Annotated in this window: 46 protein-coding genes (1 of these 46 only partly in view); 16 read left to right on the top strand and 30 right to left on the bottom strand. The window is 72.5% G+C overall.

Features of this window, described 5'->3' with window-relative positions; translation table 11 throughout:
• The 6 genes from J2S44_RS07695 to J2S44_RS07670 form a co-directional block, all read right to left on the bottom strand.
• Positions 1-86, bottom strand: partial view of an aldehyde dehydrogenase family protein gene (locus tag J2S44_RS07695; protein WP_310410222.1) — the 5' portion only. Its footprint begins 1,348 nt before the window's first position; 86 of the gene's 1,434 nt are visible here — the first part of the coding sequence; it begins with the start codon at positions 84-86; the stop codon falls past the left edge of the window.
• Positions 87-102: 16 nt separating this feature from the next.
• Positions 103-1,617: a glutamine synthetase family protein gene (locus J2S44_RS07690; RefSeq protein ID WP_310410220.1), complete on the bottom strand. Its 1,515-nt coding sequence runs from the start codon at positions 1,615-1,617 to the stop codon at positions 103-105.
• Complete coding sequence (locus J2S44_RS07685; RefSeq protein WP_310410218.1) at positions 1,610-2,941, bottom strand: Rieske 2Fe-2S domain-containing protein; 1,332 nt, start codon at positions 2,939-2,941, stop codon at positions 1,610-1,612. Before J2S44_RS07685 ends, J2S44_RS07690 begins: the two co-directional genes overlap by 8 nt.
• Before the next feature lie 132 nt (positions 2,942-3,073).
• The gene (locus J2S44_RS07680) at positions 3,074-4,003 is read right to left on the bottom strand and encodes a methyl-accepting chemotaxis protein (RefSeq protein WP_310410216.1); all 930 of its coding nucleotides are present in this window, start codon (positions 4,001-4,003) and stop codon (positions 3,074-3,076) included.
• Positions 3,973-4,518: a PAS domain-containing protein gene (locus J2S44_RS07675; RefSeq protein ID WP_310410214.1), complete on the bottom strand. Its 546-nt coding sequence runs from the start codon at positions 4,516-4,518 to the stop codon at positions 3,973-3,975. Before J2S44_RS07675 ends, J2S44_RS07680 begins: the two co-directional genes overlap by 31 nt.
• Before the next feature lie 108 nt (positions 4,519-4,626).
• On the bottom strand, positions 4,627-5,406 hold the full coding sequence (locus J2S44_RS07670; protein WP_310410212.1) for an SDR family NAD(P)-dependent oxidoreductase: 780 nt from the start codon (positions 5,404-5,406) through the stop codon (positions 4,627-4,629).
• A gap of 57 nt (positions 5,407-5,463) precedes the next feature.
• On the opposite strand from J2S44_RS07670, the gene J2S44_RS07665 reads away from it, so the two are divergent.
• Positions 5,464-7,119: a PucR family transcriptional regulator gene (locus J2S44_RS07665; protein ID WP_310410210.1), complete on the top strand. Its 1,656-nt coding sequence runs from the start codon at positions 5,464-5,466 to the stop codon at positions 7,117-7,119.
• A 73-nt stretch (positions 7,120-7,192) separates the two neighbouring features.
• Here the strand turns inward: J2S44_RS07665 and J2S44_RS07660 are convergent, their stop codons facing one another.
• Positions 7,193-8,338, bottom strand: coding sequence for a lipase family protein (locus J2S44_RS07660; RefSeq protein ID WP_310410208.1), 1,146 nt, complete (start codon positions 8,336-8,338; stop codon positions 7,193-7,195).
• Positions 8,339-8,425: 87 nt separating this feature from the next.
• Positions 8,426-9,241 carry a class I SAM-dependent methyltransferase gene (locus J2S44_RS07655; protein WP_310410206.1) on the bottom strand — a complete coding sequence of 272 codons (816 nt, stop codon included), beginning with the start codon at positions 9,239-9,241 and terminating at the stop codon, positions 8,426-8,428.
• Between the two features lie 47 nt (positions 9,242-9,288).
• Here J2S44_RS07655 and J2S44_RS07650 point away from each other — a divergent pair, with 47 nt between their 5' ends.
• A complete protein-coding gene (locus J2S44_RS07650) occupies positions 9,289-9,852 on the top strand; it encodes a helix-turn-helix domain-containing protein (RefSeq protein WP_310410205.1) in 564 nt (187 codons plus the stop codon).
• Between the two features lie 36 nt (positions 9,853-9,888).
• On the opposite strand, the gene J2S44_RS07645 is transcribed toward J2S44_RS07650, so the two are convergent.
• The gene (locus tag J2S44_RS07645) at positions 9,889-15,321 is read right to left on the bottom strand and encodes an ATP-binding protein (RefSeq protein WP_310410203.1); all 5,433 of its coding nucleotides are present in this window, start codon (positions 15,319-15,321) and stop codon (positions 9,889-9,891) included.
• A gap of 257 nt (positions 15,322-15,578) precedes the next feature.
• Between J2S44_RS07645 and J2S44_RS07640 the strand changes: the two genes are divergently transcribed.
• Positions 15,579-17,657, top strand: coding sequence for a globin domain-containing protein (locus J2S44_RS07640; protein WP_310410202.1), 2,079 nt, complete (start codon positions 15,579-15,581; stop codon positions 17,655-17,657).
• Here J2S44_RS07640 and J2S44_RS07635 read toward each other — a convergent pair.
• From J2S44_RS07635 to J2S44_RS07625, 3 genes are all read right to left on the bottom strand, one after another.
• On the bottom strand, positions 17,579-18,982 hold the full coding sequence (locus J2S44_RS07635; protein ID WP_374727810.1) for a MurL-like N-terminal domain-containing: 1,404 nt from the start codon (positions 18,980-18,982) through the stop codon (positions 17,579-17,581). The two genes, J2S44_RS07640 and J2S44_RS07635, sit on opposite strands and share 79 nt — an antisense overlap.
• A gap of 176 nt (positions 18,983-19,158) precedes the next feature.
• A complete protein-coding gene (locus J2S44_RS07630; protein WP_310410200.1) occupies positions 19,159-20,103 on the bottom strand; it encodes an acyl-ACP desaturase in 945 nt (314 codons plus the stop codon).
• Between the two features lie 116 nt (positions 20,104-20,219).
• A complete protein-coding gene (locus J2S44_RS07625) occupies positions 20,220-20,939 on the bottom strand; it encodes a lysophospholipid acyltransferase family protein (protein WP_310410199.1) in 720 nt (239 codons plus the stop codon).
• A gap of 183 nt (positions 20,940-21,122) precedes the next feature.
• Here J2S44_RS07625 and J2S44_RS07620 point away from each other — a divergent pair, with 183 nt between their 5' ends.
• The 10 genes from J2S44_RS07620 (at position 21,123) to J2S44_RS07575 (ending at position 36,348) form a co-directional block, all read left to right on the top strand.
• Entirely contained in the window at positions 21,123-22,430 is a 1,308-nt protein-coding gene (locus J2S44_RS07620; RefSeq protein WP_310410197.1) for an aspartate aminotransferase family protein, read from the top strand.
• Complete coding sequence (locus tag J2S44_RS07615) at positions 22,427-23,911, top strand: CoA-acylating methylmalonate-semialdehyde dehydrogenase (RefSeq protein ID WP_310410196.1); 1,485 nt, start codon at positions 22,427-22,429, stop codon at positions 23,909-23,911. Before J2S44_RS07620 ends, J2S44_RS07615 begins: the two co-directional genes overlap by 4 nt.
• Positions 23,912-24,052: 141 nt before the next feature.
• On the top strand, positions 24,053-25,003 hold the full coding sequence (locus J2S44_RS07610) for an ATP-binding cassette domain-containing protein (RefSeq protein WP_310410194.1): 951 nt from the start codon (positions 24,053-24,055) through the stop codon (positions 25,001-25,003).
• Entirely contained in the window at positions 25,000-25,818 is an 819-nt protein-coding gene (locus J2S44_RS07605; protein WP_310410191.1) for an ABC transporter permease, read from the top strand. Before J2S44_RS07610 ends, J2S44_RS07605 begins: the two co-directional genes overlap by 4 nt.
• A gap of 646 nt (positions 25,819-26,464) precedes the next feature.
• Positions 26,465-30,073, top strand: a complete 3,609-nt coding sequence (locus tag J2S44_RS07600) for an AfsR/SARP family transcriptional regulator (RefSeq protein WP_310410189.1) — start codon at positions 26,465-26,467, stop codon at positions 30,071-30,073.
• Positions 30,074-30,356: 283 nt separating this feature from the next.
• A complete protein-coding gene (locus J2S44_RS07595; RefSeq protein WP_310410187.1) occupies positions 30,357-31,694 on the top strand; it encodes a radical SAM protein in 1,338 nt (445 codons plus the stop codon).
• A gap of 388 nt (positions 31,695-32,082) precedes the next feature.
• Entirely contained in the window at positions 32,083-33,003 is a 921-nt protein-coding gene (locus J2S44_RS07590; RefSeq protein WP_310410186.1) for a MurR/RpiR family transcriptional regulator, read from the top strand.
• Positions 33,004-33,051: 48 nt separating this feature from the next.
• A complete protein-coding gene (gene ngcE / locus J2S44_RS07585; RefSeq protein ID WP_310410184.1) occupies positions 33,052-34,467 on the top strand; it encodes an N-acetylglucosamine/diacetylchitobiose ABC transporter substrate-binding protein in 1,416 nt (471 codons plus the stop codon).
• 60 nt (positions 34,468-34,527) lie between these two features.
• Positions 34,528-35,436 (top strand): carbohydrate ABC transporter permease, encoded by a 909-nt coding sequence (locus tag J2S44_RS07580; RefSeq protein WP_310410182.1) that lies wholly within the window; start codon positions 34,528-34,530, stop codon positions 35,434-35,436.
• Between the two features lie 9 nt (positions 35,437-35,445).
• Positions 35,446-36,348 carry a carbohydrate ABC transporter permease gene (locus J2S44_RS07575; RefSeq protein WP_310410181.1) on the top strand — a complete coding sequence of 301 codons (903 nt, stop codon included), beginning with the start codon at positions 35,446-35,448 and terminating at the stop codon, positions 36,346-36,348.
• 97 nt (positions 36,349-36,445) lie between these two features.
• Here J2S44_RS07575 and J2S44_RS07570 read toward each other — a convergent pair whose 3' ends face one another.
• The 9 genes from J2S44_RS07570 to J2S44_RS07530 all read right to left on the bottom strand — a co-directional run bounded on the left by J2S44_RS07570 (position 36,446) and on the right by J2S44_RS07530 (position 45,303).
• Positions 36,446-37,102: an HAD-IA family hydrolase gene (locus tag J2S44_RS07570; protein WP_310410179.1), complete on the bottom strand. Its 657-nt coding sequence runs from the start codon at positions 37,100-37,102 to the stop codon at positions 36,446-36,448.
• A gap of 30 nt (positions 37,103-37,132) precedes the next feature.
• The gene (locus tag J2S44_RS07565) at positions 37,133-37,957 is read right to left on the bottom strand and encodes a phytanoyl-CoA dioxygenase family protein (protein WP_310410177.1); all 825 of its coding nucleotides are present in this window, start codon (positions 37,955-37,957) and stop codon (positions 37,133-37,135) included.
• Positions 37,954-39,360: a glycosyltransferase gene (locus J2S44_RS07560; protein ID WP_310410175.1), complete on the bottom strand. Its 1,407-nt coding sequence runs from the start codon at positions 39,358-39,360 to the stop codon at positions 37,954-37,956. The genes J2S44_RS07565 and J2S44_RS07560 overlap by 4 nt, the downstream gene beginning before the upstream one ends.
• Positions 39,357-40,016 carry a D-sedoheptulose-7-phosphate isomerase gene (locus J2S44_RS07555; protein WP_310410174.1) on the bottom strand — a complete coding sequence of 220 codons (660 nt, stop codon included), beginning with the start codon at positions 40,014-40,016 and terminating at the stop codon, positions 39,357-39,359. The genes J2S44_RS07560 and J2S44_RS07555 overlap by 4 nt, the downstream gene beginning before the upstream one ends.
• The gene (locus tag J2S44_RS07550) at positions 40,013-40,792 is read right to left on the bottom strand and encodes a cupin domain-containing protein (protein WP_310410172.1); all 780 of its coding nucleotides are present in this window, start codon (positions 40,790-40,792) and stop codon (positions 40,013-40,015) included. The genes J2S44_RS07555 and J2S44_RS07550 overlap by 4 nt, the downstream gene beginning before the upstream one ends.
• Positions 40,789-41,733, bottom strand: a complete 945-nt coding sequence (locus J2S44_RS07545; RefSeq protein ID WP_310410171.1) for a transketolase family protein — start codon at positions 41,731-41,733, stop codon at positions 40,789-40,791. Before J2S44_RS07545 ends, J2S44_RS07550 begins: the two co-directional genes overlap by 4 nt.
• Positions 41,730-42,602: a transketolase gene (locus J2S44_RS07540; RefSeq protein ID WP_310410169.1), complete on the bottom strand. Its 873-nt coding sequence runs from the start codon at positions 42,600-42,602 to the stop codon at positions 41,730-41,732. Before J2S44_RS07540 ends, J2S44_RS07545 begins: the two co-directional genes overlap by 4 nt.
• Positions 42,603-43,121: 519 nt before the next feature.
• Entirely contained in the window at positions 43,122-44,099 is a 978-nt protein-coding gene (locus tag J2S44_RS07535; protein WP_310410167.1) for an aldo/keto reductase, read from the bottom strand.
• 28 nt (positions 44,100-44,127) lie between these two features.
• Complete coding sequence (locus tag J2S44_RS07530; protein WP_310410165.1) at positions 44,128-45,303, bottom strand: MFS transporter; 1,176 nt, start codon at positions 45,301-45,303, stop codon at positions 44,128-44,130.
• Positions 45,304-45,457: 154 nt separating this feature from the next.
• Here J2S44_RS07530 and J2S44_RS07525 point away from each other — a divergent pair, with 154 nt between their 5' ends.
• Together J2S44_RS07525 and J2S44_RS07520 are read left to right on the top strand one after the other, a co-directional pair.
• Complete coding sequence (locus tag J2S44_RS07525; RefSeq protein ID WP_310410164.1) at positions 45,458-46,504, top strand: LacI family DNA-binding transcriptional regulator; 1,047 nt, start codon at positions 45,458-45,460, stop codon at positions 46,502-46,504.
• Between the two features lie 12 nt (positions 46,505-46,516).
• The gene (locus tag J2S44_RS07520) at positions 46,517-46,714 is read left to right on the top strand and encodes a hypothetical protein (RefSeq protein ID WP_310410162.1); all 198 of its coding nucleotides are present in this window, start codon (positions 46,517-46,519) and stop codon (positions 46,712-46,714) included.
• A 99-nt stretch (positions 46,715-46,813) separates the two neighbouring features.
• Here J2S44_RS07520 and J2S44_RS07515 read toward each other — a convergent pair whose 3' ends face one another.
• The 4 genes from J2S44_RS07515 to J2S44_RS07500 all read right to left on the bottom strand — a co-directional run bounded on the left by J2S44_RS07515 (position 46,814) and on the right by J2S44_RS07500 (position 51,250).
• Positions 46,814-47,323, bottom strand: a complete 510-nt coding sequence (locus J2S44_RS07515; RefSeq protein WP_310410161.1) for a DUF2199 domain-containing protein — start codon at positions 47,321-47,323, stop codon at positions 46,814-46,816.
• 30 nt (positions 47,324-47,353) lie between these two features.
• A complete protein-coding gene (locus J2S44_RS07510) occupies positions 47,354-49,060 on the bottom strand; it encodes a bifunctional 3'-5' exonuclease/DNA polymerase (protein WP_310410159.1) in 1,707 nt (568 codons plus the stop codon).
• Positions 49,061-49,503: 443 nt separating this feature from the next.
• Entirely contained in the window at positions 49,504-50,226 is a 723-nt protein-coding gene (gene lexA, locus J2S44_RS07505; RefSeq protein ID WP_374727809.1) for a transcriptional repressor LexA, read from the bottom strand.
• Positions 50,204-51,250 (bottom strand): DUF4037 domain-containing protein, encoded by a 1,047-nt coding sequence (locus tag J2S44_RS07500; RefSeq protein ID WP_310410156.1) that lies wholly within the window; start codon positions 51,248-51,250, stop codon positions 50,204-50,206. The genes lexA and J2S44_RS07500 overlap by 23 nt, the downstream gene beginning before the upstream one ends.
• Positions 51,251-51,440: 190 nt before the next feature.
• Here J2S44_RS07500 and J2S44_RS07495 point away from each other — a divergent pair, with 190 nt between their 5' ends.
• Entirely contained in the window at positions 51,441-52,454 is a 1,014-nt protein-coding gene (locus J2S44_RS07495) for an aspartate-semialdehyde dehydrogenase (RefSeq protein ID WP_310410155.1), read from the top strand.
• A gap of 63 nt (positions 52,455-52,517) precedes the next feature.
• Here J2S44_RS07495 and J2S44_RS07490 read toward each other — a convergent pair whose 3' ends face one another.
• The 5 genes from J2S44_RS07490 to J2S44_RS07470 all read right to left on the bottom strand — a co-directional run bounded on the left by J2S44_RS07490 (position 52,518) and on the right by J2S44_RS07470 (position 57,532).
• Positions 52,518-53,738, bottom strand: a complete 1,221-nt coding sequence (locus J2S44_RS07490; protein WP_310410153.1) for an outer membrane protein assembly factor BamB family protein — start codon at positions 53,736-53,738, stop codon at positions 52,518-52,520.
• Positions 53,739-53,781: 43 nt separating this feature from the next.
• Complete coding sequence (locus J2S44_RS07485) at positions 53,782-54,489, bottom strand: hypothetical protein (RefSeq protein WP_310410151.1); 708 nt, start codon at positions 54,487-54,489, stop codon at positions 53,782-53,784.
• Between the two features lie 110 nt (positions 54,490-54,599).
• Entirely contained in the window at positions 54,600-55,775 is a 1,176-nt protein-coding gene (locus tag J2S44_RS07480; RefSeq protein ID WP_310410150.1) for a tetratricopeptide repeat protein, read from the bottom strand.
• Positions 55,776-56,054: 279 nt separating this feature from the next.
• Positions 56,055-56,867 (bottom strand): metal-dependent hydrolase, encoded by an 813-nt coding sequence (locus J2S44_RS07475; RefSeq protein ID WP_310410148.1) that lies wholly within the window; start codon positions 56,865-56,867, stop codon positions 56,055-56,057.
• A 179-nt stretch (positions 56,868-57,046) separates the two neighbouring features.
• The gene (locus tag J2S44_RS07470; RefSeq protein WP_310410146.1) at positions 57,047-57,532 is read right to left on the bottom strand and encodes a DUF1707 domain-containing protein; all 486 of its coding nucleotides are present in this window, start codon (positions 57,530-57,532) and stop codon (positions 57,047-57,049) included.
• Positions 57,533-57,671: the final 139 nt, after the last annotated feature.

The raw sequence follows: 57,671 nt of genomic DNA, 5'->3' as shown, positions 1-57,671 counted from the left end.
GTGCTCGGGTCGAGCACCGGGAACGTCTGCCGGGTGCCCGGAGCGATCCACTCGCCGTCGATCAGGAAGGGTTCGAGTTCGCGCATGTGGCGAGGTCTCCTCTCAGAACAGGTCGAGGTATTCGCGCTGCTCCCAGTCGGAGACGTGCGCCAGGTAGCGGGCGAACTCGTCACGCTTGAGCGTGGCGTACCAGTCGATCGTCCGGGCGCCGAACGCGTCCGCGAAGACCGGATCCGCGGTCAGCGCGTCCACCGCGGCACCGAGTGACTGCGGCAGCCGGACCGCGTCCGCGGCGTACGGGTTCTCGGTCGGCGGGCCCGGGTCGATCGCGTGCCGCAGCCCGTCCAGACCGCTGACGATCTGCGACGCGATGTAGAGGTACGGGTTCGCCGCGGGTTCGCCGGACCGGTTCTCCAGCCGCGCGCCCGTGTCCGTGCCGCCGCCCACCACGCGTACCATCGCGCCCTTGTTGTCCGCGCCCCACACCACCCGGTCCGGGGCCAGCGAGAACGGCAGGTAACGCTTGTAGCCGTTCACGGTCGGCGTGCTGAACGCGGCCGCGGCCGGCGCGTGCGCCAGCAGCCCGCCCAGCCAGTGCCGGGCCGTGCTGGACATCAGCGTCTCGTCCGGCCCGGGGTCGAACGCGGCCCGCCCGGTCGCGCGTTCCCGCAGCGACTGGTGCAGGTGCCAGCCGGTGGACGCGGTCGCGGCACCGGCCGGGCGGGACATGAACGTGGCGTGGTACCCGGCGCGGCGGCAGATCTGCCGGATCGCGCTGCGCGCCAGCACCACCTGGTCGGCCGCGTCCCGCGCGCTCCCGGCCTGCATGGTGATCTCCAGCTGGCTAGGGCCGAACTCCAGCTCGATCGAGCGCAGCGGCAGGTCCAGCGTGGTCAGGCCGCGTTGCAGCAGCTGGACGACGTCGTCGACGCGGTCCAGGCCCTCCTCGTGCAGCAGTTGTGCGCCGCCGCTGACCGGCCCGACCCGTGGCGGCCGGCCGGGTGTGCCCGGCCCGCCGACGCGGTCGGCGGCGAGGGCCGCCTCCTCGGCGCGGTAGACGTGGAACTCCAACTCGACGCCGACCGTCATGTCGTACCCGCTGGTGCTGAGGTCGTCGATCTGGTTCCGGAGCATCGAGCGGGTGCAGAACGGGACCGGCGAGCCGTCCGGGAAGCGCAGGTCGCAGAGGACCCAGCCGGTCCGGTCGGCCCACGGCAGCACCCGGAACGTGGTCGGGTCCGGGACCAGCACCACGTCACCGGCGCCGGCGAAGCCCGATGGCGCGTCCGGCGTGAAGACCGGGAACGCGGACCGGCCGGACGAGTCCTTGAGCAGCAGCGAGCTGGGTGCGGTGAGGCCGGAGCGGAGTGCGCCGGGGACGGCCGCGCGGGTCAGCGTCTTGCCGTGCAGCACGCCGTGCTGGTCCGCGAACGAGAACCGGACCAGCTCCAGGCCCAGTTCGTCGATCACCCGGCGGAGCTGGCCGGCGGCCGCGTACTGCGCCTGCGTCCACAGGTCGTGCCGGTCGACGAAGCCGCCGCGGTCCGCGGCCAGCATCGGGCGCGCGTCCCAGCCGCCACCGCCCTCCGCGACCGGGCGCGCGTCGACGCTAGGCATCGGCGTGGTCCTTCCGCGGGGACGCCCACGGGGACGCCGCGCGGCGCTCGGCCTCGCGCTGCCGCCAGGTCTCCTCCCAGCCGTCGTTCGGTGCGATCGTGTCGACCGCGAGCGGGCCGGTCAGCCGGGCCGCGTCCGCGTCACCGGCCGGGCGGCCCGGCACCGTGCCGCCCTGCTCGAACGCGTCGATCGCGCGCAGCAGCATGCGGCGGTTCGCGGTGACCGCGCGGTCGGAGACGCCGAGTCGTTCGGTGGTGCGGTCCTGGATCGCGCCCATGCTCTCCACCGCCCACTGGTCGTGGACGTTGATGTCCAGACCCATGCCGGTGTACGTGAGGTCGCGCTGCTCGGCCGGGTCGTACCCCCAGTTGTTGGCCCGGTTCCGCAGCGGCCGGTAGTCGGGCAGCGAGACCTCGCCGAGGCGCTGCTGCAACAGCGTCTCCCGGTCGGTGCGCTCCGCGAAGTCGTACCAGATCATGTACCAGTAGTGGTTGTGGTCGTCGATCGGCACGTGCCACTGGATGAAGACCTTGCTGGTGCCGAACGGCACCACGAACGCGTTCGGGAACACCAGGTTCGTGATCCGCACGTGCTTGATGTCCTCGGTGAGTTGCCGCAGCGCGTAGACCCGCAGGCCGTGCTCGGCCTCCTCGACCTCGATGTCCGGCCGGTACGAGTCGCCGACCAGCTTCGACAGTTTCTGGCCGGTGCCCTCGACGATCTCGCTGAACTGCTGGCCGTAGACCTCGCGCGGGTCCTCGTCGATGAAGCGGTGCAGGAAGCTGACGTGGCTCGGGTCGATGCCGCCCTCCAGGCCCTGCAGCCAGTTGCACTCCCACAGGCCCTTGAACGCGAACGTGTACTCGTCCGGCGCCTGGAACGCGTCGTACCACGGGAACGGCGGCGGGTCGCCCTCGCCGAGGTAGGCGAAGACGATGCCGTTCTTCTCCACGCACGGGTACGCCGGGATGCGGATCCGCTCGGCGAAGCGGCTGTGCGCGGGCTCGGCCGGCTGCTCCTTGCACCGGCCGTCCGCGCCGTAGAGCCAGCCGTGGTAGAGGCAGCGCAGGCCGCCCTCCTCGTGCCGGGCGAACGCCAGGTCGACACCGCGGTGCGCGCAGAACCGGCCGACCAGCGCCCACCCGCCGTCCGGCTTCCGGAACAGGACGAGGTCCTCACCGAGCAGGCGGACCGGCTTGACCTGGCGGTCCGGCGTCATCTCGGAGACCAGGGCTGCGGGCTGCCAGTAGGCCCGCAGCAGCTTGCCGAGCGGGGTGCCGGGCCCGCTCCGGGTGACGCGTTCGTTGTCCTCGCGCTTGAGCACCGTGCGGGCCTCCCTCGTCTTGGATCACTTACGTCTCGTTCGGCATCCGATGCCTGCAAGATTGGATCCAATCCTGCCACGCGCGACGCGACCAGGGAAGATCAGGCGGGTTACCAGATCGTGTCGGCCGGTTCAGCTCGCCCGGATCGTGCCGACGAAGCGCCGTACCTCGCCGCGCAGCCGCTCCGCGAGCTGGGTGAGGCCGTCCTCGCCGGTCGGCGAGTGGTCGCTGCCGTCCACCCGGCCCGCGATGCCGGTCGCCAGGCCGCCCATCTCCCGGATGCTCTCGGTCACCGTCTCCAGCACGTCGATGGCGCCCGCGGTGGCGGTCTGCACCGTGGTGACCTGCGCCAGGATCTCGTCGCTGGAGCCGCTCGTCTCGTTCGCCAGGTTCTTGACCTCACCGGCGACCACGCTGAAACCCTTGCCGGCCTCCCCGGCACGCGCCGCCTCGATGGTGGCGTTCAACGCGAGCAGCCGGGTCTGCGACGCCACCTTGTTGATCAGATTGACCGCGCCGCGGATCTGGTCGGAGGCGGTGCGCAGCGAGCTCACCGTGGACAGGCCGCTCTCCGCGTTCGCGACGGCCTGCCCGGCGGAGGCGGACAGGCCGGTCGCGGCCGATCCCATGGTGGCGGCCACGGACGAGATCTGCTCGCAGACGCTGAGCACGGCCGACTCCAGTTCGTCCGCGAGTGCGAGCCGTTCCCGGGCGGCGTCCGCGAGCCGGTCCGCGGAGTCGTGCATGGCCGCGCTCGCGTTGCTGATCAGCCGGGCGCCGTTGCGGAACGCGCCGTGCAGCCCGCGGTACAGGAACCGGCGGTAGAAGCGGCCCTCGGCGGCGGCGGAGAGCGACGCGCCGGACTCGCGCACGTACGCGTCCGCCACGTCGAGCAGCCGGTTCAGCTCGGTGCGCGCCGCGACGATCTCCGGGTCGGTGCCGAGCGCGGGCACCCGCGCCTCCAGGTCGCCGAGGGCGGCGCGCCGGCACACCTCGGTGATCGCCAGCAGCGCGGCGCGCTCCGGCCCGGTCACGCCGTCGTCCGGTTCGTCACGTCCCACACCAACTCGGGATACGTCAGGCCGCGCGACGCCAGCTCCGACTCCAGCAGCGCGGTGGACGCGGCCAGCGCGTCCGGCGTGTGCGGGTGCCGGCGCTCCTCGGCGCGCAACCGCTCGTACAGCGCGGACAGCTCACCCACGGCGGTGCGGTCCGGCAGCCGCCGGTTGGAGTGGTAGCCGACGCACCGCCCCGCGTCGTCCAGCGACGGGGTGACGTGCGCGAACACCCAGTAGTGCGCGCCGTCGGCCGCGAGGTTGAGCACGTACGCGAAGATCTCCTGCCCGCTCTTGATCGTGTCCCAGAGCAGCTTGAAGACCGCGGCCGGCATGTCCGGGTGCCGGATCAGGTTGTGCGGCTGCCCGAGCGCGTCCTCCTCGGCCAGCGCTGACACCCGCAGGAACACGTCGTTGGCGTACGTGATCCGGCCCTGTGGATCGGTCTTGGTCACGATGATCTCGTCCACTCCGAACGAGCGCTCCACCCCGGTCGGCCGTACCCGCACCCCACTGCGCACGCCCCGCCGATCGGCGCGCGACGGCCCGACCTGAGCGAATCCGGCGTCCGGTTTCCTCCCTCGCGGCGCGATCACGGCTTGTCGCGGCGCGAGGGAGGGTGGTCGTGCCTACGGGACGGCGACGCCGGTCAGCCGGGCGCAGAGCGCGAGCAGGCCGTCCTGGTTCGCCGGGTCGTTCTCCTGCCGGCCCGGGCGCCAGGCCCGCTCGGAGTCGTAGGAGTTCGGCGGCAGCGGCGCGCCGGGCCGCGGGGCCGCGAGCCGGGCCAGGCGCTCGCCCGCGTGCGCGCTGTCGAGCGGGGCGACGTCACCGTTGCGGACCGTCATCTGCGTCGCGACGAAGTTCGGGTCGAACGCCAGGCTGTCCACCTCCGGCCAGCGGCGGCCGAAGCCGAGCGCGAGCAGCACCAGGTGCAGCTTCGTGGAACCGTACGCCTCCCGCCCGTGGTACGGACGGTGGTCGTAGTTCGGATCGTCGAGGTCCAGCACGCCGGAGCCGGCCAGCGCGGACGACGTGAAGATCAACCGCTTCGGGCGGGGGAGAAGCACGGTCAGCAGGTACGCCGAGAGCGTGTTCACCTGGAACGTGATCTCGTTGCCGTCCACCGTCAGCAACCGCTCCGGATCGTGCAGCCGGCCGATGCCCGCGTTCAGCACGACCGTGTCGAACGGCCCGGCCTTCTCCGCCTGCGCCGCCAGCTCGTGCACCTCCGCGAGCGAGGCCAGGTCGCCGACGACCACCCCGTCGGCGCCGGGCACGGCCGCCAGCGCCTCCTCCGCCCGCCGCTCGTTGCGCGCGTGCAGCACCACCTGGTGGCCCTGCCCGGTCAACGTGATCGCCGCCGCCTGCCCGATCCCGGTCGACGAGCCGGTTATCAGCACCCTGGCCATCCGTAGCCCCGCCTTTCACTGGTTCAGCGGCCGACTCTAGCGGGATAGCCTCGTCCCGTGTTCCCCACCGTGAGCGAGATCCTGGCCCTGGACCCGGTCCGCCACGGCCTCCCGCGCGTGCTGGCCGGTTCCGGTGCGCTCGACCGGCCGGTCCGCTGGGTGCACGTGGCCGAGGTGCCCGACATCGCCACGTTGCTGCGCGGCGGCGAACTCGTGCTCAGCACCGGCATCGGCCTGCCCCCGTCCGACGACGCGTTGCGCGCGTTCGTCGCCGCGCTCGCCGACGTCGGCGCCGCCGGCCTGGTCATCGAACTGGGCCGGGGCCGCTTCGCGTCCTCGCTGCCGCGCGCCATGGTCGCCGAGGCGCAGTCCCGTGACCTGCCGCTGGTCGAGCTCCGGCGCACCGTCCGGTTCGTCCGGATCACCGAGGCCGTGCACGCGCTGATCGTCGACGCGCAGCTCACCGAGCTGCGTGCGACCGAGGAGATCCACCAGCGCTTCACCGAGCTGTCCGTGGACGGTGCCGAACCCGCCGAGGTGGTGCACCAGGCCGCGCTGCTAGCTGGCGCCCCGGTGGTCCTGGAGAACCTGTCCCGTCAGGTGCTCGCCTACGACACCGCCGGCGAGCGCCCGGAACTGCTGCTGGACGACTGGGAGCAGCACTCCCGCCGGCTGCAGCTCCCGTCGCGCACGTTCTACACGGCCGGCTGGCTGGTCACCACGGTCGGCGCCCGCGGCCAGGACTGGGGTCGCCTGCTGCTGCGCTGGCCCGGCCCGGCCGAGCCGCCGTCCCGCCTCACCATCCTGCTGGAACGCGCCGCGTCCACGCTGGCGCTGGGCCGCCTGATCCGCCGCGACGCGGAGGGCCTGGAACGGCAGATCCACCGCACGCTGCTGACCGCGCTGCTGGACCACACCCGCCCGGTCGACGAGGTGGCGGTCCGGGCCCGCGCGCTGGGCGTGCCGCTGGAGCGGCGGCACCTGGTCGGCGTGGTGATCCGGTTCCGCGGCGACTCCTCCGGCTGGCGGGAGGCGGCCGGCGCGGGCGACCCGCCCGACCTCGCCGACGACGGCCCGACCCGCCTCCGTGACCTGGCCGAGGCCGTCAGCGCCGCGCTGCGCGACGCCACGATCGAGGGCCTGACCAGCGCCGTCGACGACACCACGGTCGGCGCCCTGCTGGCGCTGCGGTCCCCGGCCGGCGAGGACCGCGCCCTGCTGGTCCTCGCCGCCGCCCTGCACCGCGCCCGCGGCACCGACGCCGCCCCGGTCATCATCGCCGCCGGCACCGGTGCCGCCACGCTCCGCGAGGCCCGCCGTTCCCTGGTCGAGGCCCGGCAGGTGGCCGACGCGGCCCGCCACGACCGCCGGGACGTGCCGGTCTACCGCATGCCGGACGTCGGCCTGGCCGGCCTGCTTCACCTGCTGCGTGACGAGCCCCGCCTGCAGACCTTCGTCGAGCGGGAACTCGGCCCGCTGCTGGCCCACGACGCGAGACACCCGCGCGACCAGCTGCTGGACACGCTGCGCGCCTACCTCGACCACGGCCGCAACAAGTCGGCCGCGGCCACGGCCGCGCACCTGTCCCGGCCGGCCTTCTACGAACGCCTGGCCCGCATCGCCCGCGTCCTCGACTGCGACCTCGGGTCCGTCGACACCTGCCTGTCCCTGCACGTCGCGCTGCTCGCCCTCGACGCGGTCCGGGAACGCTGACCGGGGTGGCGCGCCGGCGCCCCACCCGATCCGATACCGGCACCGCCCGCACGGCGCCCCGGCCGCCGGACGGCTACGCGTCGAAGTCGGCCAGGACGCGGGGGAGGGCGAGCTCGACCGCGCGACCGTGGTCGACGTCCGGGCCGAGGTCGATCACGGTGGCGGGCGCGCGGAGCCGGTCCCGGCAGTAGTGGGAAGCGGCGATCGGCACGTCGCGGTCGCCGCTCGCGGCGTAGAGCCGCACCGGCACGCGCGGACGCCAGTCGCAGTGCCGGTCCGCGGCGGCCAGCGCGTCCCGCAGCACGCCGGCCGGGGCGCGCAGCCGAGCCAGGTAGTCCGCGGTGAACAGCTCCGCCACGGTCGCCGGCAGCCGGGGGAAGATGTCCTCGTTGCGGTGCTCACCGTCGAAGAGCGCCTCGACGGACGGGTCGCGGAACGCCTGCTCCGGCGCGTCGTAGAGGTGGTAGAGCCGGTTCCAGGCCACCGTCCAGTACGCGAGGTAGGCGACGCCGTTGGCGATCCGGCCGTCCAGCGCGTCGGCGATCAGCGTGCTCGGCCGCATCGGCCCGGCGATCGGCGCGAGCGCACCGAGCGCGGATCGGCGTTGCAGCGCCTCGCCGAGCGCCATCGCGGCCTGCCCGCCCTGCGAGTGGCCGGTGACCAGCACCCGGGGATCGGGCCGGAGCCCGGCCCGGGCGGCCAGCAGCCGGGCCGCCCGCAGCGCGTCGGCCGAGGCGGTGACGATCGACGGCGGATGCGCGTACGGATGCGTGCCCGGTCCCGTGCCGAGCCCGAGGTAGTCCGGCGCCGTGGTCAGGTAGCCGGCCGACGCGAACAGCACCGCGGCCGCCCGGTCACCGCCGTCACTGACCGACGCGACCGACCCCCGGTATGCGGTGGTGCCGTGCAGCCAGGCGACCTGCCGCGGCCTCCGGTCGTCCGCGCGCGGCACCGCGACGAGCGCGCTCGCCGTGGTCGGCACCCCGGCCGGATCGACGGTCCGGTACACGATCCGCGTCGCGTCCACCCCGAAGCGCACCCGCGACGCGTCCAGCCCGTACCGCCCCAGGTACGCGGCGGCCTCCCCGGCGCCCAGCCCCACGACCGGCGTCACGGAGACGAGCGCGCCCCGCTCCCGGCCCGCACTCACCGGCGCGGCCGGCGCCAGCCCGGTCAGCAACGCGCCACACAGCACCGCGACGACCATCCGTTTTCCCATGCCCCCGACCCTGCCCGTCATCCACCCCCCGGGTCACTGGTGCTGCCCACCGCATGCGCGGTAGGGCCACCCTCACCGGCTCGGGGTTCAGGACGGTGTGGAGGCGATCCAGACGGTGCGGCTGGTGCGGACGACCGGGGTGGGGCCGGTGGCGCCGTTGGATGCCAGGAGGTGGTCGACGGTGTGCAGGTCGGCCGGGGTGAGCTGGTCGGCGAGGGCGCCGCGCATGCGACGCAGGAAGGTCAGGAAGTAGCGGCGGACCAGGTCGGCCGGCTCCGCCACCTCGATCGGGAAGTCCCGGCGGGTGGCGGTGAAGCCGAGCGTGGTGAGCGTGCCGGTCCAGTCGGGGTGCGGGTCGAAGCCGAGCCGGCGGGTGGCCAGCGCCTCGTGCAGCCGGGCCTCCCAGGGCTCGCCGTCCGTGAAGTACGGCTGGTCGGGCATCTCCGAGATGACCAGCAGGCCGCCGCGGCGCAGGTGCTCGCCGGCCTGGCGCAGCAGCGCCGGCGGGTCGGGGACGTGGTGCAGCGAGAGCGCGGCCCAGACGATGCCGGGCCGGTCGACGGGTGGCCAGCCGTGTGCCAGGTCGGCCGCCAGCGTCTCGACGCGGTCGCCGAGCCCGCGGTGCGCCGCGGCCGTGCGGATTCGCTCCAGCATGCGCGGCGACTGGTCGACCGCGACGACGCCGGCCGTGGGGAAGCGGGCGGCCAGCGCGAGCGTGCCGACGCCGGTGCCGGCGCCGAGGTCGACGATCCGGCCGACGGGCTCCGGCGCCCGCTCCGCGACCCAGGACAGGACCTCGTCGTGGTACGCGGTGAGGACCGCCCCGTCCAGCTCCAGCAATTCGGCCAGGTGCTCGTCGTCGTGGTGGTCGTGCCCGTGCCCGTGTCCGTGGTGTTCGCTCATTCCCCCACGGTAGGCGAGTGGTGCGTGACTGGCATAAGGTCTTGCCTATGACGCAAGAAGAGGGGCTCGACGATCTGGTCCGGCAACGCATCCGTGGGCTGCGGGTGGCGAAGGGCTGGTCGCTGGACGCGCTCGCCGCCCGCTGTCACCTCAGCCCGTCCACGCTCAGCCGGATCGAGACCGGGCACCGCCGCATCGCCCTGGACCAGCTGGTCCTGCTCGCCCGCGCGCTCGGCACCACGCTCGACCAGCTGGTCGAGCCGGCCGACGACACCGACGTGGTCATCCGGCCCACCCGCCACCAGGGGCAGGGCATCACCACCTGGCTGCTCTCCCGCGCCGACTCCGCGCACGGCCGCACGGTCGCGAAGATGCGCATCGAGCCGGAGCGGTCAATCGACCGGTTGGGCGTCCACCCGGGCCGCGACTGGTTCACGGTGCTGTCCGGCACCGCGGTGCTCCGGCTCGGTGACCGCACCGTCTTCGTCGAGGCCGGTCAGGCCGCCGAATTCCCCACCATGGTCCCGCACGCGGTCGGCGCCCGCGGTGGTCCGTGCGAGATCCTCACCATCCTCGACCACGACGGCGAGCAGGCCCACCTGAACGAGTAGGGGGCCGGCCACCCGGCCGGCCCCCACGTCGGCGGATCAGGCGCCGAGGCCCCGCTCGATCGCGGCGATGATCTGCGGGCGCAGCTCGGCGGCCTTGATGATGGCGTCGACCGAGCCGACCTCGACCGCGCGCTTGATGCTGTGGATGCCGTCGAACTCGGCGGCCACCTCACCCAGCTTCTCGGCGCGCACGGCGGAGCGGGTCTCGGCCAGCTCCGCGACCAGGGCGGCCCGGGCGGCGCCGGACTCGGTGGCGATCCGGGCCTCCAGGGACGTCACCCGCGGGTCCTTCGCGGTCCGCGCGTTGACGTCGCCCGCGAACACCACGGCCGCGGCCGGGGCGCCACCGAGCACCGAGGCGAACGAGCCCTCGACGGCCAGCGCCGTCATGTTCGGGTTGAGCGCCTTGGAGAAGACCACGAACGCGCCGCCGTGGTAGCGCGAGATCACGCAGAACACGATCGGGCCCCGGAAGTTGACGATCGCCCGGCCGATCTCCGCGCCGTACTCCAGCTGGAGGCGCCGCATCGACTCGGGGGAGCCGTCGAAACCGGAGAGGTTCGCCAGCACGACCAGCGGGCGGTTGCCACTCGCCGCGTTGATCGCCCGGGCCGCCTTCGCCGCGGAGCGCGGGAAGAGCGTGCCGGCCGTGTACGTGTCCGGGCCGTCGGTGGGCGGGAAGCCCCGGCGCGGCACCGAGCGTGACTCGATGCCGAGCAGCGTGACCGGGATGCCGCCCAGGTGCACGTCCTGCACCACCGCGGTCTCCGCGTCGGCCATGCCGGCCCAGCGCTCCAGCACCACGTGATCCTGGTCGGAGACCGCGCGCATCACCGTACGGATGTCGAACGGCTTCTTCCGGTCCGGGTTCTTCACCGGCGAGAAGATGTCACCGACCGTGGTGAAGTCGCTGTCCGGCGCCGAGTGCGGGAAGTCCGAGATGTCGCGGGAGACCGGGTCCGACGTCACCGCCCGGCGCGGCCGGGACTCACCCGGCAGCACGTACGAGTGGTCGTAGTACGTCATCAGCAGGTCCCGCGCCGCGGCCAGGTCCGGCGCCCAGTACTGCGCCTGCCCGTTCGGCCCCATCACCCGGTCGTACCCGCCGATGCCGAAGTTGTCCTCGGCCGACACGCCGCCGGAGAAGTCCAGCGACTGCTTGCCGGTCAGCACCATCGCGGAGTCCGGCGTCATGATCAGCACGCCGCGCGTGTGCATCAGCATCGTGGCCTCGGCGTTCCAGTACGGCTGCGCGCCGACCGTGATGCCCGCGACCACGATGTTGATCTCGCCGCCGGCCTGGGTGAACTCCACGATCCGCTTGAGTGCGGCCGCGACCCAGTCCATGTTCTCGGTGCCGGACGTCATCGAGATCCGCGCGCCCGCGGACAGCGCGTACCACTCGACCGGGACGTTCATGGCGGTGGCCAGGTCGAGCGCCGCGATCACCCGCGCGCACTCCGCCTCGGCCAGCGCGCCCAGCGCCTTGGTCGGGTCGCCGAGCAGCACCACGCGCCGCACGCCCTCGGGGTACCGCTCCGTGGGCGTGCTCACCACACCGGTCACGATGCCGGCCCGGTTCTGCCCGCGCGGCCGGTCGACCGGCTCCAGCGCGCCGGAGTCGGACAGGTCGTACTCCTGGAACGAGCCCAGCAGCGTGGTCAGCTCGTACGGGTACGTCGTCCCCCGCCGGCGCGCCGAGATCACCTTGGAGCGGTAGTCGTCCAGCGGCTCGATCGGGTCCGTGGACGGCGCCGTGAACGACACGTTCATGCCGGCCTCGAAGCCCAGGTTGACCGCGATCTCGACCAGCTCACCGGTGGCGGCGTCGCGCTGCCGGCCGATGAACTGCACCTCCTCCAGGCCCGCGCCGGCCGTGACCGGCAGGACCCGCTGCGCGACCGCGTTCAGCTCCTCCATCGACAGCTCGACCTGCGGCCACACGTACAGCGTGATCCGGTTGGTGTCGAACCGCTTCTTGACCGGACGCTGCGACTGCACCTTGCGGATCGCGTCCAGGCAGGCGTCCAGCGCGCCCTCGACCGCGGGCAGCGCCACGATCCGGCCGTCCGCGTCGCGCAGCGGCGTCAGGTCGCGGATCTGCGCCATCGCGGCCAGCCGCTCGTCGGCCGGGTTCTCCGGCGCCACGCAGCGGAACAGGTAGACGTCCTCGTCCGCGGTGGGCAGCCGGGTCAGGTCGAAGTTCCGCCAGCGCGGCACCTGGAGCCGCTCCGCGATCAGCGGGTGCAGCCCGCGGATCACGCGCTCCTCGCCGAGGCCCGGCCGGAACGTGAAGTGGTGGTGCATCGCGCCGCCGCTGATGCCGGCCACCGAGAACGTCACCCGCTGCACGGCATCCAGCAGCCCGGACGACCCGAGCACGGAGCCGAGCGCGGCCGCCATCTCGTCCGGCGTCGGCTGCCCGTTCCAGGTCAGGTACACGTCCACGACCGAGTCCGCGGAGACCAGCCCGGTCGCGGCGGCCAGCACGGACGGCAGCGAGCCGAAGTCCGACGCGGTCGCGACGAGCCGGAACCGCTCGTCACCGCGCTGATAGCCGGCCGTGAAGAAACAGACGCCGGAGACCTCGACGGTACGGGTGTCCGAGGCGCCCCGGTTGCCGTAGTAGCGGCGGCTGAGCACCTCCAGCATCGGTCCGTGATCCACGCCGGGCCGGCCGATCCGCTGCCCGAGGATCCGGACCAGCGGCTCCGACGAGGAGACCATCGACGCGATCCGCTCGCCGCGGTCCGGCGCGTCCGGGTTCTGGTCCAGGAAGCGCAGGTGGTTGCGGACCGCCGCGTACACCTCCGCGCGCCGGCGGCGCAGCATCGGCTGGGCGGCCCAGCGGAACACGATCGACCGGGCCAGGTCGCCGATCACCGGGAAGCGCAGCTGGGTGGCCGCGATCAGGTGCTCCAGCGCGCCGCTGACCAGCTCGCGCAGCTCGTCGCCGGGCAGCGGCTCGGTCAGCCAGCGCTGCAGGAACGTGACGATGACGGAGACGTCCGCGGACGCGCGCTGCTGGGCCAGGAAGATCCGGAAGACCGCCTCCTCCAGCTCCGGCGTACGCGCGAAGTCCGTGACGCCGTAGTGCGCGAGCACCCGCGCGAGCCGGCCGCGGAACGTGTCGGACAGCCCGGCCCGGTCCACGTCCAGCGACTGCAGGTACGCGTGGAAGTACTCCCGGGAGCTGTGCACCCGGGTGTCGGCCGCGTGCTCCTCGCCGGCCGGCCGGTTGCGGCTGAGCTCGGACAGGTCCGCGAAGACCTGCAGCAGCCCGACCTCCTCCTCCAGCGGCCGGTGGCTCAGCTCGGCCCGTGCCGTGAGGTAGGACGCCAGCGCCCGCTTCTCGTCCAGCGGGTCCACGTCGTAGCCGAGCAGCAGGCTGCGCAGCTCCGCGATGCCGCGGGCCACGCGCTCCTCGGCGGACAGCCCGTCCTGCGACGCGGGCAGGTCGAGGTCGACGGCCTCGGAGACCGCCTCGGCCGCGGCGGCGTCGCCGACCGGCTCCAGGCGCAGCAGCGGCGCACCGGTCTCCACCTGGCTGCCCACCGTGACCAGGCACTCGCGCAGCTTGGCCTTGAACGGCGCGCGCAGCACCGTCTCCATCTTCATGCTCTCCAGCACCAGCACCGGGGCGCCGGCCTCGACCTCGTCGCCGACCGCGAGCGGCGTGGCGACGACCAGCGCGGGCGCGGGGGAGCGGAGCACGCCGCCCTCGTCGCGGCTGACCCGGTGCGTGACGCCGTCCACCTCGACCAGGTGCGTCGGGCCGTGCGTGGCCGTGACCAGCCGGAAGCGCTCACCGTTGACCAGTATCCGGCCGGTGTGCTCGTCGAAGCGGTCCAGCTCCGCGTCGAGCACGGCCTCCTCGCCGATGCCGACCCGGAACCGGCGCGGCCCGGTCTGCGCCACCGTCACCCGGTACGTCGCGCCGCGCAGCTTCAGGTCGATCGGCCGGCCGCTCTTGTGCTGCACCTGCGGGCGGCCGCCGTGCGCGGTGGAGAGCAGCCGCTGCCGCTCGACCCGCGCCTCGTCCTCGTACGCCTCGATCGCGGCCGCGGCCAGCGCGATGCCGGAGTGCTGCGTGGAGACCAGCCGGCCCTCCGCGCGGACCCGGTCGATCCAGCCGGTGTCGGCGCTGCCGTCGATCACCTCGGGCTGGTCCAGCAGGTCCAGGATGAAGCTCTTGTTGGTGGCGCCGCCCTCGATGATCACCATCGTCTCGGACACGGCGCGCCGCAGTCGGCCGAGGGCCTCGTCCCGGGTACGCCCGTACGCGATGATCTTCGCGATCATGGAGTCGAAGTCGGCCGGGATGACGTCGCCCTCGCTGACACCGGTGTCCACCCGGATGCCGGGCCCGCTCGGCAGCGCCAGCCGCACGATCCGGCCCGGCGACGGCGCGAAGTCGCGGTCCGGGTCCTCCGCGTTCAGCCGGGCCTCGACCGCGTGCCCGCCCTCGGCCGGCATCAGCTCGCCCAACCGGCCGCCGGACGCCACGTGGATCTGCGCCTTGACCAGGTCGAAGTCGGTGGTCACCTCGGTGATCGGGTGCTCCACCTGAAGACGCGTGTTCACCTCGAGGAACGCGAACAGCTTCTCGCCCGGGTGGTAGAGGAACTCCACCGTGCCCGCACCCTTGTAGTCGACCGCGAGCGCCAGCCGCTCGGCCGCCTCCTTCAGCTCGCGGGCCTGCGCGCGCTCCAGCACCGGGGAGGCGGACTCCTCGATCACCTTCTGGTTGCGGCGCTGCACGGAGCAGTCACGCACGCCGAGCGCCCACGCACTGCCCTGACCGTCCGCGATGACCTGCACCTCGACGTGCCGGGCGCCGGTGACCAGGCGCTCCAGGAACACGATGCCGCTGCCGAACGCGCGCGCGGCCTCCAGGCTGGTCCGCTCGTAGGCCTCGTCGAGCTCGTCGTCGCTGCGCACCACGCGGATGCCGCGCCCGCCACCACCGGCGGTCGCCTTCAGCATCAGCGGGTAGCCGATCTCGGCCGCGGCCGCCTTCGCCGCCTCCAGGGTCTCCACCGCGCCGCGGCTCCACGGCGCGACCGGGACGCCGACCTCCTCGGCGATCAGCTTGGAGCCGATCTTGTCACCGAGCTTGCGCATCGCGTCCGCGCTCGGGCCGATGAACGTGACGCCGATCTTCTCGCACAGCTCGGCGAACGCCGGGTCCTCGGCGACGAAGCCCCAGCCCACCCAGGCCGCGTCCGCGCCGGTCGCGACGAGCGCGCGCTCCAGCACCGCGTGGTCCAGGTACGGCCGGGCGGAGGCGGGCCCGAGGTTGTAGGACCGGTCGGCCTCCCGGACGAACGTGGCGCCACGCTCACCGTCCGTGTAGAGGGCGATCGTCTCGATCGGCGATGTTCCCGTCTCGGCGTTCAGTTCGCGGACGGCGTGGATGAGCCGCATGGCGGCCTCTCCGCGGTTGACGATGGCGATGCGGTTGAACACCGACCGAGCCTCCCAAAGTGCGTACACAACGTGGCGGGGCCCTCGATCGGCCCCGTCACCAAGCTTCGTCGTTACCGGGCGGTATGGAACCGTTGGACCCGCCACTGGACACGGTCCCAATTTGTCGGAACCCGACAACTCTACATGGAGAGAACCGACACCCCGGTGGCTCGCCGCTCCCGGGTAAGCGGTGCAAACCGGGTGCTAACGGCCTAGATCACTCCCGAGAAGGGCTCGCTTTCGGGAGAATGCACAGGGTGACCAGCGTTGGCGGAGCCGGACACCGGGACCTGCAGGCGCTGCTGCACGCGATCCGGGTCGGCAAGGTCGTCGAGCAACTGCCGAACGCACACAGTAATGTCAGCCCGCCCGCGGCGGCCGCGCACACCCCACCGCAGCCGGCCGCGCAGGCCTGGGTGCCGATGGGTGGCGGCGGCGCGGCCCAGCAGGCGGCGCAGCAGACCGCGGCGCAGCAGGCGGGCACGCAGCAGACCGCGCTGTCCGGCCTGCCGCGCGGCACCGCACCACCGCGGAACGCGGCACCCCAGGGGCGGTACACGACCGGGGGAACCGGCACGGGCGGCGCCCCGCCGTTGCCGGGCGCGCCGGCCGCCGGCCCGGTCCCGGCCGGGCCACCCGGGTCCGGTCCGTTGCCGGCCGGCCCGGCCGTGCCGTTCCCGCCGGTCCCCGGCCCGGTCGGCGCGGGCGGACAGCCGGGCCCGCCCGCCCACCCGGTTCCCGCCCACCCCGGACAGCCCGCCCACCCCGGACAGCCCGCCCACCCCGGACAGCCCGCCCACCCCGGACAGCCCGCATACCCCGGGCAGCCCACCCACCCCGCAGGGCCCGCACACCCCACCGGCCCGGGCCTGGCCACGCCCCCGGGCGGCACACACCCGGGAGGCGCCGTTCCAGGCGGCGCCGTTCCAGGCGGCACGGTCCCGGGCACCACCCCACCGGGCCCGCCGGCCGCGCCTCCGCCACCACCGCCCGGCATCCCCGGCACCACGCCGCCCGCGATCCCCGGCACCACCGTGCCCGTCCCCTACATCCCCGGCCCGCCCGCGAACGCGCCCGCCTGCCCCTACCCGGCGAACGGCGCGCTCCCGCCCCGTACCCCCGGTGCCGGATCTTTGCCCTATGCCCCCGCGGGGGGCCTGCCCGCGTGGGAGGCGGTCGTGCCGATCCGGGTGGGCCCGCACCGGCCCGCCGCCGGACGGGGTGTGCTGGTCGACGGCTTCCGGCCCGGCGAGGAGTCCGCGCTGCACGCGCTGCAGACCCGGCTGCGCGAGTCGTTGCAGCTGATCGGCTCCGTCGACGAGGCCGTGCACCTGCTCGACGATCACCTGTTCACGGCCCGCCCGGAACTGCGCCCGCTCTTCCCGCCCAGCGCCGAGGTGCACAAGCAGCAGCTCCGGGACGCGCTCGGCTGGCTGGTCGACAACCTGGACAACCCGCAGGTGCTGGCGGCCGGCTGCGGGCAGCTCGGGCCGGTGCTGCGCGAGTTCGGCGTGCAGCGGCCGCACATCGACGCGTTCGGCATGGCCATGCTCGACGCGCTGCGCGCCAGCATGGCCGGTGCCTGGCGGCCGGAGCACGACGTGGCCTGGCGGTCCACCTGGAAGCTGGCGGCGCAGTGGCTGCAGCAGGGCGAGGAGGACGCCGGGTACGCGCCGCTGACCTGGCTCGGCACCGTGGTGGCTCGGCAGGACTGGCGTGACGACCTGTCCATCCTGTGGATCCGTACCTACCTGCCGTACCCGCACCGGGCCGGGCAGCACGTGGTGCTGGAGGCGGACGGTGCCACCGGCAGCTACCCGATCGGGAACCCGCCCACGCCGGACCACACCATCGAGGTGCACGTGGAGGCGCGCCCCACCGACTACACCGGCACCGCGCTGCTGCGCGAGGCCGAGCCGGGGGAGCGGGTCCGGCTGCATCCGGCCGTGGAGCACCTGCCGGTCGACCGCGCGTCCGGCCGGGACCTGCTGCTGATCGCGGAGGGCACCGGCGTCGCCACCATGAAGGCGCTGCTGACCGAGGTCGCGTGGCGGCGGCAGCGCCGCGCCGTGCGCCTGTTCGTGGGCGTGCGCACGGTCGCGGAGATCTACGACCTGGATCCGCTGCGCGCGATCGCGGCCGAGTGCCTGGACGCGCAGGTGCAGGTGGTGGTCGCGGCCGGTCCGCAGGGCCGGTTCCTCGGCGGCAGCCTGGCGCACGTGGTGGCCGGCGCCGCCGACTGGACGGACTGGGACGTCTACGCGGACGGGCCGCCCGCGCTGGTCGCCGCGCTGTCCGGCGCGTTCGAGCGGCTCTGCTCGCCGACCCGCGGGTAGGTCTCCGGCACGAACGCGGGCCCGCCCGGCGTGAAGACGTCCGAGTGCGACGCGGTCCGCCACGCGCTGCCCGGCACCGCGTCCGCCAGCGCCTTCACCACCGGCTCGTCCTGCCACTCCGGGCTCTTGCGCAGCAGGTCCAGCGCGACCACGCACTCCTCGACCTCGCCGACGCACTCCCACGGCTTGTGCGCGTCCACGCCGAGCAGCTCCAGGAAGCCCGGGATCTGCGCCTCGTCGGCCAGCAGGTCGGTGCCGAAGATGCGGCGCAGCCGGTCCCGGTTCATCGACGGTGCCATCGCCAGGAACACGAACCGGCACTTCGGGCAGTCGCCGCACCACCGCGCGGTCGCGTTGTGCAGCAGGAACGCCCGGTTGCAGCTGGTCACCACGTCGTCGTAGCGGTCGGTCGCCGCGTACAGCCGGGCGATGTGCAGCTCGGAGAGCCGCCGCAGCAGCGAGAAGTACGCGTTCGTCAGCCCGGCGTGCTCGGCCAGCGCGTCCCGCAGCAGCCCCTCGGCCTCCACGCCCTTGGACCACTGGTGGTTGATCTCCACGCCGTGCCAGACCAGGTTTGGGTCGGAGGCGGACCGCTCGTTCGACATCACCACCGGCCCGAGCCCGTTGAACGCGGCCGTGGCCACCGCGATCAGCGAGTTCACGGCCGTGACCGGCACGTGCCCGTTGAGCGCACCCGCCTGGTTCACCTCGAACAGCAGCGGATCGATCTTCCGGCGGGCCGCCAGCGCCGCCAGCCCGGACGCCTCGTTGACCGCCCTGATCACACCGTTCGGGTTGACCGAGAACGGCACCGGGTCCCGGCCGGCGTCCCGGAGCGCCTCCAGCGTGACGATCGAGTCCTTGCCGCCGCCCACGGCGGACAACGGCCGCAGATCCAGATCAAGAGCATGCGAGGGTACGGATGCGGGCTCGCCGTCCGGCGGGGTGAGCGCCACGGTCAGCACGTGCGGCAGCTCGTTGCGGTAGGCGAACTCGCCCATCCCCTTGGTGTAGACCGCGGTCGCGAACGCCCGGGCCGCCGCCCCGAGCCGGTGCGGCAGCGCGATCCGCGCCGGCGCCGCCACCTTGTAGTAGGAGACGCCCGCCGCGATCAGCAGCAGCTCCAGCACGCGGTGGGTGCGGCGCAGCGCGTCCTCGCCCGGCGCGGTCTCCGGCACCGGCAGCGTGACGGTCTCGGTGAACCGCAGCGGTGCGACGCCCGGCCCGGTCAGCGCGTAGCGCAGCTCGACGGTGCCGGTCCGCGGATCGAGGTGGTAACCCTCGGCCGTGAAGAGGTCCCGGCCCCGGATCTCATCCGCGCTCAACGCCACCGATCTTGCCTTTCGCCGTGTCTGCGGCCGCCGCCCGACCGGCCGCAATGGTAGCCCCGGCCCGCGCCGGCCGCGCGGCGCAGCCACCCACCGCACGTTCCCGCGCCGGATCGAGGCGTCGCCCGGGTCGCCGGAACGACCCGCGGGACGCCTCGGTCGCGGCGGAGCGGTCAGCCCTTGCGGGCGGCCTGGCGGGCGCGGTTGGCGTCGCGGCGCTCGGTGAAGCGGGTGGCCTGCTTGTCCAGGTTCTCCAGGAAGTCGGCGAGCTCGTCGCGGGCCTTGGCGCCGTCGTCGGTGAGGCCCGGCGTCTCCAGCACCCGCAGCTTGCGGAGCACCGGCATCAGCACCTCGTCGTGGTGGATGCGCAGGTCGTAGATGCCGGCCATGGCGATCTGCACGGACTTGCGGGAGAAGTTCTCGATCGTGTGGCCGGGCATCTGGAACGAGCTGACCACGTCGGTGATCGCGCGCATCGCCAGGTTCGGGGAGAGCGCCAGCGACGCCTCGAGGAGGTTGCGGTAGAAGACCATGTGCAGGTTCTCGTCGGTGGCGATCCGGGCGAGCATCGCGTCGCAGATCGGGTCGCCGGAGAACTTGCCGGTGTTGCGGTGCGAGACGCGGGTGGCCAGCTCCTGGAACGACACGTACGCGATCGAGTGCAGGATGCTCTGGTCGTGCTCGTTCTCGAAGCCGACCGACATGTGCGTCATGCGCAGCCGCTCCAGCTCGATCGGGTCGACCGCGCGCGTGGTCAGCAGGTAGTCGCGGATCGCGATGCCGTGCCGGCCCTCCTCCGCGGTCCACCGGTGCACCCAGTCACCCCAGGCCCGGTCGCGGCCGAACATGGACGCGATCGCGTGGTGGTAGCTGGGCAGGTTGTCCTCGGTGAGCAGGTTGACGATCAGCGAGGTGCGGGCCACGTCGGAGAGCTTGGACTGCTCCGGCGACCAGGCCTCGCCACCGAGCGGGCCGTCGAAGTTCGTGCCGTCGGACCACGGGACGTACTCGTGCGGGAACCACTCCTTGGCCAGCCCGATGTGCCGGTTGAGGTTGGTCTCCACCACGGGCTCGAGATCGAGCAGCAGCGCTCGCGTGGTGGCTTCGTCGACGGTCACAGGACCTCCAGAGGGAATGGCGAACCTACGGTTACGGTACCGTAGGTTCGCGGCTTCGACACCACCCGGAAAGCCGGAAAACCGGCCGGTAACCAGGACCGATGCCTCGCGGAAGATCAGCTGGCGGGTGCAATCTCCGGCTGCGGCGCGGTGCCGCCCAGGTACGCCGGCAGCCACCAGCGGTCCGCGTCGTCCTTCGGCTCGTCCGGGTACTCCCGCTGCGCCTTCTCGACGAGCGCGGTCATCCGGCGGCGCAGCTCCGCGGTGGCGACGTTCACGTCGTCCTTGCGGCTCACCTCCATCGGCTCGCCGACCAGGATCGTGATGGGCGTGTGCCGGCGGGTGAGCGTGCGCGGCCGGCCCTTGGTCCACAGCCGGTGCGTGCCCCAGAGCCCGACCGGGATCAGCGGCACGCCGGCGGACATGGCCAGCCGGGTGGCACCCGACTTGACCTCCTTGACGGTGAACGAGCGGCTGATCGTCGCCTCCGGGAAGATACCGACCACCTCGCCGCTCTTCAGCGCGGTCAGCGCGTCCCGGAACGACTGCACGCCCGAGTCGCGGTCGACCGGGATGTGCTTCATGCCCCGCATCAGCGGACCGGAGATCCGGTGCTTGAAGACCTCCTGCTTGGCCATGAAGCGGACCATGCGCTTGGCCGGGTGCGCGCCGAACCCGGCGAAGATGAAGTCGAGGTAGCCGATGTGGTTGCTGGCCAGCACCGCGCCACCCTCGCGGGGCACGTTCTCCGCGCCCTCGACCCGGATCTTGAGGTCCAGAACCTTGAACATCAGCTTCGACGCTGCGATGACGGGCGGGTACACCACTTCTGACATGGCGTAACGGTAACCGCCCCGGCTGTGCGACGCCTCCGCTGCCCGGTGCGTGCACCCGCACCCCGTACCGTGGCATGCTCATCTGTCCGATGGTGATCCCTTGACGATGTGTCAGGTGGCCGACCGCGCTGGGCGACAGGATGGCAGTTGCCGTCGACCGGGTGCGGGTGGCAGCGTGCGGTCATGGGTGATGACCTGCTGGCCCGCCATCGCGCGGTGCTGCCGTCGTGGATGCCGATCTACTACCCGGACGACCCGATCGAGATCGTCTCCGGCTCCGGCCGGCGGGTCGTGGACCATCGCGGCCGCAGCTACCTGGACTTCTTCGGTGGCGTGCTGACCAACATGATCGGGTACGACGTCCCGGAGATCCGCGAGGCGGTGGAGCGGCAACTGGCCACCGGCGTCGTGCACACCTCGACGCTGTACCTGATCCGGCAGCAGGTCGAGCTGGCCGAGCGGATCGCCCGTGTCTCCGGCATCCCGGACGCGCGCGTGTTCTTCACCAACTCCGGCTCGGAGGCGAACGAGGCCGCGCTGCTGATGGCCACGAACGTGCGCCGCTCCAACCAGATCCTGGCGATCCGGAACAGCTATCACGGGCGCACGCTCGCCACCATGGGCGTCACCGGGCACCGCGGCTGGTCGGCCAGCTCGCTCAACCCGCTCACCGTCTCCTGGCTGCACTCCGGCGATCGGGTACGCGGCCTGCTGGCCAAGCTGTCCGATTCGGATCATATTGACGCGGCGGTCGAGGACCTCCGCGAGGTGCTCGCCACCCAGACCGCCGGCGACGTGGCCGCGCTGATCGCGGAGCCGATCCAGGGCGTCGGCGGCTTCGTGCACGCGCCGGACGGCACGCTCGGCGCGCTGAAGAAGGTGCTGGACGAGTCCGGCATCCTGCTCATCTCCGACGAGGTGCAGACCGGCTGGGGCCGCACCGGCGAGCACTTCTGGGGTTACCAGGCACACGGCGTGGTGCCCGACCTGCTCACCTTCGCCAAGGGCATCGGCAACGGGTTCGCGCTGGCCGGCGTGGTCGGCCGCGCCGAGGTGATCAACGCGGTGCCGGCGGTCAGCTTCTCCACGTTCGGCGGCAACCCGATCTCCGCGGCCGCCGGCAACGCGGTCCTGGACTACGTGCTCGACCACGACCTGCAGGCCAACGCGGCCCGGACCGGCGCGATCCTGCTCGACGGGCTGCGCGCCGCCCGGCCCCGGTTCGGGATCCTGGCCGACGTCCGCGGGCGCGGGCTGATGATCGGCCTGGAGTTCGTCCGCCCCGGCACCACGGAACCGGACGCGCCGGCCACCGTCCGGGTCTTCGACGAGTGCCGCCGCAACGGCCTGCTGGTCGGCAAGGGTGGCCTCTACAACAACGTGCTCCGGATGGGCCCGCCGCTCACGCTCACCGAGGACGAGGCCCGCGAAGGACTCGACATCCTGGTCAACGCGATCGCGACGGTCGACGCAGAGGCGGTAGTTCGATGATCACGCATTTCGTGGGCGGCAAGCACTGGGACGGCGGCTCCACCCGCACCGGTGAGGTCTTCGACCCGGCGACCGGCGCGGTCGCCGACCGGGTCCGCCTCGCCTCCACCGCCGACGTCGGCCAGGCCGTGGACGTGGCGGCCGCCGCCGTGGCGAGCTGGAAGGACGCGTCGCTGGCGAAGCGTACCGCCGTGCTGTTCGCGTTCCGGGAGATCATGAACGCGCGCCGGGACGAGCTGGCCGCGGTGGTCACCGCGCAGCACGGCAAGGTGCTCTCCGACGCGGCCGGTGAGGTGCAGCGCGGCCTCGAGGTGGTCGAGTACGCGTGCGGCATCCCCACGCTGCTCCGCGCCGGCTTCAGCGAGAACGTCTCCACCGGCGTCGACTCGTACTCGATCCGTCAGCCGCTCGGCGTGGTCGCGGTCATCTCGCCGTTCAACTTCCCGGCGATGGTGCCGCTGTGGTTCGTGCCGATCGCGATCGCGGCCGGCAACGCGGTCGTGCTCAAGCCGTCCGAGAAGGACCCGGGCGCGGCCGTGCTGATGGCCGAGTGGTTCGCCGAGGCCGGCCTGCCCGAGGGCGTGTTCAACGTGGTGCACGGCGACAAGGAGGCGGTCGACGCGCTGCTCGACCACCCCACGGTCAAGGCCGTCTCGTTCGTCGGATCAACCCCCGTCGCACGGTACGTGTACGAGCGCGGCACCGCGAACGGCAAGCGGGTGCAGGCGCTCGGCGGCGCGAAGAACCACATGGTCGTACTCCCCGACGCGGACCTGGACCTGGCCGCGGACGCCGCCGTGAACGCCGGCTTCGGGTCCGCCGGCGAGCGCTGCATGGCGATCTCCGTGGTGGTGGCCGTCGACCCGATCGGCGACACGCTCGTGGACCGGATCGCCAGCCGGATGGCGACGATCCGGACCGGCGACGGCCGGCGTGGCTGCGACATGGGTCCGCTGGTCACCGGCGCGCACCGGGACCGGGTCGCGTCCTACGTCGCCGCCGGCGTCGAGGCCGGCGCGACCGCGGTGGTGGACGGGCGAGACCCGGCCGTCGACGGCGAGGCCGGCGGGTTCTGGCTCGGCCCGACCCTCTTCGACCACGTCACACCGGACATGTCGATCTACACCGACGAGATCTTCGGCCCGGTGCTGTCCGTGGTCCGGGCCGCGTCCTACGACGAGGCGCTGCGGCTGGTCAACGACTCGCCGTACGGCAACGGCACCGCGATCTTCACGAACGACGGCGGCGCGGCCCGGCGCTTCCAGCACGAGGTCGAGGTCGGCATGGTCGGCGTCAACGTGCCGATCCCGGTGCCGATGGCGTACTACTCGTTCGGCGGCTGGAAGGCCTCGCTCTTCGGTGACACGCACGCGCACGGGCTGGAGGGCGTGCACTTCTTCACCCGCGGCAAGGTCGTCACCAGCCGCTGGCTCGACCCGTCGCACGGCGGCCTGAACCTGGGCTTCCCCACGCAGACCTGACCTCCACCGCCGCCCGCGCCCGGCGCGGGCGGCGGCCTGACACGCGCCGTCCGGGCCGTGTCAGCGATCTGTGCCCACGCTGTCAGCGGCACCCCGCAGTCTTCTCGAGGCAACAACCGGAAGACGAACGAGGGGGAGCCCATGACCGCCGCATTCCAGGCCGAGGGCCTGGTGAAACGCTACGGGAAGACGACCGCGCTGGACGGCGTGGACCTGATCGGCAGGCCGGGCACCGTGCTCGGCGTGCTCGGGCCGAACGGTGCCGGCAAGACCACCGCGGTCCGGATCCTGGCCACGCTGCTGCGCCCGGACGGCGGGCGCGCCACGGTCGGCGGGTTCGACGTGGTCAAGGACGCGGAGCGGGTGCGGCGCCTGATCGGGCTCACCGGCCAGTACGCGTCCGTCGACGAGGACCTGACCGGCATGCAGAACCTGCAGCTGATCGCGGCGCTGCTGGACCACCGGGGCGCGGAGGGCCGGGCCCGCGCGGTCGAGCTGCTGGCCCAGTTCGACCTGACCGACGCCGGGGGCCGGCCGGTCAAGACGTACTCCGGCGGCATGCGACGCCGCCTCGACCTGGCCGCGAGCCTGGTCGGCCGGCCGGACGTTATCTACCTGGACGAGCCGACCACCGGTCTCGACCCGGCCAAGCGCGACGACGTCTGGGCGATGGTCCGCCGCCTGGTCACCGAGGGCGTCACCGTGCTGCTCACCACGCAGTACCTGGAGGAGGCGGACGCGCTCGCGGACGAGATCTCCGTGATCGACCACGGCCGGGTGATCGCGCACGGTACGCCCGCGCAGCTCAAGCACATCGTCGGCGGCCAGACCGTGGTGGTCCGGCCGCTCGACCCGGAGCACGTGCCCGCGGTCGCCGACATCCTGCACGGCATCGCGGGCGTGACCCCGGAATCGCCCAGCCGCGGCGTGCTCACCGTGCCGGTCGACGGCGACGCCGCGCTCGGCCACGTGGTCCGGCAACTGGCGGCCGCCGGCATCCCGGTGCTGGAGCTGGCGCTGCGCCTGCCCAGCCTGGACGAGGTCTTCTTCAGCCTGACCGGCCGGCACGAGGTCGCGGAGGTGGCGGCATGAGCACGTCGACGATGGTCAGCGCGCCCGCGGTCCCGGTGCGCCCGCAGCCGCGCCCGTTCGGCCTGGTCCGGCACAGTCTGCAGCTGGCGAGGCGAAGCCTGCTGAAGACGCTGCGCACGCCGGAGCAACTGCTGGACGTGACGCTCCAGCCGATCCTGTTCGTGGTCATCTTCGTCTACCTGCTGGGCGGTGCGGTCGCCGGCTCGACCCACGACTACCTGCAGTTCCTGCTGCCGGCGATCATGGTGCAGACGATCATGTTCGCGTCCACGGTGACCGGCACGAACCTCAACACCGACATCGAGAAGGGCGTGTTCGACCGCTTCCGCAGCCTGCCGATCGCCCGGTCCGCGCCGCTGGTCGGTTCCGTGCTCGGCGACCTGATCCGCTTCGTGGTCGCGATCGTGGTGCTGCTGACGTTCGGCTACGCGATCGGCTTCCGGATCGGCACCGACCCGCTCCAACTGCTCGCGGCCGCGCTCGTCACCATGATCTTCGGCTTCTGCCTGAGCTGGGTCTCGGTGCTGATCGGCATGATCGTCCGGTCCCCCGGCGCGGTCCAGGGCCTCGGCTTCCTGGTCATGTTCCCGCTGACCTTCGGCACCAACATGATGGTCCCCACCGACACGCTCCCCGGCTGGCTCCAGGCCTGGGTCAAGGTCAACCCCGCCACCCACGTGATGGAGGCCGTCCGCGCGCTGATGCTCGGCACCCCCGACGCCACCGCCCCGGTCCTCACGACCCTGGCCTGGTCCCTCGGCATCCTGATCGTCTTCGCCCCCCTCGCGGTCCGCGCCTACCGCCGCCGCACCTGACACCCCGCCATCACCACCTCGCCCCCACCGGCCCGCGCCGGTTGGCCCGCGCCGGTTGGCCCGCGCCGGTTGGCCCGCGCCGGCTGGCGCGGGCTTGCGGGGCAGCACTCACCGCGAAGCGGGAAACAGGACCTCGACGCCTGTTTCCCGCTTCGGCGTGTTTCGCGCTTTTGGCGTGGTTCCGCTGTGGCGTCCCTGAGTTCCGTGGGCATCCGACGACCCCGGACGGCCACGCCGCCGAGAACGAACACGGCCGGTCGCCGCGTCGACAATCAGCGCTTCCGATGACCGTGCTGTGCCGACCGGCACAGGCTCGGCCTCGGCCGTCGGCTCCTTGCCGGCATCCGTGCCGGCCTCGGCATCCGTGCCGGACTCAGCTTCCGGATAGCGGTCTCGTGGCGTGGCGTGGCGTGGCGCGGCGGGGCAACCCGTGCCGGCCTCGGCCTCGGCACCGGCACGGCGCCGGTTCCGGTTCGCTTCCGCTTCTGGTCCCGGTCGCGGACCGGGCGGATCCCGGCGGGTGGTGTCCGGGGACTGCCCGGTGGATGCGCGGGCGCACCACCGGCTACGTCCGTGGGATGACGGGGGTCTGCGCCCGGCGGGGGAGTCGGGGCGGGTGCGTGAGTGAGACAGTGGCCTGGTGCGGGTGGGGATTCTGGGGTCGCTGGAGGTGGCTGCCGACGGGGCGGCCGTCGAGGTGGCCGGCGGGCGGTTGCGCGCGCTGCTGATCAGGCTGGCGCTGGAGCCGGGCCGGGCGGTGTCCGTCGGGACGCTGGCGGACGCGCTGTGGGCGGGGGACACGCCGGGAGACCCGGTCGGTGCGGTGCAGCAGCTGGTGTCGCGGCTGCGGCGGGCGCTGCCGGACGGCGGGGTGCTGCGCTCGACGCCGGCCGGATACGTGCTGGAACTGCCGGCCGACGCGGTGGACGCGGTGCGGTTCGAGCGGCTGGCCGCGGAGGGCCGGCGCGAGCTCCGCGCGGGCCGCGCGGCCGAGGCCGGTGCGGTGCTGCGGGACGCGTTGCGGCTGTGGCGCGGTGCCGCGCTCGCCGACGCGGCGGACGCGCCCTATGCGCAGGGCGCGGCGGCCCGGCTGGAGGAGCTGCGACTCGCCGCCGCGGAGGACCGGGCCGAGGCGGTGCTGACCGCCGGCGGGGACGCCGGGGTGCCGGCCGAGCTGATCGCGGAGCTGAGCGAGCTGGAGGCCGCACATCCGCTGCGGGAACGGATCGCCGCGCTGCGCATGCGCGCGCTGATCGCGGACGGCCGGGTCGCGGAGGCGCTGACCGTCTACGCGGAGCTGCGCGAACGGCTCGCCGGCACGCTCGGCGTGGACCCGTCGCCGGAGGTGCAGGCGGTGCACCTGGCGGCGCTGCGTCACCGGCCGGAGCCGATGTCCGCCCCGGTCGCCGGGACGAACCTGCGCGCGCCGATCACCAGCTTCGTGGGCCGGGAGGCGGAACGCGCCCTCCTCATCAAGCAGCTGACCGAGGGGCGCCTGGTGACGCTGGTCGGCCCCGGCGGCGCCGGCAAGACCCGCCTGGCGACCACGGTCGCCCACGAGATCCACGCCGGCCGCCGCTCCGGCCGGCCACCGACGACGCCCACCACCCGCACCGGCGGCCCGACCGGAACCGGTGACCGTCCGGCACCGCACGGCGGCCGGCTGCCGGCGGCCCACGATCGGCCGCCCGAAGACCGCGACCGGCCGACCCGCGACGGCCACGGGCCGCGCGCAGGTGTGAGGCACGACGACCACGGCGCGGCTGTGGGCGTGGCGCGTGGCGGCCACGGCGCGGCTGTGGGCGTGGCGCGTGGCGGCCACGGCGCGGCTGTGGGCGTGGCGCGTGACGGGCACGCGGCGACCGCGGGTTTGGCGCGCGATGACGGCCTGGTGGCCGTGGGCGCGGAGCGCGAGGGTGATCGGGGCGGCGCGGGCGCGGTGCGCGATCACGGCCGGATGGCCGCGGACCGGGCGCATGATGCCGCGCACCTCGGTGCGCGCGGTCGTGGGGCGGACGAGGGTGGGCCGCGCGGCGGTGTGTGGCTGGTGGAACTGGCGCCGGTGGCCGCGGACGGGGACGTGGCGCAGGCGGCGCTGGGCGCGTTGCAGAAGCTGCGGGTGGCCTCGTTCGGCGCGGCGCGGGCGCCCGGCGGCACGATCGACCGGCTGGTGGAGCTGCTGGCGCCGCACGACGCGGTGCTGGTGCTGGACAACTGCGAGCACGTGGTGGCGGGCGCGGCCCGGCTGGCGGACGAGCTGCTCGGTAGCTGCCCGCGACTGCGGATCATCGCGACCAGCCGGGAGCGCCTCGGGATCGCGGGCGAGGCGCTCTGTCCCGTACCCCCGCTGGATCTTCCGGTTTCCGGGGCCGGTGCGGCGGAGGCGCTCGGCTGGGCGTCGGTGCGGCTGTTCCGGGACCGGGCGGTCGCGGTCCGGCCGGACTTCGTGGTGGACGCGACGACCGTGGGCCCGGTGGTCGAGGTCTGCCGCCGGCTGGACGGGATGCCGCTGGCCATCGAGCTGGCCGCGGCGCGGCTGCGTGCGCTGCCGATCCAGGAGGTCGTGCGGCGGCTGGACGACCGGTTCGCGCTGCTGACCGGCGGCAGCCGCACCGCGCTGCCCCGGCACCGCACGCTGCGCGCGGTGGTCTCCTGGAGCTGGGACCTGCTGGACGGGACCGAGGCGCTGCTCGCGGCGCGGCTGGCCGTGTTCCCCGGCGCGTTCACGCTGGCGGACGCGGAGGCGGTCTGCGACGTGCCGGGTGACGTGCTGCTGTCGCTGGTCGACCGCTCGCTGGTGCAGACCGCGTCCGCGGCGGACGCGGCCGAGCCACGCTATCGCATGCTGGACACCATCGCGGCGTACGCGGCGGAGCGCCTGGACGCGGCCGGCGGGACGCGTGCGACGCGGGTCGCGCACGCGCGGCACTTCCTGGCGCTGGCCGAGGAGGCGGAGCCGCACCTGCGCCGCGCCGAGCAGCTGGACTGGCTGGCGAGGCTGGACGGCGCGCACGACGACCTGATCACGGCGCTGCGGTTCGCGGCGGACACCGGCGACACGGACACCGCGGTACGGCTGACCGCGGCGCTCGGCATGTACTGGATCATCACCGGTAAGCAGGACGAGGCGCTGGAGTGGTGTCAGCTCGCGAGCGCGATGCCCGGCCCGGCGCCGGCCGGGGCGCGCGTGATCGTGCTGGTCGGTCGCCTGATGCCGCGGTTCACCGAGGCCGATCGGGAGGCCGGGCCGGCCGAGATCCGCGCGCTGCTGGACGCGCTCGGCGACGACGACCGGCGGCATCCGTTCCTCGCGCTGATCGAGGCGGGCCTGCCGATCTTCGCGGAGGACGTGCCGGCCGCGCTGGCCGTGATCGAGCGGCACCTGGCCGGGCCGGACCCGTGGCTGCGCGCCATGATGCACCTGATCCGGTCGCACGTGCGGGAGAACGACGGTGACCCGGCCGGCCGCCGCCACGAGCTGGAGACCGCGGCCGGGATCTTCCGTGACCTGGGCGAACGGATGGGGTTGGCGGTCTCGCTGACCGAGCTGTCCGAGGCGCTGTCGGTCGCGGGCGAGTTCGACGCGGCGCTGGCCGTGCTGGACGAGTCGATCACGCTGCTGCGCATGCTGAACGTGACCGACGACGTGGCGCACCAGCGCATCTGGCGTGCGCTGATCGCGGCGCGGCAGGGCGGTCCGGAGCACGCGCGGGCCGAGTTCGAGGCGGTGCTGACCGAGTGTGACCTGTCCGGCTCGCTGCGGGCGCAATCGTTCGCGAACGTGACGTTCGGCGTCGCGTTCGCCGCGCTCGGCGACCTGGACCGGGCCGAGTCGCAGCTGCTGCGGTCCCGTGCGCTGATCGCGGCGGCCCGGACCGCGCCGCCGCAGGTCGACGTGCTGATCGACTGCGGGCTGGCGGTGATCGCGGCGCAGCGCGGTGACCCGGTGTCGGCCGCGGCGCTGATTCCGGGTGCGGTGGCGGTCGCGCTGCGCACCGCGGACGTCCCGGTGCTGGCCCGGGCCGGGGTGGCGCTCGCGTTCGTGCGCCGGGCGGAGGGCCGCCCGGCCGAGGCGGCGGAGCTGCTCGGAGCGGCCGAGGCGATCCGGGGCGGCCCGGACCGGCTGAGCCTGGAGCTCGCGGTGCTGACCGACGAGCTGACCGCGGAGCTGGGCGCGGCCGGGTTCGCGGCGGCGGCGGCGCGCGGGCGGGCGCGGTCCCGGCAGGCGGCGATCGACCTGCTGCCCACGCCGTGAGCCCACCACCGAAGCCGGCACCCGTGGGCCGCATCGGCGCCCGCGGGCCGCACCCGTGGCCGTGGCCGTGGCCGGAGGCTGCCGCCGCACCCGCGGCCGGAGGGCTGCCGGGAGGCCGTTGACCGGCCGCCGGGGAGGTCGCCGCGGACCGGACGTGAGCTGCGCGACGGCGGCCGTGACAGGCGGCACAGCGGTAAGTGCCCCCGGCCGGTTCGCCGAGTACAAGTGATGAGGTACAGACTTGGAGTCGAGGCTCGACCCACTTGCAGGACGGAGATCGCGGATGGATAGGCGTACCGACGTCATCGAGGACCTGATGGCAAGGTTCCCGCACATCCCGAAAGAGGCCGTCATCAAGGAGGACCTGCTCCGCGGCGGTGTCGCCTTCGACGGTTCGATGCTCACCGACGGCGACGAGGGCGAGGTCAAGCCGAAGTCGTACTTCATCTTCTCGTTCGACCACCGCACGCTGCCGGAGCTGGGCGAGGCCGCGCTGCGCCGGCCGCCGGAGGAGATCATCCTGACCGGCGGGCCGTACGACCTGCGCCGCACCGTGGTGTCGGTCCGCGTCAACCCGGCGTCGCCGTACAAGATCGCGGCGGACGAGGAGGGGCGCGCGAAGCTGTTCCTGGACGGCCGCGCGATCTCCGACGTGGGCCTGCCGCCGATGCCGGACTATTACCGGCACACGCTGCGGAACGGCAAGTCGGTGATGGAGGTGGCGCCCACCATTCAGTGGGGTTACCTGATCTACCTGACCGTTTTCCGGGTCTGCCAGTATTTCGGCGCCAAGGAAGAATGCCAGTACTGCGACATCAACCACAACTGGCGTCAGCACAAGGCGGCCGGCCGTCCGTACACCGGTGTGAAGCCGGTGCAGGAGGTGCTGGAAGCGCTCGACATCATCGACAAGTACGACACGCTCGGCGCGTCCAAGGCGTACACGCTGACCGGTGGCTCGGTCACGTCCAAGGTGGACGGCCTGGCGGAGGCGGACTTCTACGGGCGGTACGCGAAGGCCATCGAGGAGCGTTTCCCCGGCCGCTGGATCGGCAAGGTGGTGGCGCAGGCCCTGCCCAAGGCGGACGTGCAGCGTTTCTACGACTACGGCGTGCGCATTTACCACCCCAATTACGAGGTGTGGGACAAGCGGTTGTTCGAGCTCTACTGCCCGGGCAAGGAGCGCTATGTGGGCCGCGAGGAATGGCACCGCCGGATCCTCGACTCGGCCGAGATCTTCGGCCCGCGGAACGTGATTCCGAACTTCGTGGCCGGCATCGAGATGGCCGCGCCCGGCGGTTTCCGGGACGTGGAGCAGGCGATCGACTCGACCGGCGAGGGCCTGCAGTACTTCATGTCCCGGGGCATCCTGCCGCGCTTCACCACCTGGTGCCCGGAGCCGACCACGCCGCTGGGCAAGATGAACCCGGAGGGCGCGCCGCTGGAGTACCACATCCGGCTGCTCGACCGGTACCGCGCGACGATGGACGCGAACGGCATCCTGCCGCCGCCCGGCTACGGCCCGCCCGGCGCCGGTAACGCGGTCTTCTCGGTGAGCTCGTTCATGGACACGCTCCCGGCGGACACCACGATCGCGGATGAGACGCCCGCGGCGGTGTAATTCCGTCACAGCGCCATGAAGCCGGCAACCCGCACGCGGGTTGCCGGCTTTTTCGTGTGCGCGTCTCGTGCCGACTCGGTAAGACGGATTTTCACGGCCCGGTGCGGGGGAGTGCGGGCGACCAGGCGCGAGTTGCCACCCGTACCCTCACGGATTTCGATCTTGTTAAGTCTCCGGGTGGCATGCTGACGGCGAGTGACGACGTCCTGAGCAGCGTTTATGCAGCTTGCTGCATGTCTTTAAGGTCCTGTTAGCACGTCGGTGTGAACGGTCGGTGACCGGCGGCTCGGTAACGGTTTGAAAACTTCAACCGAAGTCTTGACACAAGGGGGGCGTCAGTAAGAAGTTTTACCACCAAACAGTAAACATTCTTTTCGGAGGAGCGCTAATGACGGAGGTGGACACCACCGCGGTCCCTGCGGTGACGGATGCCTCCGCGCGGGAGGGCGGCGTCCTGGTGCGCGTGCGCTCGCGGCTGCCGGAGTTCACCGGCGCGCTGCAGCGGGTCGCGGAGCAGGTGCTGGCCGACCCCGCCGTCGCGGCCCGGTCCACGATCGTGGAGCTGGCCGAGCGCAGCGGCACCTCTCCGGCGACGATCACCCGCTTCTGTCGTGCCCTCGGCTTCGAGGGCTACGCGGACCTGCGGCTGGACATCGCGGCCGAGACCGGCCGGGCCCGCGCGGCGGGCTGGACGGTCGACATCGGGCGCGAGATCCAGCCGGGCGACCCCCTCGGGCGCGTGCTCGACCAGCTGATGGCCGCGGACACCCGGGCCATGCAGGACACGGCCGCGCTTCTCGACCTGGGCGAGGTGGAGCGCGCGGCGGCCGCGATCGCCACCGCGAACCGGGTCAACATCTTCGGCGCCAGCGGCAGCGCGCTGGTCGGCGAGGAGTTCCAGTTCAGCCTGCACCGCATCGGCGTGCCGGCCTGGGCCTGGACCGACGTGCACAACGGGCTGGCGAGCGCCGCGCTGATGCGGGACGGCGACGTCGCGCTGGGCATCTCGCACAGCGGACAGACCCGCGAGACGATCGAGATGCTGGCCGAGGCCGGCAGTCACGGTGCGACCACCGTGGCCCTGACCAGTTTTCCGCGCGCACCACTGGCGGAACTGGCCGACATAGTCCTGCTGACCGCGACGCAGGCCACCACGTTCCGGCCGGACGCGCTCTCCGCGCGGCACCCGCAACTGGTCGTGCTGGACCTGCTCTACATCGCGGTCGCGCAGCGGACCACTGAACGTTCCCACGCGGCCTTTCAGCGCACCGCCCGGGCAGTCGACGGGCACAAGGGCCGCAAAGAGTAAAAATCCTCCGCCCAGGTATGTAGTTCGTCATCAAGGAGCTGCGACACCATGTCTGACAACGACCTCACCCGCCGGACAGTGCTCCGCCGGACCGCGGCCGCGGGCCTGATGGCCACTCCGGCCATGGGATTCCTCTCCGCCTGCGTCACCGGCGGTGGCGAGGACGAGCCCGCCAACCAGGCGGAAGGCGAGAAGAACGCGGAGAACCCGCTCGGCGTGGACGGCAACGCCCCGCTCGAGGTGGTCATCTTCAACGGTGGGTACGGCGAGAAGTACGCCACCGACGTGCACGAGCCGCTGTACAAGGCGAAGTTCCCGAACGCGCAGATCAAGCACTCCGCCACCCAGGAGATCGCGACCACGCTGCAGCCCCGGTTCGCCGGTGGCACCCCGCCGGACTTCGTGAACAACTCCGGCACCAAGTTCATGGACTTCGGCACGCTGATCCAGGACGGGCAGCTGCAGGACCTCACCGAGTTGTTCGCGGCCCCGTCCGTGGACGACCCGGCCAAGAAGGTCTCCGACACGCTGGTCGCCGGCACCGTCGAGTCCGGCACGTACAACGGCAAGCCGTTCGTGCTGAACTACGTCTTCACGGTGTACGGCCTCTGGTACTCGGAGAAGCTGTTCAAGGACAAGGGCTGGACGGTCCCGACCACCTGGGCCGACTTCACCAAGCTGCTCGACACGATCAAGGCCGCGGGCATCACGCCGTACGCGTACGCCGGCAAGAACGCGCCGTACTACCAGTACCTGGTGATCCTCTCCTCGGCCGCCAAGATCGGTGGCCCGGACATCCTGAAGAACATCGACAACCTGGCCGACGGTGCCTGGACCGCCCCCGCGGTCAAGACCGCCGCGGCGCAGTGGGCCGAGATCGGTGCGAAGTACATGGACAAGGCCGACGAGGGCCTGATCCACACCGAGGTGCAGCTCAAGCAGAACCAGGGCAAGGTCGCGTTCTACCCGTCCGGTTCGTGGCTGGAGGCCGAGCAGTCCGCCTCCACGCCGGAGGGCTTCAACTACGCGGTCATGCCGGTCCCGGCGGCCGACGGCGCCACGCTGCCGACCGGTCTCTACGCGACCGCGGGTGAGCCGTACTTCGTCTCCGCCAAGGGTGCGAACCCGCGCGGCGGCATGGAGTACATGCGGCAGATGCTGTCGACGAAGGGTGCGAAGGGCTTCATCGAGCTCAACAAGTCGCTGACCGCGGTCGCCGGCGCGGAGGAGGGCATCCAGCTCTCGCCCGGCCTGACCAGCGCCTCCGCGGTGCTGAAGGCGGCCGGTGCGGGCGTCTTCTCGTACCGCTTCGACAGCTGGTACAAGGAGCTCGACACCGAGCTGCGCACCGCCACCAACGCGCTGATGTTCGGCCGGGAGAACGCGGACCAGTTCTGCGCGCGGATGCAGAAGAAGGCCGACGCGATCAAGGCCGACTCGTCGATCACGAAGTTCTCTCGCTGATGTTCGCCGGGCGGGACGGGCACCACCGTCCCGCCCATCTTTCCTGAGGATCTGGTCCACATGCGGCACGGCAAGTACCCGTTCGTCATCGGGTTCCTCGCGGCCCCCGTGACGATCTACGTCGTCTTCGTCATCGCGCCGTACGCGCAGGCGTTCTACATGGCGTTGACGAACTGGCGAGGGCTGTCTCCGGGGCAATTCATCGGCCTGGAGAACTTCACGCGGCTGTTCCAGGACGACGTGTTCTGGAAAGCGTTGCAGCACCACGGGATCCTGCTGCTCGCCCTGCCGCTGATCACGATCATCATCGCGCTCTTCCTCGCGTTCATGCTCAACGTCGGCGGCGGCTCCCAGAAGGGGGTGATGACCGGCGTCTGGGGCTCGAAGTTCTACCGCGTCGTCTTCTTCCTCCCGCAGGTGCTGGCGGTCGCGATCCTGGGCGTGCTGTTCCAGGCGATCTACCGCCCGGACGGCTCCGGCATGATCAACAGCCTGGTCGCCAAGCTGGGGCTGGAGCCGATCGGCTTCCTGATCAACCCGGACCTCGCGCTCTGGTCGATCATCGCGGTGCTGGTCTGGCAGGCCGTCGGCTTCTACGTCGTGCTCTTCTCGGCCGGCATGTCCAACATCCCGAAGGACATCTACGAGGCCGCGATGCTGGACGGCGCCACCCGGATGAGCATGTTCTTCCGGGTCACGCTGCCGCTGCTCTGGGACACGCTGCAGGTCGCCTGGGTCTACCTCGGCATCGCCGCGTTCGACGCGTTCGCCATCGTCCAGACGCTCTCGGTGGACCAGGGCGGCCCGGACGGCTCCACCACCGTGATCGGCATGGAGATCTACCGGAACGCGTTCACCTACTCCAAGTACGGCTACGCGTCCGCGATGGGCGTGGCGCTCTTCTTCCTGACCATCACGTTCGCCGCGCTCAGCCTCCGGGTCAGCCGGCGCGAATCCGTGGAGATGTGAGGGGCTGTCATGGCTGTCGACACTGTTAAGCCCGTATCCGCGTCCAGCGCGGCCCCGTCCCCGGAGAAGACCCGGCGCGAGGTCAACGTCCTGGCCGGCTTCGGCCACGCGTTCCTCGCGGTCTGGGCACTGCTCATCATCGCGCCGCTCGTCTGGACGTTCCTCGCCTCGTTCAAGACCAACGAGGAGATCTTCGGCGACGCCTGGACGATGCCCGGCGCGCTCCGCCTCGACAACTGGGCCCGCGCCTGGTCCGAGGCGAACGTCGGCCAGTACTTCCTGAACAGCGTGTTCGTGGTCAGCCTGAGCACCGCCGGCACCATGCTGCTCGGCGCGATGGCCGCCTACGTGCTGGCCCGCTACAGCTTCTGGGGCAACCGGGCCATCTACTACCTGTTCGTCTCCGGCCTGGCGTTCCCGGTCTTCCTGGCGCTGGTGCCGCTGTTCTTCGTGGTCCGGAACCTGGGGCTGCTCAACTCGTACGTCGGGCTGATCCTGGTCTACATCGCGTACTCGCTGCCGTTCACCGTGTTCTTCCTGGCCGCGTTCTTCAAGTCGCTGCCGAACTCGGTCGCCGAGGCCGCCACGATGGACGGCGCGTCGCACACCCGGCTGTTCTTCCAGGTGATGATGCCGATGGCGCGGTCCGGCCTGATCAGCATCACGATCTTCAACGTGATCGGCCAGTGGAACCAGTACCTGCTGCCGCTCGCACTGCTCCAGGGCGAGGGCGCCGAGGAGAAGTGGGTGCTGACCCAGGGCATCGCGAACATCTCCACCAGCGCGGGCTTCGACGCGGACTGGGGTGGCCTGTTCGCGGCCCTGACGATGGCGATCCTGCCGATGATCGTCATCTACGCGATCTTCCAGCGTCAGATCCAGTCCGGGCTGACGTCCGGCGCGGTCAAGTAGGCCCCTCCGTCCTCATTCGAGCGGGGCGCCCGGTCACCGGCCGCCCCGCGACGGCGGCACCGGCACCTGTGGCACGGTGCCGGTGCCGCGGTCCCGGTCAGGGGCGGCCGGGAACCCGTACCCGCAGGGCGGTCAGGTCGTCGACGACCCAGTCGGCATCCGGGGCCGGCGCGCCGGTGGCCACACCGATCACCCGCATGCCCGCGGCCCGCCCGGCCCGGACACCCACCGGGCTGTCCTCGACGACGACACAGCGGCCGGCCGGGCGTCCCAGCCGTGCCGCCGCGGCCAGGTACCCGTCCGGCGCCGGCTTGCCCGGCAGCTCACCGTCGTCGGTGATCAACACGGGCGGCAGCGGCAGGCCCGCGTGCCGCATCCGGATCTCCGCCAGGCGCCGCCACGCCGAGGTGACCACCGCCCAGCCGCCGGCGGGCATCGCCGCGAGCAGCGCCCGCGCGCCGGGCACGGCACGCAGGCCGGTGGTGTCCCGCTCCTCGACCCGGGTCAGCCACCGGACCTCCGCGTCGAGGTCCAGGCCGGGCGACACCAGCCGTACCGTGCCGGCCAGCGTCCGCCCGTGTGCCGCCCGCAGCACCGCGCCGGCGTCCAGACCGTGCCGGTCGGCCCAGGCGCGCCACTTCCGTTCGACGCACGCGTGCGAGTCGACGAGCGTGCCGTCCATGTCGAACAGCACCGCGTCGCACTCCACCGGTACGGCACCGGCGGGCGTCACCAGCTCGAGCACGAGGTGCACGCCCGCGTCCCGGACACCGCGCACCACGGGTCAGCGTTTCGCGCCGACGAAACGCTGACCCGGGCCACGCGCCTCGATCAGCTCGAGATGCGCCCGCGTCGGGTCGGCGTAGACGTTGCCGGCGAGGTCCCGTCCCCGGGCCAGGAAGATCTGGTGCTTGTCGCCGATGAGGGCGTCGTTGAAGCGGATGCTGGTGCTCATGTAGCGCATGGTGTACCCGCAGCGCCGCAGCGTGCTCCGGTTCACCTCGCTGCTGTGCACCAGAGCCCCCGAGTGGATGCTGTACTGGTTCGGCCGCAGCTGCACCGGCACGGCCTTGGCCGGGTCGATCTGGGACTGGTCCAGCTCCTCGTCGAAGACGCTGTTGTCATCGGTGACCGGGCGGTAGTGCCCGTCGCCACCTCGGTGACTGCCCGGGATCACCTTCATGCAGCCGTTCTCCAGCGTGGACGGGTCGATCGCCAGCCAGATCGTCATGGCCTGCGCGGCCGGCTCGATCATCTCCCGCCAGAAGTAGCCGTCCGTGTGCCACGGCACGCTCTTGCCGTCACCGGCCGGCTTGCAGAAGAAGTGCGACGTGAACAGCGCGATGTCCGGGCCGATCACCGACTCCACCACGTCCAGCACGCCGGGATCCAGCAGCCAGCGGAACAGCTCCGGGTCGGTGAAGTGCGGAACGTCCATGTCCTCCGGGCGCTCGCCCACCGGCAGGTCGTCCAGCTTGCGCTCGAAGTGCGCCTTGAGCGCCGCGAACGTCTCCGGCGGGAAGAGGCCGTCTCCGGTCGTGTAGCCGTTCTCCCGGTACTCGGTCACCTGCTGAGGGCTCAGCCCTCGGTACGCCTGGTCGTCGGTCATGACGTGGCCATCCTCTCCTGTGTCAGCATCGCTGCCGTGGTGGTGACCTCCCGGTCGGCCAGGAAGTCGGTATGGACCCGCTGGTGTGCGCGAGCGCCGATCGAGATGCCGTCGACCTCGCTGCCGATCGCCGTGTTGAGCAGAGCGCCCAGCCCGGCCAGGTCCGCCGGGTCGGACAGCAGGAAGCCGTCCACCCCGTCGGTGATCTGCGCACGGATGCCGCCGACGGCGCTGCCGACCACCACGCGCCGCTTCCACATCGCCTCGGCGACCGTCAGGCCGAACCCCTCCGCCAGGCTCTTCTGCACCACGACGTCGGAGGAACGCTGGAGGCCGTTGACCAGCAGCGCGTTCTCCGCGAGGTCGGCCATCGGCAGCGCGACGAGCGTGACGCGGGCCCGTTGCGCCGGAGTCAGGTCCTGCCAGCGCCGCACGCAGTCGGCGTACCAGAACCGCTGTTCCGTGTCGTCCGCGATCGCGGCCGGGTCCGGGCCGACCAGCGCCAGGTGCCCCTGCGGGACGTGGCCGGTGAACGCGTCGAGCACGCCGCCCATGTCCTTCAGCCGGTCCCAGCGGGATATCTGGGTCACCAGCGGCGCACCGGCGCGCCGGGTGCCCTCGCGGTGCACCGTCGGCGCGGACCGCAACCGGACCGGGCCGAGCGGCGTCCGTACCGCCGGCGGTGCGGTGGCGTCCTGCGCGCCCAGCCCGCAGTGGTCCAGGCAGGCGCGTACCGTGTCCATCCCCAGCTCCGCGTTCTTGTAGCCGAACGGCGAGATGAACGGCGGCAGCACGTGCACGGACCGGTCCGAAAACCTGGCCGGTACGTGCCGGTCCACCGAGAAGACCAGTGACCGGACGCCGTCGAGCAGGGGCCCGATGAAGTCCCACCCGAGTTCCGAGGCCGGGGTCGGCTCGTCCACGCCGACGTGGCACCGCCAGAGCGTCGTGGCGGTGCGATCCGCGATCCGCGGTGCCAGCCCGGCGGTCTGGTGGTCGTGCAGGACGACGATGTCCCGCGGGCCGATCATGCCGAGCAACTCGGCCGCGTCCGTGGACAGGGACCGCAGATAGGCGGCGTGCTCGCGGGCACCGAGCGGGCCGTCATCGCTGCCGTACAGGGCGACGCCGAGCCGCTTGGTGATCCGGAAGAACTCGTCGGTGCCGCCGATCACCGCCCAGCGCGCCCGCACGCCGAGCTCCGTGTAGACCGGCAGCAGCGTCTGCAGCATCTCCGCCACGCCGCCACCGGCCGGCGTCGAGTTGACGTGCCAGAGCGTGCCACCGGCGAGCCGCTCCCGAATCTCCTCGGCCGCCCGTCGCAGCCGGACGGTCCGCTCCGGCCCGATCAGCCGCGCGAACGCGGTGAGTGCCGGCGGGGCGGACACCTCGTTGATGATCACGGGTGACTCGCCCGGGCCGGTGCGGCGGCGTCCGCCACGCGCTTCTTGAGCAGGCCGACCAGCATGTGGTTGACCGAGAGCATGGCGTCCTCGAAGTGGAAGTTGTTGTCGTTCCGGCCGGTCTGGCCGGGGAACCGCGACGTGCCGGGCACCACCAGGCACACGTCGGCCAGGTCCCGGCACCGGCCCCCGTCGCCCTTCGTCATGGCGAACGTCCGGGCGCCCGCCTTCACCGCGACCTCCAGCGCGCGGACGACGTTCGGTGAGTTGCCGCTACCGCTGTACGCCATCACCAGGTCCCGGGGCGTGACGAACGGTTCCACGGAGGCGCTGTACATGCTGTCCGGTCCCAGATCGTTCACCAGGCCGCTCAGCTCGGCCGCGGAGCCGCAGAGGTTGACGAAGTGCAGGCGCCGCACCGAGGCCGCGATCGGCGCGCTCTTGTCCTCGGAGACGAACGGGTGGTGCTTGAAGTCGCAGTACGCGTGGTCGAGCGTGCCCGCGTTGCCGCCGTTACCCATGGCGTAGACCGTGCCGCCCGCGTCGTAGGTCTCGAACAGCATCTCCGCGGCCCGGTGCACCGCCTCCGTGGGGAACGCGTCGATGATCGCCCGCTTCTCGTCCAGGTAGAGCCGGATGTCGTCGGTGACGCTCATGCCCGTGCCCCCGCGTGCTCGGTGCCGATGCGGCCGTTGCCCCGGTGCGTGTCGTCCGCCCAGCGGATCACGTCGTCCAGCTCCGGTGTGGACACCTCGACGGAGGTGTAGTCCGTCAGCGCGATCACCCGGTGCAGGATGTCGGCCGCCGAGGACCAGCCGGATCGGCGCGCGTGCACGGTGCGCGGCAGGGACCGCACGTCGACGACCGCGCCGGGATCGTCGGGCGCGGGGACGCCGTTCAGCACGGTCGCCTCGCCCTCGACCACGTAGTTGGTCTCGACCTTGCGCCGGTGGGACTGCAGCGAGGACTGATGCCCGGTGGTCATGTGGATCTGCTTGAGCGCGTAGCCCGGCGCCGTGAGGTTCTGCGTGTACCAGATCTCGTGACCCCACGGCTTGTCGACGCGGTACCCGTCCACGTCGACGCACGCGCCGGTCGAGGCCGGCGGCTCCGGCGACTCCTCGTCCGGACCGGTGACGGTGCCCGCCTCCACCACCACCGCGGGCTCGTCGCCGAGCGCGGTGAAGCGGTAGGCCGCGCCGGGCAGCGCGTGCCAGCCCCGCAGGTAGCCGTACTCCCGAACGGTGCCGCCGCCGGGGGCGCACTCCAGCCGGACCCGGCCACCGATCACGATGAACGTGCGGTGGTCGTCCGGGCTCCGCCGGTACGGCACCGGTGCGCCGGGCCGCAACTCGTGCTCGACGAACAGGTAGGGCGCCGCGACCAGGTCACGGGCCAGGTCGGTCGGATGGACGGAACGGGTCGTCGTCATCGGTGCTCCCTGTCGGCGGGGGTGGACGCGAGGAAGGCGCTGATCCGCCCCGCTACCCGGGGCGCGTCCAGCTCGTATCGTTCGTAGAGCTCGCCGGGCGAGCCGGCCTGGCCGTAGTCGTGCACACCCCAGCCGCCGAACCGCACGTGCCGGTCGAGGTCGAGCACGAGCCGGCCGACCTCGTCGATCAGCCCGCCGCGGAGGAAGTGATCCTCGACGACGATCACCTGGTCGTACGGCTGGAGGATCTCGCGTACCGCGGACGGCCGCAGCGGCAGCGACGACGCGTTGATCACGGCGGGGCGCGGCGTCCCGGCCGGCAGCAGGTCGAGCGCGTCCAGGACCACCGGGACCATGCCGCCCATGGTGAAGAGCGCGGTCCCGGTGCCCGGCCGGACGACGTCGGGATACCCGAACCGAAAGCGGTAGTTCTCGTCGTGCACCTCGCGCTGGGGCTGCCGGCACAGCCGGAGGTAGGTCGGCCGGCGGTGGCTGACCGCGTACTCCAGCATCTGCCGGGTCTCGTGGCCGTCCGCCGGCTGCAGCACCTCCACGTTGTGCAGCGTGCGCATCAGGGCGAGGTCCCGGAGCCCCATCTGGGTCGGGCCGTCCTTACCGATGGCGAGGCCGGCGTGCGTGCCCACCATGACCACGCCCGACTGGTTGAGCCCGACCGACTGGAAGATCTCCAGGAACTTGCCGGTCAGGAAGTGCCCGAAGCTGGCGATGAACGGCCGGAAACCCTCCTGGGCCAGGCCGGCCGCCAGGCCGATGCCGTTCGCCTCGGCGATTCCCACCTCGATGAAGCGCTCGGGAAATGTCGATCTGAACTTGGTCGTCTTGACCGCGGAGGCGAGATCGCAATTGACCACGACCACGTCGGGATTGTCGGCCGAGACGTCGACGAGGATGTCGCCGAACCAATCACGCGTCGCCTTCACCGCGCGGTCCTCTCCAGTTCGGCGATGGCGTCCTCGTAGATCTGTTCGGTGAGACTTCCGCTGTGCGAGCCGTTCAGCAGGATCTGCCCGGGAGTCAGATATCCCTTCTGCGTGTGCGCGATGACGACGGACGGCTGCCGCTGATTGGCTCGGGCATTGAGAACGGCATCCCGGATGGCCAGATGCGAATGGCCGTTGATTTCCTGCACATGCCACTGGAACGAACGGAACCTGTCCGGCAGTGAATAGGGAGGCAGGATCGCGTCGATCGGTCCGTCGTTCTGGCTGTGGTTGTGGTCCACCAGCAGCGTGACGTTCGCGAGTTGCCGTGCGCCGGCGTACATGATGGCCTCCCACATCTGGCCCTCCTGTAATTCGCCGTCCCCGGCGAGGCAGTAGGCCATGGACGGCTCCTGACGCATCCGGCGTGCCTCCGCGCGGCCGAGCGCGACCGAGAGCCCCTGGCCGAGCGCGCCGGTGCTGACCGCCACCAGATCCAGCCGGCTCCGGTCGGGGTGGCCCTGCAGGCGGCTGTCGATGCGGCGCAGCGTGCCGATCTCCTCGGGGTCGAGCTCGCCGGCCACCATCAGCGCCGCGTACCACGCCGGAGCGGCATGCCCCTTGGACAGCACGAACACGTCGTCCGTGGCGTTCATCCGGTCGAATTTGAGCACGCTGATCAGGTCCACGCAGGACAGCGACGATCCGACGTGGCCGGAGCCGGCCAGGTAGATCATCTTGAGCAGACAGGCGCGGACGTCGTCGGCGAGCTGGCCGATCCGCGCGAGTCGGTAGGGCAGTTCGAAGTCGTCGGGTACGAGATGGGCGCTCCGGTCGAGCGGAACCGAGTCGATGTAGGCGGTAGTCACGGAACCTGAACCTCCCTGGTTTTGGTGTGCTTTCCCGGCTCTGCCAAGCGGGATCTGCTGACCACTCCTTCCGGATCCGGGCATGCGAAGTCGTGCGATGAATTAGCCGGGCGACGCGCACGACAATTGATTCGCCAAATGTTGCGGAATGGTTTCCCGATACCCGATCAATGTTTATGAGGGATCATGAGCGGGTGGGGTGCCGAGGTCTGCGGGGCGATAATGATCTACATTTATCGCCATCGCTTTCCACCTTGACATCGCCCGTGGAGGACTGTCAAGCCTCGATTTCCGCGCGGTTCGGGGAGTGGTGATTTCCCGTTTAAACATGACGTGGGTCACACTCCGTCGAGTTGCGGACGGGGCGCGTACGCGTGTGATTCATGAATATGTTAACCGGCGGTTTCGGGCGCTTGCCCAACCGAAATAACGGCGCAGCGAGAAAGAAAATAAAAGGCGCGGCCGACCATCGATCCGAACATGCCGGACCGATATGTCGACCGCGCCCACCGAATCAGATCAGAGCACGACCACCGAGTGCGGAACGTAGCACTCCTCGAGACGACGTTTCTCGCTATCTGACAGTTCGACGTCCAGCGCGCCGATCGCCTGGTCCAGATGATGCGGCGCGGTGACCCCGATGACGGGCGCGGTCACCGCGGGGTTGTGCAGCAGCCAGGCCAGCGCGATCTGCGCACGCGGACGGTCCCGCTCCCCGGCGATCTCCGCGAGCCGCGCGGCCACCGCGCGGTCGGCCCGCTCGGTGGCCGCGTAGAGCGCATGCCCGAACGAGTCGTCCGCGGTGCGCGGTGACGACTCGTCCCAGTCCCGGCTGAGCCGTCCGCGAGCCAGCGGGCTCCACGGCAGCACGCCGACGCCGTTCGCGAGGCAGAGCGGCAGCATCTCCCGCTCCTCCTCGCGGTAGATCAGGTTGTAGTAGTTCTGCATGCTGACGAAGCGACTCCAGCCGTGGTGCTCCGCCACGTGCAGCGCCGTGCAGAACTGCCATGCCCACATCGACGACGCGCCCAGGTAGCGCACCTTGCCCGCCCGGACCACGTCGTCGAGCGTCTCCAGCGTCTCCTCGACCGGCGTCGACGGATCCCACCGATGGATCTGGTAGAGGTCGATGTGGTCGGTGCCCAGCCGGCGCAGGCTGTTGTCCAGTTCGGTGAGAATCGCCTTACGGGACAGGCCGCGCCGGTTCGGCCGGTCACTCATCGGGCCGTTAACCTTGGTCGCGATCACGACGTCGTCGCGCGCGGCGTAGTCCCGCAGCGCGCGACCGAGGATCTCCTCGCCCGAGCCGTCCGAGTAGATGTTGGCGGTGTCGAAGAACGTGATCCCGGCCTCGAGCGCACGCCGGATGAGGTCGCGACTGCGGTCCTCCGGCAGGGTCCAGGAGTCGGCACCGCGGCCGGGCTCGCCGAAGGCCATGCCCCCGAGGCAGAGCCGGGAGACCTCCAGGCCGGTCGCGCCCAAGCGGGTGTACTTCATCGTCGGCTCCCGTCGGTCGGCGGATGCGTCATGACACCGCCCGGGGCAGGGCGATCAGGACCAGGGCGGCACCGGCCACCATCACGGCGAGGACCGTCACCATCCCGTACGCCTCGGTCAGCGGCCCGACCACCACGGGTGCCGAGATCGCACCCACGCGGGACAGGGCGGACACGGTGGACGCGGTCCGCGCGGCGGGAATGCCGTGGCGTGCCGAGAGCTGGTCGGCGGCGCCGAACAACAGCGGGAAGATCGGGCCGGCGCCGATGCCGGCCACGGTCACCGCGGCCAGCGTCCAGCCGGGGGACGACCAGAGCAGCGCGGCGGCCAGCCCGGCGACGAGCGCGAGCACCATGGTCAGCCCGCTGCAGACAGCCACCCGGTGCGCACCGAAGCGTTGCTGGGCGGCGTCGAGCACGAGGCGGGACGCGACCAGACCGCCGGCGAACAGCACCGGTGCCGCCGCGGCCCCCTGTGGCGTGGCGTCCAGCCCGCGGCCGAGCAGCAGCCCGGTCCACTCCTGGCCCGGGCTCTCCACATAGCTCGCGGCGAGCGCGGCCAGGCCGAGGACCGGCAGAGCGTAGTGCCAGCGGAGCGCGCCACGCGGGCGTGCGGGCGCGTCCGGCGACGTGGGCGGGTCCGGCAGCGGCAGCCACGCCGCGGCCGCGAGTTGCGGCAGCAGCGCGACGGCGGCCACCACGCCGACGTGCACCGGCACCGGGACGCCGAAGCTCACCGCGGCGGTGCCGAGCACGCCGGCCGCGGCCAGCGACAGCGACCACGTGGCGTGCATCCTGCCCATCAGCGTGACGCCACGAGCCTGCTGCACCCGGACGGTGGCGGCGTTCATGGTCACGTCGTGGGCGCCGTCGAAGACGCCCATCAGCGTCAGTGCCAGCCCGAGCACCAGCAGGTCCGGCGCTGACGCGACCGCGACGGCCAGCACCGTGTAACCGATGCCGGCGACCGCCGTGGCGTGCCGCTCCCGGACCAGGCGAATGAGGAGGGGCGCGACGAGCGAGCCCAGCAGGCCGCCGGCCGCGCTCCCGAAGAGCACCAGGCCGAACTGGCTCCCGCTGGCGGAGACGCGGTCGGCCAGTTCGGGGAAGCGGGGCAGCAGGCTCCCGTAGAGAGCGCCGTTGACGGCGAACGCGATCGCCGGGCTCCAGCCCGTGCGGTCGGTCTCCCGCAGCGTCCCCTGCATGGGCTAAACTTATACGTATAAGACGGGGGGCACAAGTAAGACGGGGGACACGAGCTCAAGTGAGGGTCAACAGCTCAAGAAGGGCCGACGTCGTGCTTCGACATCGAGTTGCGCACCCGATGACACACCCCGGGACACCGCTGGTGGAGACCGCATGACCACCGATCCGCGGCCGCGGATGAGCGACCTCGCGCGCGCCCTCGGCGTGAGTCAGGCGACGGTCAGCAACGCGTTCAACCGCCCCGACCAGTTGAGCGCCGCACTGCGCGAGCGCATCCTGGCCGCCGCCCGCGAGGCCGGCTACGCCGGGCCCGATCCGCTGGCGAACACGTTCCGCCGCGGCCGTACCGGCGGGGTCGGCCTGATCATTCACGAGCCGCTGCAGTACCTGTTCGAGGACGCGACGGCACGGCTGACCATGGCCGGTGTCGCCCGCGCCTGCGGCGAACACGGCTCGTCCCTGGTCCTGGTGCCGCGCGCCGAGCACGGGCATCCCGACGTCGTGTCCTCCGCGCTGGTCGACGGGTTCGTCGCGTTCTGCGACCCGCTGGAGCCGGAGCGGCGCGAACTGCTGCGCGCGCGCCGGCTGCCGATCATCGGCCTGGACGCGGCGGTCGCGCCGGGTGAGCCGTTCGTCGGCATCGACGACCACGCCGCCGCCCGGTCCGTGGCCGCGCATCTGGCCGGTCTGGGGCACCGGCGGTACGGCGTCATCAGCTTCCCGCTGAGCTACGACGCGGCACCCGGCATCGTGCCGGCCGGACTGGACGCGGGAACCGTGTTCGTGGCGAACCGCGCCCGTCTCGCCGGCTACCGCGACGGCCTGGCACCCGCACTGGCCGACGGCGGCACGGCGGTGGTGGTCGCGGCGGCCGGGGTGGAGGAGCGCGACGGCGCCGCCGCGGCCCGGGCGCTGCTGGACCTGCCGCAGCCACCCACCGCGATCCTCGCGATGGGCGACCGGCTCGCGCTCGGTGCGATCGACGCCGCGCATGCGCGAGGCATCGCGGTGCCCGACGGCCTCTCCGTGGCCGGCTTCGACGACATCCCGGCGGCCGCGACCGCGTCGCTGACCACGGTCCGGCAGCCGCACGACCGCAAGGGCTCCGAGGCCGTGCACCTGTTGTTCCGGACGGCGGCGGAACCACTGCTCCTGCCCACCGAGCTGATCGTCCGCACCTCGACCGCTCCACCGCACTGATCGGGAGGAAACATGGATTCACTGCTGGGCGCGAGTCTCGCCCTGAAAGCCGTGCACCGCGACGTCAACTCCGCCCGCCCGGACGCCCCCGTCCGCACCGCACCACCCGCGCACCGCTCGCCGGCCCACGCGTTCCGCCGCCGCACCGCCCGCATGCTGTACCGCCTGGCCGACTGGGTCCAGCCCACACCCCGGCGCGCCCTCGGCTGACCGGATCGGTGCCGCCGCCACCGGCGCGGAGTCTCGGCCGCGGCCGGAACGTACGCGGAAGCTGACCGTGCGGGGTACGGCGGCGCGTGCCGCCCGCGCTCAGGCGGCGTCGTGCATGACGAGCGACGCGATCTCCCGCACCCGCGCCACCGTGATCCCGTCGCGCTGCTCCACCGCGAGCGGGTGGTCGGTCGGCTCGACCAGCACGTGCGGGCGCTCGCCGAGTACCCCGGTGTGCACCATGAGCTTGAGGTTCAGCGTGCTCACCGGGTACGCCGGGAGTTCGGTGGCGAGCCACCCGAAGTACGCCGGCTCCGCCTCCCGGCCCGCCGTCTCCCACATGTCCACCATGCGCGCGAAGTTGGCCCGGCTCAGCGTGGTCCAGATGCCCCACTCGAAGTCGTCGTCCGCGTCGTGCACCGGAATGACCAGGCGGGCCCGGACGAAGTAGTGCTCGGCCTGGATGACGCAGAGCTCCTCGTCCAGGACGCTGCGCTCGTCCGCCGCGAACTCGTCCTGCCAGTAGACGGGTGCGTCCGACCCGTAACTGAACGGTAGGCCGGCATGGCGCTGTCCGCACCGGCCGCACTCGAAGCCTTGATCGATCACGGCGTGACCCTACAAGAATCCGTTGCCACCCTAGGCTTTCGCGTCCGCGTAGCAGTCCACGACGGACGGGTCGAGCGGGAAGCGGACCGGCGAGTCACCGAAGAGCAGCCGGCCGGCCTGGTCGGCCGCGTGCTGGGCGGCGGTGGCGACCGCGGTCGCCTGCTCGGCCGGGCAGTGGATGATGACCTCGTCGTGCTGGAAGAAGACCAGCTGCGCGTCGGTGCCGGCCAGCGCGGTCCGCAGCGTGGCCAGCAGCACGAGGGCCCACTCGGCCGCGGTGGCCTGGATGACGAAGTTGCGGGTGAAGCGCCCCCGGGCCCGCGCGTCGGGCCGGGCCCGCGGCAGGTCGTCGTCGCGCGCGGCGCCGCCACCGGTGTCGCCGGAGTCGGCGGTCAGCAGCGTGCCGTCGGCGGCGGACGGGGGCGGGCAGGTGCGGCCGAGCCAGGAGCGGACCAGACCACCCTGCTCGCCGGTGCGGGCGGCCGCCTCGACGTAGTCGAACGCGCGCGGATAGCTGCGCCGCAGCACCGCGAGCGCGGGGATCGCGGAGCCGCCGGTCTGGCCGTACATGGCGCCGAGCAACGCGATCTTGGCCTTGGCGCGGTCACCGCCGAACGAGTCCGTGGCGAGCGCGGCGTAGAGGTCACCGGCGGCACCCGCCGCGGCCAGCCGGGCGTCACCGGAGACGGCGGCGAGCACGCGCGGCTCCAGCTGCCCGGCGTCCGCGACCACCAGCTTCCAGCCGGGATCCGCGACGACCGCACGACGGACGACCTTGGGGATCTGCAGTGCGCCGCCACCGCGGGTGGCCCAGCGCCCGGACACGACACCGCCCGGCACGAACTCGGGACGGAACCGGCCGTCCTGCACCCACGCGTCCCGCCAGGCCCAGCCGTGCGCGGTCCAGATGCGGTAGAGCTCCTTGTACTCCAGGAGGAACGGCACGGCCGGGTGGCGGACGTCGCGCAGCACCCAGCGGCGCGTGTTGGGCAGGTCGAAACCGGCCTTCGCGAACGCGCGCAGCAGCTCGGCGGGAGACTCCGGGTGCAGGCCGCGCACGCCGAACGCGTCGTTGATCTGCCCGGTCAGCTCGGCGAGACGGCGCGGCGGCCCACCGACCGGGGACGGCGGCCCGAGCAGCTCGACCAGCAACCGGTCGTGCACGTCCGCCCGCCACGGCAGCCCGTCCCGGCCCATCTCGGCCGCGATCAGCGCACCGGCCGACTCGGCCGCGACCAGCAACCGGAACCGCCCGGGGTACGCCGTGCGCGCGATCCGCCCGGCCTGGTCCGCGTAGACCTCGGTGACCGCGGTCAGCGGATCGGTGCCGATCTCGGCCGGTGGCGGCCCGGTGTCGAAGAGCGTGGCCTGCTGCCCACCGCCGGGCGGCTCGGCCTGCCGGGCCGGCGGGTCGCGCGGCACCGGCCCGCCGGACAGCCGCGCCCAAGCCGCGGGCAGCGCGCGCGGCTCACCCCAGCGCCCGTCGTAGCCGAGCAGCAGCGTCTCGGTCAGCTCCAGGTCGTGGCAGCGGTCCACCCGGACCCCGGCGCGCAGCAGGCCCGGGTAGATGCCGTCGGTGCTCGCCCACAGCCAACGCGGATGATCCCGCCGCTCCCGGGCGGCGACGGCCGCGGGCAGGTCGGCGACCGGCATGACCCGGCCCGCGGGCGCGCCGGAGACGCGCAGCGGAGCGAGTCGCCCGCCACGGTCCGCCCCCGGAACCGCCGCCACCAGCACACGCTCATTCTGCGCCCCCGGTACGACAGAAAACTGTCGGTGGCCGTCGCTATGGTCTGCGCGACTCGGTGCCGGTGGACGGGAGAGAAGCGGTGCGGGACGAGAACGAGCCGGCCGTCGACGGCCCGGTCTACCCGCGGCGCGGCTCCGGCCCCGCGGAGCCTCCGGCCGACCCGGGCCGGGAGCGGGTGCGGCCGCGCCGACCACCGCGGTCCGGCTCCGCGCCGCACTGCTGCACGCGGCGACACCGCCGGAGGTCCGGGCCGCCGGCACCGCGTGGCTGGCCGGCGACGAGCGCGACCCGCTCGGTGGCGCCGTGGTCGCGCTCGGCCTGCTCGACGGCCACGCGCTGGACCAGGAGATCGCGGGCTGGTTCGGAGCCTCGGCGGGCTCACGCCCACGGCCGCGCCTGACGCACGCCGGCGTCCGATGCGGAACGGAAGCTAGACGCGGCGGAGGACGGAGACGACCTTGCCGAGGACGGTGGCGCGGTCACCGTCGATCGGGGAGTAGGCCGGGTTGCGCGGCTCGAGCAGGACGTGGCCGGCGCGGCGGCGGTAGACCTTGACCGTGGCCTCCTCGTCGATCATGGCGGCCACGATGTCGCCGTTGTAGGCGTCGGGCTGCTGGCGGACCACCACGATGTCGCCGTCGCAGATCGCCGCGTCGATCATGGAGTCGCCCCGGACGCGCAGGCTGAACAGGGTGCCGCGGCCGACCAGGTCGCGGGGGAGCTGCAGGGTCTCCTCGGCCGCCTCCTCCGCGAGGATCGGCGCGCCGGCCGCGATCGTGCCGACCAGCGGTACGCCGACGGTCTGCTCGTCGCGTGCCCCGCGGTCACCGGTGGCGTCCAGGAACATCCGGGTGTCCACCGGCCGGGTCGCGGTGCGGCCTCGGCGCAGGAAGCCCAGCTCCTCCAGCGCGCGCAGGTGGCGGCTCACCGAGGACGTGGACGCGAGCCCGACCGCGTCGCCGATCTCCCGGGTGGACGGCGAGTAGCCGTACTTCACCACCCAGTCCCGGATGACGCCCAGGATCGCCCGTTGACGCGGCGCCAGCACGGAGGTGTCGAGATCTTCAGCCCACAGCACCTGAGGATCTTGCCTCATGCACCGGCGGCACCGCGCCCGGCGCGCCGGAGGGTCAGTGCGCCAACCACTGTCCATACGCGGCCGCCAGCGGCGCGCGCATCGCGGGCCGGGCCAGCAACCACGGGTTGTCCAGCCACTGGTCGATCGCGCCGGCCTCGGGCGGCAGCCGGCGCAGCACCGGGTCGGTCAGCCCGGCCAGCAGCGCGGCCGGCACCTCGGGCCGCACCGCCCGGGACGCGCGCGTGAAGAACGGCCCGACCCCGTCCGGCGGCGTCGGCAGGCCCCGCTCGCGCTGCCGGACCAGCAGCACCCGGACGGCCGTGACCAGCGCGTCCTCCCGAACCCGGGGGTCGCCGCTGTGCAACACCGTGGTCAGCGGACCGGTCAGCTCGGCCGCGATCGGCAGCCGCTGGAAGGCACGCTCAAACCATTTGTCGTACGGCGCCCAGGTGCGGCACAGCCGGAACGCCTGCCGCATCACGTCCTCGACCAGCGTCCCGGCCAGCCGGCGGGCGTGCATCGGCTGGCCGGTCTCGGCCGCCCGCGCGTGCAGCGGCAGCCGGGAGAGCCGGTGCCAGCCGGCGGCCAGCACGTACCGCTCGACCTCGGCCGGGTAGTGCCGCAGCGACGCGCGCAGCGGCCCGAGCCACGCCGTGGTGTCCGCGAAGACCGGCCCGGCCGTCACCTCCAGCACGGCCTGACCGGTCAGCATCAGCCAGCCGACCGTGTCCGCCGGGTCGAAGCCGAAGCCGAGGTGCTGCCGCGCGAACCCGTTCACGGTGTCGACCGAGACCTTGTGCCGGGGCCGGGGGTCCCAGGTCGTCGCGAACCGCACCGGACGACCGCGGAACCGGTCCGGCAGCTCCCGCTCCAGCAGCTCGTCCAGGTAGGGCACCAGGTCCGCGTCCGCGTCGTCGAGCAGCAGCTGCAACCGCAGGCCCCAGTCGTGGTCGCGGCTGACGTCGTCGTCGAAGCCGAGCACGTCGGACCCGGGCCCGAGCCGGCCGGCCGCGTGCGGCAGCCGAGGCGCCTCACGGCGCAACAACGGACCCACGACCTCGCGATGGTACGCGTGGGCAAGCGCGATCCCGGACTCCATGGACGGATGATGACACCCCGGTGTGGCGTAATCGCGTCAGATTTTTTCTTCGGCCCGGGTCGGCGGCGACCGTAGAAACACCGGCCCGCCGACCGGCCCCGCACAAGTCCTCCGACGCCCGGCACACCCGCGTTCACCTGGTGGGATTCCGGGTTCGAAGCATCGGTGAAAGGTCGGTAACCTCGTCGTCATGCGGATTGGCATTGTCGGAGCAACGGGCCAGGTCGGTGGCGTCATGCGCCGCGTCCTGGCGGAGCGCAACTTCCCGGTCGAGCAGCTGCGGCTGTTCGCGTCGGCCCGGTCGGCGGGGCGCACGCTGCCGTGGGCGGGCGGCGAGGTCACGGTGGAGGACGCGGCCACGGCCGACTTCACCGGCCTCGACATCGTGCTCTTCTCCGCCGGCAAGGGCTCGTCCAAGGAGCTGGCGCCGACGGTCGCGGCCGCCGGGGCCATCGTGATCGACAACTCGTCCGCGTGGCGGATGGACCCGGACGTGCCGCTGGTCGTGGCCGAGGTCAACCCGCAGGCCGCGCAGGACCGGCCCAAGGGCATCATCGCGAACCCGAACTGCACCACGATGGCCGCGATGCCGGTGCTCCGCCCGCTGCACGAGGAGGCGGGGCTGGAGGCGCTGGTCGTCGCGACCTACCAGGCGGTGTCCGGCGCCGGGCTGTCCGGTGTGTCCGAGCTGTCCGACCAGGTGGTCAAGGTCGCGGACCGGGCCGCCGAGCTGACCCACGACGGGTCCGCGGTGGAGTTCCCCGCGCCGAAGCAGTTCTCCCAGCCGATCGCGTTCAACGTGCTGCCGCTGGCCGGGTCGATCGTGGACGACGGGCTCAACGAGACGGACGAGGAGCAGAAGCTCCGCAACGAGAGCCGCAAGATCCTCGGCATTCCGGGCCTGCGGGTCTCCGGCACCTGCGTGCGCGTGCCGGTCTTCACCGGGCACTCGCTGCAGATCAACGCGCGTTTCGCCCGGCCGATCACGCCGGCCCGCGCCCGGGAGCTGCTGGCGACCGCGCCCGGCGTGACGCTGGACGAGGTGCCCACGCCGCTGAAGGCCGCCGGGCAGGACCCGACCTACGTGGGCCGGATCCGCGGCGACGAGACGGTCGAGCACGGCCTGTCGTTCTTCTGCTCCAACGACAACCTGCGCAAGGGTGCGGCGCTCAACGCGGTGCAGATCGCGGAGCTGTTCGTCTGAGATCCTCCGTGCCGGTCCGGGCGTCATCCGCGTCGTTGCGGCGGCCCGCATGACGCCCGCGGCTCACGGCTCCAGCGCGAGCACCCCCTCGAACGGGTCGACCGCGAAGAGCCGGCCGTACGCCGGGACCACCGCGCCGAAGACGCCGTCGCGGGCCAGCACGCGGTCGTAGAGCACCCGGCCGTCCGACGCGTCCAGCGCCGCGACCCGGGTCTCGCGCGGGCTCCACAGCTGCGCGAACACCAGGCCGCCGCCGGCCGTCAGCGGACGCGGGTCGCCGCCGGCCGGTGCCGACCAGAGCACGCTGCCGTCCGCCGGGTCGAGCGCCCGGATCGTGTCGCCGCCGCCCGCGTAGAGCACGGCCGGGGTGTCCCGCGCGTCCGCCCGCTGCGGCGCCAGGGCCAGGCTGACGTGGTCGAGGTCGTCCCGGCACCAGCGGGCGCCGCCGCCGTCCGCGGTCCGGGCGCACAGCGTGCCGCCCTCGATCGTGTAGACCGTGTCGTCCGTGACCACCAGCTCCCGGACGTCGCCGTCGGCGGCCGGGGCGCCCCACCGGGGTGCGCCGGTCGCCGCGTCGAACGCCACCGCGCGCGTGCCGGCCGCGTCGCGCATCGGCCAGACCAGCGTGCCGCCCGCCGCGGCCGGCGCCTCGAACTTCACGTCGCCGACCACGTCCTGCTCCCAGGCGAGCGTGCCGTCGCTCAGCCGGTACGCCCGCAGCCGCGAGTACGCGCAGGTGTAGTGGCAGGTCCGGCCGCCGCCGACGAAGACGAGCCCACCGTGGACCGCGAGGTCGTCGGCCGGTTCGTCGCCCGGCACCGGCGCCCGCCACCGCTCGGTGCCGTCCGCCGAGTAGGCGCGCAGTTCGTCCCGCCCGGGCGCGTCCGAGGCGACCGTGACGATCGTGCCGTCCACCACCGCGGGCCGGCCCAGCCACTGCGTCCCGCGCACCCCGAACGGCAGCTCCCGGCCGGTCCGGGCGTCGAGCTTCACGATCCGGACGCCGCGCTCGTCGGACGCCGGCAGGTAGAGCGCGCCACCGGCCGCGACCAGCGTGCCGTGCGGTGCCCCGGCGGCCCGCCAGCCGTCCCGCAGCACCCCCACGTTCTTGCGGTGCAGCCCGCCGGTGACCGGCTGATAGCCGGTGCGCCCCGCATCACCGCCCGCGTGCGTCCAGTCCCCGGCCGGCGCACTGCCGGTGGCCAGCGCCGGGTGGCTCGTGGTGGGCGCCGCGAGGAGCGCGGCCAACAGCATCGTCACGGCGGGCAGCCGACGTCGCGTCATCGTCATCTCCGCTCATCGGGCGTATCACCCGAAAGCCTAGATATCAGTCAGCGCTCTCCGTCTCGGACGCGCCGGTCAGCGTCGCGGTGACGGCCCCGAGCACGGTCCCGGCGTGCAGCGCGGTCGCCTCCGGCGTGGCGATGAACCAGAACTCGTGCCCGCCGACCAACTCCGCCGGATCGTGCACGGACGTCACCAGCAGGTGCCGCTCCTTCAGCGCGATGCGCAGGTTCTCCCGCGACTCCAGCGACCGCCGGTACACGTTCGCGAGGATGAAACCGTCCGTGCCGACCAGTCTCGCCATGGTCGTGACGTGCGCATGATCGATCTTGAAGTGGAGGACGAAGGCACCGGTCACGACGCACGGCGAGCGCGCCGGAGTGAACGTCGCGGCCTCGTCCGGCGACATCCCCCGCAGCCCCGTCGCGCGGATCTCGTCCAGCGCGACCGGGTCGATGTCCACGCCCGCGAAGTCCGGGTTCCCGGTCAGGTACGGGACGATCGGCAGCCCGCCGCACCCCCAGTCCACCACCGTCCCGGCCCGCGCCGCCGCGACCCCGGCCGCGATGGCCGCCTTGACCCGGCCGTTGATCGCCACCGCCTCCGACGACCGGTCCCGCATCAGCTCGTTGCGCAGACGGTTGACCGCACGGATCTGGGTGGCGTCGAGTTCCTCGGTGGTCACCGGCACCGAGATGACATCCATGAACCGCTCCCGCCGGCGGCGCAGCCAGAAATGGAGGACGTCCACCCAGCGCAGAAAGCCGGAATGGCAGAGCCGCACACCGCCCAGTGGAATGCCGGAACCGATTCGGCGAAGAATGATGGCGAATTCACTTTCGGTTGTCGCCGATGTGCGCGTCAGCGCCTCATCGCCTGCTGTTCAATGGGTTCAACATACCGCCGCCGGTGTTCCTCGCGGCCCAGTGCCCGAAGAAGGAAGTCCATGTGGTCGCACACCTCATGGGCTCGGCGCGCGGTGATCCCGCTGTCCCGGAGCTCGGCCGCATGGCGGTCGGCCCGGTCGTAGTCGGCGCGCAGTACGGCGTCCGCCCAGCGGATCGTCGAGGCCCACAGGAACCGGACCGGCGCGCCGTCGTCGCTCCGGTCCAGGCGCTGCACGGCCCGTTCCGAGCAGCCGCGCGCCCGCTGGATCGCGTTGGCCTGTGCCTCGAGCAGCGCGAGGAAGAACGGTGGGACGACCGGCTCGTCGCCGACCGCCTCGGCCTTGCCGTGCGCCTCCCGTGACCGGACGAAGTCACCGCTGTCGCGGTACAGCAGCCCGAGAAGGTCCCAGTGCTCGCTCGACTCGCCGTTGATCTCGGTGGCGCGCAGCGCATGCCGGAATGCGCGTTCGGGTTTGCTGTACCGGTAGAAGAGCGCGAGTCCGCGCTCGCCGAGATCCTCCGGGATGCCCCGTTCGATGGCGGCCTCGAGGTGCGCCAGTGCCCGTTTGTCGTCGCCGATGTTCGTCAATGCGCGGCCCATGCGATATCGCACCCGGCCGTTCTGGGGATCGACCTCGGCGGCTCGTTTCCAGAATTCGATGGCTCTGGTGTAACGGCTCCGGTTGTAGGAATCCTCGCCGCGAGCGAACAGATAGTTGACCTCCACCTGGCGGCTGAGCCGGCCGTCGAAGTCGGCGAGACTGTCCTGCAGCCGCGCCTCCATCTCGGCCACGCGGGCGGCCTGCTCCTCCACCTTCTGCAGGGCGTCCGTGATGTGCTCGACCGATCTGCGCGCCTCCGCCAGCAGCGACTGGGAGACGTCGGCGAGTTGTTCGCCGGTCAGCACCGCCTGGTTGCCGCGGTCGATGACGTCGTTCGCGATCGAGCGCTGCACCTCCTGCTCCAGCCGCGCGCGCAGCCGGATCGCGCGGATGCTGCGCACCTCCCGGATGCCGAGGAAGCCCGCCGCCACGAAGATGATGGTCATCACGGTCATCAGCAGGGCGAAGCCGGCGAGCACCAGGCCGGACCACTCGACGATCAGGTCGGCGAACCGGGCGGGATCGGGCGGCGGTTCCGCGCCGCGCACGAGGTCGGACACCTGGCCTCCTTCGATCCCGCCCGAGGTGCTGCGTCACACCGAGGTGAACGCCGCCGCCTCGCGGGAGGTCACGCGGAGGACCGTGTCGTCCGTGCGCTGCCCCTCGAACGAGACACCGGCGCACCCGATCGGGGCAGGTCGATCGACCGGTACACGGCCCGCGGACGGAGGGGCCGTGCCGCGTCGCCCGCTCGCCGTGGAAAGGCGCCGTGGGCGGCCCAGCGGCGCGAACCGGGGGCACGGAGTCCCGTACCCCCGGCCGGGGTCCTAGATCTCGATGTTGAAGTAGCGCAGCGCGGAGCGGCCCATCAGCGCGGCGGCCGACGCCGCCGATATGACGGTGAACGCGCCGCGCAGCCAGATCGTCTCGAACTTGCCGCCGACCTTGATCGCCCACCTGTCGTTGATGCCGATCATGCGCCACAGCCGGCCCTTGGCGGTCGGGATCGGCCACAGGATCGGTACGCCGGACTTCGTGATCATGTCGCCGAACAGGTGCATCACGCAGCCCACGCCGATCGCCACGCCGAGCATCGGATAACCGCGGTCGCCCGGCAGGTTCAGGAAGGTGAACCAGGCGGCGGCCGCGGACAGCAGCGTGATCACGACCCAGCCGGCGCGCTCGGCCCACTCGTCGAACAGGCCGCGCAGCGCCAGGCCGATCATGAAGAACAGGATGCCGATGACCGCCCACTTGCCGAACGCGTCGCACAGCTCGGACGTGCCCCAGCCGATCAGCGCCGCGAACGGGAGCGTGTGGGTGAACGTGCGGTGCCCGTTGTCCCGCCTCGGGTCCTTGCTCAGCCGCGTCGCGGTGTAGACGCCCAGCGAGAACTTCTCCACCACCTCCGCGACGAACAGCGAGAACACGCCGAACGTCTTCGCCACGGTCGCGCCGCCGCGGTTCTTCGTCACCCGCCCGGAGAGGTCGATGTCCGGCAGCAGCGCGCCGCCCGCGCACATCGCGGTGCCGACCGCGATCGCGATCGGTGTCTGCTCATAGCCCGCGAACTGGTCCAACGCCCAGCACCCGGCCAGCCAGGCTGCCGCGCCGGACAGCGCATGCTGCGGCCCCATCATCGTGCGTACCCTCCCCAGGGTCGTGCGAGCACGCGCGCACGGTCGGCGCGAGCCCGCCACACAATGTCAGTTCCGCCCTTTGTGATCAAACACCGCCACGGGTCCAATTGGGACACGTGTCGGAACGCACGTCGGCCCGCGAGCACCGTCCGGCCGCGCGCGGCGGCCGGACGGCATGCTCAGCGGTGATAGGCGTGGAAGCGGTCCCGAGGTCCCCACGGCCCGTCGCCCCAGGAGCCGTGGCCGTGCCAGTCCCGGGCCTGCCAGGCGCCGCCCGCGCGGACGACGGCGGCGTGCTTGAAGACGCTGAGCAGCAGCGGGACGATCGCGAAGACCGGCCAGAAGAAGCCGGTGCCGGTGCCGGCCCAGATCGCGACCAGCACGCCGATGACCACCATGACCGCGCCGGCGTGACCGCGCAGGCGGCGGCGGGCGACGGCGCGGTGCTCCGGCGTGCGGGCCAGCGCGGGCAGGCCGCGGCCGGGCAGGTCGGCGGTGAGCGGGGCGAGTTCGTCGCGGTAGACGGCGGCGTAGACCGCGGTCAGCCGGATCTCGCCCTCGTCGAGCGGGAGCCGTCCCTCGCCCATCGCGGCGCGCAGCACCTCCGCGGTCTGCTCGCGCTCCGCGTCGGACGCGCGGATCCGGCCGGTCTGTGTGCCTTCCATGGGTGTCCTCCCGGGTCGGTGGCTGGCGATGCTGTTCAGCGTGCGCCGGTGGCCGGGCCGGCGCGTCGGGCCGGGGGAGGCTCCGCCGGCGGTCCGGGGGAGGAGAACGCGGGCCGCTGCTACGCCCCGGGGCGTAGAG

The sequence above is a fragment of the Catenuloplanes niger genome (genome assembly GCF_031458255.1).
GTDB classification, from domain to species: domain Bacteria; phylum Actinomycetota; class Actinomycetes; order Mycobacteriales; family Micromonosporaceae; genus Catenuloplanes; species Catenuloplanes niger.
This window is presented reverse-complemented; position numbering and strand designations above follow the sequence as displayed.

Excerpts from the sequence above, each read along its gene's own strand:
- J2S44_RS07605 (WP_310410191.1), top strand. The coding sequence starts at position 25,000 with ATGAGCACGTCGACGATGGTCAGCGCGCCCGCGGTCCCGGTGCGCCCG.
- J2S44_RS07625 (WP_310410199.1), bottom strand. The coding sequence starts at position 20,939 with ATGTCAGAAGTGGTGTACCCGCCCGTCATCGCAGCGTCGAAGCTGATG.
- J2S44_RS07690 (WP_310410220.1), bottom strand. The coding sequence starts at position 1,617 with ATGCCTAGCGTCGACGCGCGCCCGGTCGCGGAGGGCGGTGGCGGCTGG.
- J2S44_RS07590 (WP_310410186.1), top strand. The coding sequence starts at position 32,083 with ATGACGGAGGTGGACACCACCGCGGTCCCTGCGGTGACGGATGCCTCC.
- J2S44_RS07535 (WP_310410167.1), bottom strand. The coding sequence starts at position 44,099 with ATGAAGTACACCCGCTTGGGCGCGACCGGCCTGGAGGTCTCCCGGCTC.
- J2S44_RS07555 (WP_310410174.1), bottom strand. The coding sequence starts at position 40,016 with ATGAGCGTCACCGACGACATCCGGCTCTACCTGGACGAGAAGCGGGCG.
- J2S44_RS07530 (WP_310410165.1), bottom strand. The coding sequence starts at position 45,303 with ATGCAGGGGACGCTGCGGGAGACCGACCGCACGGGCTGGAGCCCGGCG.
- ngcE (WP_310410184.1), top strand. The coding sequence starts at position 33,052 with ATGTCTGACAACGACCTCACCCGCCGGACAGTGCTCCGCCGGACCGCG.
- J2S44_RS07495 (WP_310410155.1), top strand. The coding sequence starts at position 51,441 with ATGCGGATTGGCATTGTCGGAGCAACGGGCCAGGTCGGTGGCGTCATG.
- J2S44_RS07610 (WP_310410194.1), top strand. The coding sequence starts at position 24,053 with ATGACCGCCGCATTCCAGGCCGAGGGCCTGGTGAAACGCTACGGGAAG.
- J2S44_RS07615 (WP_310410196.1), top strand. The coding sequence starts at position 22,427 with ATGATCACGCATTTCGTGGGCGGCAAGCACTGGGACGGCGGCTCCACC.
- J2S44_RS07470 (WP_310410146.1), bottom strand. The coding sequence starts at position 57,532 with ATGGAAGGCACACAGACCGGCCGGATCCGCGCGTCCGACGCGGAGCGC.
- J2S44_RS07650 (WP_310410205.1), top strand. The coding sequence starts at position 9,289 with ATGACGCAAGAAGAGGGGCTCGACGATCTGGTCCGGCAACGCATCCGT.
- J2S44_RS07595 (WP_310410187.1), top strand. The coding sequence starts at position 30,357 with ATGGATAGGCGTACCGACGTCATCGAGGACCTGATGGCAAGGTTCCCG.
- lexA (WP_374727809.1), bottom strand. The coding sequence starts at position 50,226 with ATGGACAGTGGTTGGCGCACTGACCCTCCGGCGCGCCGGGCGCGGTGC.
- J2S44_RS07670 (WP_310410212.1), bottom strand. The coding sequence starts at position 5,406 with ATGGCCAGGGTGCTGATAACCGGCTCGTCGACCGGGATCGGGCAGGCG.
- J2S44_RS07550 (WP_310410172.1), bottom strand. The coding sequence starts at position 40,792 with ATGACGACGACCCGTTCCGTCCATCCGACCGACCTGGCCCGTGACCTG.
- J2S44_RS07660 (WP_310410208.1), bottom strand. The coding sequence starts at position 8,338 with ATGGGAAAACGGATGGTCGTCGCGGTGCTGTGTGGCGCGTTGCTGACC.
- J2S44_RS07575 (WP_310410181.1), top strand. The coding sequence starts at position 35,446 with ATGGCTGTCGACACTGTTAAGCCCGTATCCGCGTCCAGCGCGGCCCCG.
- J2S44_RS07500 (WP_310410156.1), bottom strand. The coding sequence starts at position 51,250 with ATGGAGTCCGGGATCGCGCTTGCCCACGCGTACCATCGCGAGGTCGTG.
- J2S44_RS07520 (WP_310410162.1), top strand. The coding sequence starts at position 46,517 with ATGGATTCACTGCTGGGCGCGAGTCTCGCCCTGAAAGCCGTGCACCGC.
- J2S44_RS07475 (WP_310410148.1), bottom strand. The coding sequence starts at position 56,867 with ATGATGGGGCCGCAGCATGCGCTGTCCGGCGCGGCAGCCTGGCTGGCC.
- J2S44_RS07490 (WP_310410153.1), bottom strand. The coding sequence starts at position 53,738 with ATGACGCGACGTCGGCTGCCCGCCGTGACGATGCTGTTGGCCGCGCTC.
- J2S44_RS07565 (WP_310410177.1), bottom strand. The coding sequence starts at position 37,957 with ATGACCGACGACCAGGCGTACCGAGGGCTGAGCCCTCAGCAGGTGACC.
- J2S44_RS07620 (WP_310410197.1), top strand. The coding sequence starts at position 21,123 with ATGGGTGATGACCTGCTGGCCCGCCATCGCGCGGTGCTGCCGTCGTGG.
- J2S44_RS07580 (WP_310410182.1), top strand. The coding sequence starts at position 34,528 with ATGCGGCACGGCAAGTACCCGTTCGTCATCGGGTTCCTCGCGGCCCCC.
- J2S44_RS07655 (WP_310410206.1), bottom strand. The coding sequence starts at position 9,241 with ATGAGCGAACACCACGGACACGGGCACGGGCACGACCACCACGACGAC.
- J2S44_RS07525 (WP_310410164.1), top strand. The coding sequence starts at position 45,458 with ATGACCACCGATCCGCGGCCGCGGATGAGCGACCTCGCGCGCGCCCTC.